General features: G+C 61.3%; 46 protein-coding genes. 29 read left to right on the top strand and 17 right to left on the bottom strand.

Annotated elements, in window-relative coordinates:
• Positions 1-553: sigma-70 family RNA polymerase sigma factor (locus L598_RS05970; protein ID WP_144861051.1), on the bottom strand; the 553-nt coding region annotated here is incomplete at its 3' end.
• A gap of 199 nt (positions 554-752) precedes the next feature.
• On the opposite strand from L598_RS05970, the gene L598_RS05965 reads away from it, so the two are divergent.
• Positions 753-992 (top strand): DUF2188 domain-containing protein, encoded by a 240-nt coding sequence (locus L598_RS05965; protein WP_144861050.1) that lies wholly within the window; start codon positions 753-755, stop codon positions 990-992.
• 19 nt (positions 993-1,011) lie between these two features.
• Here the strand turns inward: L598_RS05965 and L598_RS05960 are convergent, their stop codons facing one another.
• From L598_RS05960 to L598_RS05950, 3 genes are all read right to left on the bottom strand, one after another.
• A complete protein-coding gene (locus tag L598_RS05960) occupies positions 1,012-1,422 on the bottom strand; it encodes a DUF427 domain-containing protein (RefSeq protein ID WP_246658645.1) in 411 nt (136 codons plus the stop codon).
• Positions 1,401-1,625 carry a hypothetical protein gene (locus L598_RS05955; protein ID WP_144861049.1) on the bottom strand — a complete coding sequence of 75 codons (225 nt, stop codon included), beginning with the start codon at positions 1,623-1,625 and terminating at the stop codon, positions 1,401-1,403. Before L598_RS05955 ends, L598_RS05960 begins: the two co-directional genes overlap by 22 nt.
• 280 nt (positions 1,626-1,905) lie before the next feature.
• Entirely contained in the window at positions 1,906-2,262 is a 357-nt protein-coding gene (locus L598_RS05950) for a hypothetical protein (protein WP_144861048.1), read from the bottom strand.
• 269 nt (positions 2,263-2,531) lie between these two features.
• Between L598_RS05950 and exbB the strand changes: the two genes are divergently transcribed.
• Genes exbB through L598_RS05935 form a run of 3 tightly spaced genes read left to right on the top strand, consistent with a single transcriptional unit; the run spans position 2,532 to position 4,979 of the window.
• Positions 2,532-3,539, top strand: a complete 1,008-nt coding sequence (gene exbB / locus L598_RS05945) for a tonB-system energizer ExbB (RefSeq protein WP_144861057.1) — start codon at positions 2,532-2,534, stop codon at positions 3,537-3,539.
• A 4-nt stretch (positions 3,540-3,543) separates the two neighbouring features.
• On the top strand, positions 3,544-3,996 hold the full coding sequence (exbD, locus tag L598_RS05940; protein WP_144861047.1) for a TonB system transport protein ExbD: 453 nt from the start codon (positions 3,544-3,546) through the stop codon (positions 3,994-3,996).
• Positions 3,993-4,979 (top strand): energy transducer TonB, encoded by a 987-nt coding sequence (locus tag L598_RS05935; RefSeq protein WP_144861046.1) that lies wholly within the window; start codon positions 3,993-3,995, stop codon positions 4,977-4,979. The genes exbD and L598_RS05935 overlap by 4 nt, the downstream gene beginning before the upstream one ends.
• Before the next feature lie 24 nt (positions 4,980-5,003).
• Here L598_RS05935 and purU read toward each other — a convergent pair whose 3' ends face one another.
• On the bottom strand, positions 5,004-5,855 hold the full coding sequence (gene purU, locus L598_RS05930) for a formyltetrahydrofolate deformylase (RefSeq protein ID WP_144861045.1): 852 nt from the start codon (positions 5,853-5,855) through the stop codon (positions 5,004-5,006).
• Between the two features lie 181 nt (positions 5,856-6,036).
• Between purU and L598_RS05925 the strand changes: the two genes are divergently transcribed.
• Positions 6,037-6,852 carry a Ku protein gene (locus tag L598_RS05925; RefSeq protein WP_144861044.1) on the top strand — a complete coding sequence of 272 codons (816 nt, stop codon included), beginning with the start codon at positions 6,037-6,039 and terminating at the stop codon, positions 6,850-6,852.
• Between the two features lie 6 nt (positions 6,853-6,858).
• Here the strand turns inward: L598_RS05925 and ligD are convergent, their stop codons facing one another.
• Both ligD and L598_RS05915 read right to left on the bottom strand, forming a co-directional pair.
• A complete protein-coding gene (ligD, locus tag L598_RS05920; protein ID WP_144861043.1) occupies positions 6,859-9,342 on the bottom strand; it encodes a DNA ligase D in 2,484 nt (827 codons plus the stop codon).
• Positions 9,342-10,187 carry a Ku protein gene (locus L598_RS05915; protein ID WP_144861042.1) on the bottom strand — a complete coding sequence of 282 codons (846 nt, stop codon included), beginning with the start codon at positions 10,185-10,187 and terminating at the stop codon, positions 9,342-9,344. Before L598_RS05915 ends, ligD begins: the two co-directional genes overlap by 1 nt.
• Before the next feature lie 194 nt (positions 10,188-10,381).
• Here L598_RS05915 and L598_RS05910 point away from each other — a divergent pair, with 194 nt between their 5' ends.
• The 8 genes from L598_RS05910 (at position 10,382) to mnhG (ending at position 18,266) form a co-directional block, all read left to right on the top strand.
• A complete protein-coding gene (locus L598_RS05910; RefSeq protein WP_144861041.1) occupies positions 10,382-11,566 on the top strand; it encodes an AI-2E family transporter in 1,185 nt (394 codons plus the stop codon).
• Positions 11,567-11,675: 109 nt separating this feature from the next.
• Entirely contained in the window at positions 11,676-12,068 is a 393-nt protein-coding gene (locus L598_RS05905; RefSeq protein ID WP_144861040.1) for a hypothetical protein, read from the top strand.
• A 177-nt stretch (positions 12,069-12,245) separates the two neighbouring features.
• Entirely contained in the window at positions 12,246-15,161 is a 2,916-nt protein-coding gene (locus L598_RS05900; RefSeq protein WP_144861039.1) for a monovalent cation/H+ antiporter subunit A, read from the top strand.
• Entirely contained in the window at positions 15,161-15,499 is a 339-nt protein-coding gene (locus L598_RS05895) for a Na+/H+ antiporter subunit C (protein ID WP_144861038.1), read from the top strand. The genes L598_RS05900 and L598_RS05895 overlap by 1 nt, the downstream gene beginning before the upstream one ends.
• Position 15,500: 1 nt before the next feature.
• On the top strand, positions 15,501-17,132 hold the full coding sequence (locus L598_RS05890; RefSeq protein WP_144861037.1) for a monovalent cation/H+ antiporter subunit D: 1,632 nt from the start codon (positions 15,501-15,503) through the stop codon (positions 17,130-17,132).
• Entirely contained in the window at positions 17,129-17,614 is a 486-nt protein-coding gene (locus L598_RS05885; protein ID WP_144861036.1) for a Na+/H+ antiporter subunit E, read from the top strand. Before L598_RS05890 ends, L598_RS05885 begins: the two co-directional genes overlap by 4 nt.
• On the top strand, positions 17,611-17,892 hold the full coding sequence (locus L598_RS05880; protein ID WP_144861035.1) for a K+/H+ antiporter subunit F: 282 nt from the start codon (positions 17,611-17,613) through the stop codon (positions 17,890-17,892). The genes L598_RS05885 and L598_RS05880 overlap by 4 nt, the downstream gene beginning before the upstream one ends.
• Positions 17,889-18,266 (top strand): monovalent cation/H(+) antiporter subunit G, encoded by a 378-nt coding sequence (gene mnhG / locus L598_RS05875; protein WP_144861034.1) that lies wholly within the window; start codon positions 17,889-17,891, stop codon positions 18,264-18,266. The genes L598_RS05880 and mnhG overlap by 4 nt, the downstream gene beginning before the upstream one ends.
• A 6-nt stretch (positions 18,267-18,272) precedes the next feature.
• On the opposite strand, the gene L598_RS05870 is transcribed toward mnhG, so the two are convergent.
• The gene (locus tag L598_RS05870; RefSeq protein WP_144861033.1) at positions 18,273-19,205 is read right to left on the bottom strand and encodes a YbhN family protein; all 933 of its coding nucleotides are present in this window, start codon (positions 19,203-19,205) and stop codon (positions 18,273-18,275) included.
• Between the two features lie 766 nt (positions 19,206-19,971).
• On the opposite strand from L598_RS05870, the gene nspC reads away from it, so the two are divergent.
• Positions 19,972-21,069 carry a carboxynorspermidine decarboxylase gene (gene nspC, locus L598_RS05865; RefSeq protein WP_144861032.1) on the top strand — a complete coding sequence of 366 codons (1,098 nt, stop codon included), beginning with the start codon at positions 19,972-19,974 and terminating at the stop codon, positions 21,067-21,069.
• 52 nt (positions 21,070-21,121) lie between these two features.
• Positions 21,122-22,363, top strand: a complete 1,242-nt coding sequence (locus tag L598_RS05860; RefSeq protein WP_144861031.1) for a saccharopine dehydrogenase family protein — start codon at positions 21,122-21,124, stop codon at positions 22,361-22,363.
• 136 nt (positions 22,364-22,499) lie between these two features.
• Here the strand turns inward: L598_RS05860 and L598_RS05855 are convergent, their stop codons facing one another.
• The 6 genes from L598_RS05855 to L598_RS05830 form a co-directional block, all read right to left on the bottom strand.
• The gene (locus L598_RS05855) at positions 22,500-24,086 is read right to left on the bottom strand and encodes an indolepyruvate oxidoreductase subunit beta family protein (RefSeq protein WP_144861030.1); all 1,587 of its coding nucleotides are present in this window, start codon (positions 24,084-24,086) and stop codon (positions 22,500-22,502) included.
• Between the two features lies 1 nt (position 24,087).
• Positions 24,088-26,241 (bottom strand): indolepyruvate ferredoxin oxidoreductase subunit alpha, encoded by a 2,154-nt coding sequence (locus tag L598_RS05850; RefSeq protein ID WP_144861029.1) that lies wholly within the window; start codon positions 26,239-26,241, stop codon positions 24,088-24,090.
• A 37-nt stretch (positions 26,242-26,278) separates the two neighbouring features.
• A complete protein-coding gene (locus L598_RS05845; RefSeq protein WP_246658644.1) occupies positions 26,279-26,779 on the bottom strand; it encodes a MarR family transcriptional regulator in 501 nt (166 codons plus the stop codon).
• 163 nt (positions 26,780-26,942) lie between these two features.
• Positions 26,943-27,638: a hypothetical protein gene (locus tag L598_RS05840; RefSeq protein ID WP_144861027.1), complete on the bottom strand. Its 696-nt coding sequence runs from the start codon at positions 27,636-27,638 to the stop codon at positions 26,943-26,945.
• Between the two features lie 16 nt (positions 27,639-27,654).
• Positions 27,655-28,047 (bottom strand): RidA family protein, encoded by a 393-nt coding sequence (locus tag L598_RS05835; RefSeq protein ID WP_246658647.1) that lies wholly within the window; start codon positions 28,045-28,047, stop codon positions 27,655-27,657.
• Positions 28,048-28,279: 232 nt separating this feature from the next.
• Positions 28,280-28,819 (bottom strand): MarR family transcriptional regulator, encoded by a 540-nt coding sequence (locus L598_RS05830; protein ID WP_144861025.1) that lies wholly within the window; start codon positions 28,817-28,819, stop codon positions 28,280-28,282.
• 264 nt (positions 28,820-29,083) lie between these two features.
• Here L598_RS05830 and L598_RS05825 point away from each other — a divergent pair, with 264 nt between their 5' ends.
• From L598_RS05825 to L598_RS05760, 14 genes are read left to right on the top strand one after another with little or no spacing between them, the layout of a single operon-like run.
• The gene (locus tag L598_RS05825; protein WP_144861024.1) at positions 29,084-30,163 is read left to right on the top strand and encodes an NAD/NADP-dependent octopine/nopaline dehydrogenase family protein; all 1,080 of its coding nucleotides are present in this window, start codon (positions 29,084-29,086) and stop codon (positions 30,161-30,163) included.
• A 2-nt stretch (positions 30,164-30,165) separates the two neighbouring features.
• Positions 30,166-31,155 carry a 3-hydroxybutyryl-CoA dehydrogenase gene (locus L598_RS05820; RefSeq protein ID WP_144861023.1) on the top strand — a complete coding sequence of 330 codons (990 nt, stop codon included), beginning with the start codon at positions 30,166-30,168 and terminating at the stop codon, positions 31,153-31,155.
• Between the two features lie 58 nt (positions 31,156-31,213).
• Positions 31,214-32,227 carry a TRAP transporter substrate-binding protein DctP gene (gene dctP / locus L598_RS05815; protein ID WP_144861022.1) on the top strand — a complete coding sequence of 338 codons (1,014 nt, stop codon included), beginning with the start codon at positions 31,214-31,216 and terminating at the stop codon, positions 32,225-32,227.
• 56 nt (positions 32,228-32,283) lie between these two features.
• Positions 32,284-32,778, top strand: coding sequence for a TRAP transporter small permease (locus L598_RS05810; protein ID WP_144861021.1), 495 nt, complete (start codon positions 32,284-32,286; stop codon positions 32,776-32,778).
• A gap of 39 nt (positions 32,779-32,817) precedes the next feature.
• The gene (locus L598_RS05805; protein ID WP_144861056.1) at positions 32,818-34,134 is read left to right on the top strand and encodes a TRAP transporter large permease; all 1,317 of its coding nucleotides are present in this window, start codon (positions 32,818-32,820) and stop codon (positions 34,132-34,134) included.
• Positions 34,135-34,185: 51 nt separating this feature from the next.
• The gene (locus L598_RS05800; protein WP_246658643.1) at positions 34,186-35,142 is read left to right on the top strand and encodes a PDR/VanB family oxidoreductase; all 957 of its coding nucleotides are present in this window, start codon (positions 34,186-34,188) and stop codon (positions 35,140-35,142) included.
• 60 nt (positions 35,143-35,202) lie between these two features.
• A complete protein-coding gene (locus L598_RS05795; RefSeq protein WP_144861020.1) occupies positions 35,203-36,564 on the top strand; it encodes an aromatic ring-hydroxylating dioxygenase subunit alpha in 1,362 nt (453 codons plus the stop codon).
• Positions 36,561-37,043 (top strand): aromatic-ring-hydroxylating dioxygenase subunit beta, encoded by a 483-nt coding sequence (locus L598_RS05790; RefSeq protein ID WP_144861019.1) that lies wholly within the window; start codon positions 36,561-36,563, stop codon positions 37,041-37,043. Before L598_RS05795 ends, L598_RS05790 begins: the two co-directional genes overlap by 4 nt.
• An 8-nt stretch (positions 37,044-37,051) precedes the next feature.
• The gene (locus L598_RS05785; RefSeq protein ID WP_144861018.1) at positions 37,052-38,692 is read left to right on the top strand and encodes an AMP-binding protein; all 1,641 of its coding nucleotides are present in this window, start codon (positions 37,052-37,054) and stop codon (positions 38,690-38,692) included.
• A complete protein-coding gene (locus tag L598_RS05780) occupies positions 38,693-39,880 on the top strand; it encodes a thiolase family protein (RefSeq protein ID WP_144861017.1) in 1,188 nt (395 codons plus the stop codon).
• Positions 39,877-41,118 (top strand): SDR family NAD(P)-dependent oxidoreductase, encoded by a 1,242-nt coding sequence (locus L598_RS05775; RefSeq protein ID WP_144861016.1) that lies wholly within the window; start codon positions 39,877-39,879, stop codon positions 41,116-41,118. Before L598_RS05780 ends, L598_RS05775 begins: the two co-directional genes overlap by 4 nt.
• Positions 41,115-41,939: a cyclase family protein gene (locus L598_RS05770; protein WP_144861015.1), complete on the top strand. Its 825-nt coding sequence runs from the start codon at positions 41,115-41,117 to the stop codon at positions 41,937-41,939. The genes L598_RS05775 and L598_RS05770 overlap by 4 nt, the downstream gene beginning before the upstream one ends.
• 1 nt (position 41,940) lies before the next feature.
• Complete coding sequence (locus L598_RS05765; RefSeq protein ID WP_144861014.1) at positions 41,941-42,672, top strand: SDR family oxidoreductase; 732 nt, start codon at positions 41,941-41,943, stop codon at positions 42,670-42,672.
• A gap of 15 nt (positions 42,673-42,687) precedes the next feature.
• On the top strand, positions 42,688-44,268 hold the full coding sequence (locus L598_RS05760) for an ATP-dependent acyl-CoA ligase (RefSeq protein ID WP_246658642.1): 1,581 nt from the start codon (positions 42,688-42,690) through the stop codon (positions 44,266-44,268).
• A gap of 87 nt (positions 44,269-44,355) precedes the next feature.
• Here the strand turns inward: L598_RS05760 and L598_RS05755 are convergent, their stop codons facing one another.
• The 3 genes from L598_RS05755 to L598_RS05745 all read right to left on the bottom strand — a co-directional run.
• The gene (locus tag L598_RS05755; RefSeq protein ID WP_144861013.1) at positions 44,356-44,781 is read right to left on the bottom strand and encodes an organic hydroperoxide resistance protein; all 426 of its coding nucleotides are present in this window, start codon (positions 44,779-44,781) and stop codon (positions 44,356-44,358) included.
• A 28-nt stretch (positions 44,782-44,809) separates the two neighbouring features.
• Positions 44,810-45,595 (bottom strand): aspartate/glutamate racemase family protein, encoded by a 786-nt coding sequence (locus L598_RS05750; protein WP_144861012.1) that lies wholly within the window; start codon positions 45,593-45,595, stop codon positions 44,810-44,812.
• 5 nt (positions 45,596-45,600) lie between these two features.
• The coding region (locus L598_RS05745) for an SDR family oxidoreductase (protein WP_144861053.1) at positions 45,601-46,322 on the bottom strand (722 nt) is incomplete at its 5' end.

Raw genomic sequence — 46,322 nt, 5'->3', positions numbered from 1 at the left:
AATCGAGTATTGAGGGGCCTGAGCGTTCGAGGGAGGATCGCGGGGATGTCTCCTTCATCTCTGCAAGCAGGCGCAGGCGTGCGCGGTTGAGGCGGCTCTTGATGGTCCCCATGGCMCAGCCGCAGATCTCGCTTGCCTCCTCATAGGAGACCCCCAGCACACCGATCAGCATCACCACCTCGCGCTGCTCGTCCGGCAGCCGGTGCAATGCGGCCGCGATCTCGTGCCCGCGCACGAACCATTCCTGCGTGGCGTCCTGCGCCGGCTGACCGGAAACACAGGCCGCCTTGCCCGGCGCCTCCCGGTTGGCGATCTTGATGCGCGTGTAGAAGGTGTTGCGCATGATGGTGAACAGCCATGACTTCATGCTCGTCCCCATCTGGAACTGATGCGTGTTGGCGAGCGCCTTCATCAGCGTCTCCTGCACCAGATCGTCGGCATCGTCGGCATTGCGGTAGAAGGTGCGGGCGAAGGCGCGCAGGGCGGGGATCAGCGCCAYGATCTCCCCTTTGGCTGGACTGGACTGATCCTCATGCCGGGCCGGTGGGGCCATGGTTGCGACTTCCCTTCACATCTCAAAGCAGGCAAGCCCCACGCGCTCCTCCCAAAGGTAATGTCAAACAAGCCACCAGGTTCCTCAACATGACAAATTAAACAGCCAATTTAGGCCCCCCGTCTGACAGATCGCGGAACTTGTCGTCTGGCCGCTGGTTCCCCCGTAAAGACTTTGGTCGCATGCAGGGAGAGCAACGATGACACGCGTGACATATGAAGTTGTCGAACATGACGGTGGCTGGGCATACAAGGTCGGAGACGTCTTTTCCGAGACCTTCTTTTCCCATCAGGAAGCCCGGCAGGCGGCCGATCGTGCCGCTGCCGAGCATGAGCAGCGCGGCACGGCCCAGCCGATCGAATATCAGGACGCGGAAGGCAAATGGCACGAGGAGATAAGCTCCGGCGACGACCGGCCGGAAACCGACGTGCAGGACTGACCGTTCGAGCACCGGCTGACTACGGCCGGTGTTCTTCCTCCTTCGGATCGTCTGCCGGCGCGGCCTCGATACTCACTTTTTCAGGGTCGAAAGCGCCATGAGCGAGGAGGGCGCGCATATTCTCCGGCGGTGCCTCGTAAGCCCACATTATGTCTTTTGCGGCTTCGCCCTTTGCCGTTACGTTCCAGTAAGTGGCAGTGTCGCCCGTGGCGCTTTCCGTAGTGGTTGTCGAACGTGTCAGAAAATCAAAATAGATGTCAGAGAACGGAATATAGAAAGCCGGTGCGCGACCTTCCTCACGAAGTATGAGTGCATCCCTCGTCGAGGCTATCATCGCGTCGGCGAACATGACATTGACCACGCCGCGATACGGCTCGATTTCGATATGTTCTGCTAAATGTTGAGGCATCACCAATTTACCTTTCGGCACCAAACCGCCGGGAGCACTTCATGTTCCAGCACATAGCTGGTCATGCGCCGTGGGGGCTGGTCATTCTCGTCCGGATTGGGTCTCGGATCTTCGTCGGGAAGTCGCTCCGGCTCGGGTTCCTCGATCGGGGGAGGGTTCGGCGTCAGAGGCGGAACCGGAGGCGGCGGCACGGGTTCGGGCTGGCGCGGATCTGGCGTGACCATGAGGAATTGTTCCTTTCACGTGCGGTTCCTGGAGAACCGTGGATATGCATTTCGAGTTCCCGCAAATTGAACGGCCTCGCTGGTGGCCGGGGAGCGATTGCCGCCGGCTTTCCAATCCGGAGTGGAAAGAAACATGTCCAATAGAGGGATCATTGCGGCCGTCATTGTTGTGGCCTTGCTGCTCATCCTGTTCTTTTCCATCAGACCCACTGGGCAGACGCCTTTGGAAGGCGATGCGGAGACGCCGCAGCATTCTTTGGATCAGTAGTTCACCGGACCATCACCGCAGGATATGGAATTCCGGACCGGAATCCCGGTTCTCGAAATCGACTGAACAACCCTTGTTGAGCGCTTCCTCGGCTATGATGGCAGCCAGTTCCTGATCGCTTACGGAGAGATTCGGGATCGCGGCGCGCGTCGCCCTTATAACCAAGGCGATGGACACAGGCTGTTTTTTGCTGTGGCGTTTGAGATAGGCTTCGAGCGCCTTCTTCATAGCGGGCGGGAAACGCTCGTCCCAAACGCATTTGCGCACGGCTGTCAGATAAGCCTCCCTTTGCGGTCCAAGCGCACCGAAAACCGCACCAGCGGAACCTTTGCCAAGCCCCAACGCCGGTTCGCCACGTGGCCTTGTCATCGCATGGTTCCTCCCTGTTGCTGCGCGCGCTCCTTAAACAGGCGCCGTTCCCTTTTGTTCCTCATGTAAAGAGAGGGCGGCTCATCGGGGGCCGATCCGTGCCGCAACCATGCTGAAGATGTTGTTCTCCTGACCGTCAAAAGCATCGATCGCAGGCATTATGCCTGTGTGCGATTGTCCGGGTAAAAAAGTCTCGGTGAACATGGACGCGACACAATTATGAGTGTAATGGTCCAGAATTCGAGATCGCGAATAGGGATAAAATCGTGCTGAGAGCGACCCATATCGCCGCCGCACTGGCAACATCATTGCTGCTGTTTACACCGGCAATCGGCAACGCGCAGGATGCGCCTGCGCCGGAAGCCCCGGTCGTACAGACCCAGCCGGCCCCGGCTCCCTCGCAGCAAACGGCCCCGTCGGAGGCCGCGCCTGTGCAATCCGGATCCGAGAGCTCGCCGGCGCTTCCCGGGGAGCCCTCTGCAACGGGTGAAGAAGTTCAGACCGGTGACAGCCCGGCTCCGGTTCCGGAAACTCCGGCCCAGCCCCAGTTGCAGAACGCTCAAGAAGAAACCTTGCCGCACGACCTTTCCCCTTGGGGCATGTTCATGCAGGCGGATTGGGTCGTGAAGGCCGTCATGATCGGCCTCGCCTTCGCTTCGCTCGTAACCTGGACGGTGTGGCTGGCAAAATCGCTGGAACTCGCCGCCGCAAAGGCCAGGACACGCCGCGCTCTGAAGGTAATCGTCGAGGCGGCGAATCTGAGTGAAGCCAGCCGCGAGGTGGGCAAGAGGCGGGACGCTGCATCGCTGCTTGTGCGGGCTGCCGAAGAAGAGGTGCAGGCTTCCTCCGGCATGCTCGATCATGCAGGTGCTGCCGGCCTGAAGGAGCGCGTGACCTCCCGTCTTTCGCGCATAGAGGCACAGGCGGGCCGCCGCATGACGCGGGGAACGGGTGTGCTTGCGACGATCGGTTCGACGGCACCCTTCGTGGGTCTCTTCGGAACCGTATGGGGCATCATGAATTCCTTCATCGGAATCAGCCAATCCCAGACGACCAATCTAGCCGTCGTGGCACCAGGCATCGCGGAAGCCTTGCTTGCCACGGCACTGGGCCTGGTCGCGGCCATTCCGGCCGTTGTCATATACAACGTCTTCGCGCGCGCCATTACCGGCTATCGTCAGCTCCTTGCGGATGCGTCGGCCGGTGTCGAGCGGCTGATCAGCCGCGATCTCGACCGCCGCAAGGTTCCCGCCGCGCTGCGCCAGGCTGCGGAGTAGGACGATGGCAGGCAGTCTCAGGGCAAGCACGGAAAACGACGATCTCGAAGACAACCACGAGATCAATGTCACGCCTTTCATCGATGTGATGCTGGTTCTCCTGATCATCTTCATGGTGGCCGCGCCGCTGGCGACGGTCGATGTCAATGTTGATCTGCCCGGCTCCACCGCCGCCCAGGCGCCGCGCCCGGACAAGCCGCTGTTCCTCACCCTGAAGCAGGATCTCAGTCTGGCGATCGGCAACGACACGATCCAGCGTGCGACCTTCGGCCAGATGCTTGATCAACGGACGGGCGGTGACAAGGAAACGCGCATTTTCCTGCGCGCCGACAAGGCTGTCGATTACGGCGAGCTGATGAACGTGATGAACCTGCTGCGTGATAGCGGCTATCTCAAGATCGCGCTTGTCGGGCTCGAAGCCTTGCCGCCTGCGGAGGCTGCGACGACTGCGCAATGACGGCGCGAACCGACCTCGCATACGGCTTTTCGCCGGGTTTTTCGCCGCGCGAAATCGTCCACTGGACGATGGCGGCGCTTGTTGTGCTGGCCGCGCACGGGATCATCATCTATGCGTTCCAGAACCTGCGCACGGAGCCCGTCGCGGAAGGCGTGGATTCTGCAATGATGATCGAACTGGCGCCCTTGGCGGTATCCACGCCGGAAGCCGTCGAGCAGGAGATGTTGTCGGAAGAAGCTCCTTCGGAGACGCTGACGCCGGTCGAGCCGACCGAAACAGTCGCCGAGACGCTCGATCCGGTCGAGCCCGTGCAGCCCGAAGAGTCCATAACGCCTGTCCCGAACGAGAAGCCGGAGCCCGTGGAGACGGAGCAGGCGGAGGCCGTCGCCCCCGAGGAGGTGACGCCGGAAGAGATTACGCCCGATGCGGTCGAGCCGGAGGAGGTCACGCCTGACGTGGTCGAGCCGGAAGAGGAAGCGCCCGAAATGGCCAATGTCGTTCTGCCGCAGACGGATATTCCGCTCCCCACTCCGCGGCCGGAACGGCCCCGTCCTGTGAAGGAACAGCCGCGTCAGGAACGGCCGCGGCGGGCAGAAGCTCCCGTGAAGCGTACTCGGGAACCAGCCAGAACCGAGACCAGAAGATCAGCGGCCCCGCCGCCCTCGACGGCCAGCCGGGCTTCCGCGCCCCGGGTCAGCCCCGCCAGGTGGCAATCGAAAGTGGTCGCCTGGCTGAACCGTCACAAGCGCTATCCCCGATCGGCCCGTTCGCGCGGCGAAGAGGGTACGGTACAGGTGCGCTTCACGATCAATGCTTCCGGCACGGTCACCAGCGTGCGAATTACCCGTTCGTCCGGCAACGCCGCTCTCGATGAGGCTGCGGTCGACATGGTGCGCCGCGCATCGCCTGTGCCTGCACCGCCGCCACAGATAGCGCAGAGCAGCATGAGCCTGTCTGTCCCAGTAAGCTTCAACCTGCGATAGAGGGCGGCTTTCTATGCGGAGCCATCAGGCAAAGACCACCGTCTTGTGCCCGTTCAGCATCACGCGCGCTTCCAGATGGTTCTTGACTGCCTTGGCCAAGACTCGGCTCTCCACGTCCCGTCCGGTCGCAACCAGGTCATCCGCGCTCATCGCATGGGTAACACGCTCGGTGTCCTGCTCGATGATCGGCCCCTCATCGAGTTCGGGCGTCACGTAATGCGCCGTGGCGCCGATCAGCTTCACCCCACGCTCATAGGCCTGATGATAAGGCTTCGCACCCTTGAAAGAAGGCAGAAACGAGTGGTGGATGTTGATCGCCTTGCCAAAGAGGCGCTTTGACAGATCGTCCGAGAATACCTGCATGTAGCGTGCGAGGATGACGAGATCGGTGCCCGTCTCGGCGACTAGGGAAAGCAGTTTCTTTTCCTGCTCGGCCTTGTTGTTCTTGTCGACCGGCCAATAGTGATAGGGAATGCCTTCGATTTCCGCTGTGCGTCTGCTGTCCTCGTGGTTGGACACGATGGCTGCGACTTCGGCGTTCAGCCATCCGACCCTGATCTGGTAGAGAAGGTGCAGCATTGCATGGTCGAATTTCGAGACCATGATGATGATCTTTGGCTTGCGCGCGGAATCGATCATGGCGGTCTTCATGGAGAAGCGTTCGACGGCTGGCTTGATTGCGCGCTCAATATCCTCGCGCGACACAGTTTCAGGAACGGTGAAGGCTATGCGCATGAAGAAGCGGTTGGTCTGCCGATCCCAGAACTGGTTGGATTCGGCTATGTTTGCGCCGATGCCCGCAAGCTCGGTGGTGACAGCGGCGACGATCCCGGGCCGGTCTTCACAGGTGAGCGTGAGGATCAGATTTGATGCCATTGGTGGCTCCTTCTTGCACTGAGCCGGCATGTTGCTCTTTAGGAGCAAACCTGCAAGCCTTCGGGTGGCGGCATTTTTACTCACCACTCGGCACATTGTTCCAGCCCTGAGCCTGGCGGATTTGTGCCAACGGGAACCCGATCCGGCTGACAAGCGTTCTCTGACAGGCCGGGAGTTCGAAATGGCGCCGCGACCTTATTGGAAAGGCTATCTCAAGCTTTCACTCGTCACCTGCCCGGTTTCGCTGACGCCGGCGCGGTCGGAGCACGAGAAGATACGATTTCATACCATCAACAGCCAGACCGGCCATCGTGTTCGCAGCCGTTACGTGGATGCCGAAACGGGCAAGCCCGTCGACGAGGAGGACGAGGTCAAGGGCTATGAGGTCGAGGAAGGCCGGCACATCGTAGTCGAGGACGACGAGCTTGAAGCCGTCGGCCTCGAGAGCACACGCACAATCGATATAGGCACATTCGTGCCGGCCGATTCCATCGAATGGATCTGGTATGACAGTCCTTACTACCTCATGCCGGACGATGAGGTCGGCCAGGAAGCGTTTGCGGTCATCCGCGAAGCCATGGCGAAGACAAAGATGGTCGGCATATCACGGCTGGTGCTGGCCCGGCGCGAGCGGGCCGTCATGCTGCAGCCGCGCGGCAAGGGTATCGTGCTGTGGACCTTGCGCTATGGCGACGAGGTTCGCGATCTCGATGAGGTGTTCTCCGATATCGAGGAGAAGAAGACGGATCCCAAGCTAATGTCGCTTGTCGGAACCCTGATCGAGGATCTTACAAAACCTTGGGATACTTCCATGATTGGCGATCCTGTGCAGGATCGGCTGAAGGAGATCATCGAGGCAAAGAAAAAGAAGAAGGGCAAAAGGCCGGCGAAGACGGGGAGGAAGGAAAAAGAGCCGGAAGCTCCAAGCAATGTCGTCAGCATCATGGATGCACTGAAAAAGTCGATCTCGGAGGAAAAGAAGAAGAAGCGGAAATGAGGCGATTCAGGCGGCCCGCTTCAAGCCTTGGCCCAGAGGCGCGGCCGCTTTCCGGAAATCGGCCCAGGGATCGGTTGTGAGCGCTCCCAGCCGCGGCAACGCGTTTTCTACCGTGAAATAGCCGGGACCGATAGCGGGACTGAGTTCGCCCCACTCAAGCGGCATTGAGACCGCGGCTCCCGGCCTCGCCCGTGTCGAATATGGTGCGACTGCGGTGGCACCACGCCCGTTGCGCAGATAATCGACCAAGATCTTGTTCTTGCGCTTGGATTTTGTGACCGTCGCCACATAGCTTTCCGGGCTATCGGCGGCCATGGCTTCGGCAATGCTCTTGGCAAAGGCCTTGACCTCGGCCCATTCGGCCCGAGGCTTCAGCGGCGCCACTACATGCAGTCCTTTCCCGCCGGAGGTCTTGACGAAACTCTCCAGCTTCGCATCGCGGAGGCGCTGGCGGACCTCTCTTGCCGCTTCGATCACGGTTTCCCACGCAACATCCGGGCCGGGATCAAGGTCCATGACGATCATGTCCGGCTTTTCGATATTGTCGAGGCTGGAGCCCCATGGATGGATTTCCAGGACACCGCCTTGCACGAGGCCGAGCAGGCCAGGCAGCCCGTCGATCGCGATGATGGGCTCCTCGTCATCCTGTGGATCGAAAGCCTTGAGGATCTCCTTCGACTGTCCCCTCCATGCATGCTTCTGGAAGAAGCACTGAGCGCCGACACCGTTGGGACAGCGCAAGAGCGCCAGTGGCCGGTTGACCACGAAAGGCCCCATCCTGGACCACACCTCGGAATAGTAGTCGACAAGACCCTGCTTCGTGATGCCTGCATCCTTCCAGTAGAGCCGGTCCGGATGGGTGAGCTTGATCGAAGGGGCCTCTTTTCCGGTTCCCTCCTTGGCGGTTGCTTCTCGAACAATCTCCTCGGGACGCTTGTCCTCGCGCAGTCCGCGGAAAGATGCGTGTCTGACGATGCCATCGGTCGTCCATGCGCGAAACTCAACCTCCGCCACGAATTGTGGTTCGACATAGCGAGCCTGATAGGCATCCTGGGCCGAGATCCTTGTTGCGAAGGGACTCTTGGGAATGCGCGTCTTCTGGAGTTTCTTGAAGAGATCCGCCGCCATCCTGTGATTGAAACCGGTGCCGACTCGGCCGGCATAGATGAGATCCTTCTTGTCATAATAGCCGAGCACCAGGGAGCCGATGGCTTTCGCCGAGGTGGTCGATGGGACATAACCTGCAATGACGAATTCCTGCCGCCTGGAGCATTTGGACTTGATCCAGTCCTTGCCGCGACCCGAGCGATAGGGGGCATCGCGATCCTTGGATACGACGCCTTCGAGGCTCAGCCGGCAGGCATGGCGGAGAACGAGTTCGCCGTCCTCCTCGAAATGGTCGCTGAAGCGCAGGACCGGCGGGGAACCCTGAAGGAGTGTCTTCAAGGCAGCCTTGCGGCCGATCAGCGGCGCCGCACGCAGATCATTGCCATCGGCGTAGAGGAGATCGAAGGCATAGAAGATCATCCGGTCGGTTCTGCCGTCGGAAAGATCCGCCTGCAGCGCAGAAAAATCCGACGCGCCGCCCGCGCCTTCCACGATCACCTCGCCGTCGACAATGGCCTCCTTCACCGGAAGACCGGCGAGCGCCCTGACGATCGTCGGGCCGAATTTGGAAGTCCAGTCGAGGCCGCTCCTCGTCAGGAGATGGACCTTGCCAGCGCGCAGATGAGCCTGCAGCCGATAGCCGTCGAATTTTATCTCGTGCAGCCACTTCGCGCCGGAAGGGGCTTTGGATTTGAGCGAGGCCAGTGCCGGTTCAATAAAGCCGGGATAGCCGGCCTTCTTCGCCTTTTTAGGCAATGACAGCCGAGGCGCTTCAATTGTCTCTATCTTTCCGGTTTTCGAAGACCAGCCGGGTTCCTCGCCTTCAATGTCCTTGATGAGGCGGCCGGTCTTTACCGATTCCGGCCTTTCTTTCAGTATGTCCTGATCCGCCGGTTCACGAGCGAATTCGTCGTCTCCCTTGATCAGCAGCCAGTTCTCCTTCTTGTCGCGGGGCTTTCTTGCCATGCGCACCAGATGCCAGCGGCCCTTGAGCTTTTCGCCATGGATCTCGAAATCGAGATGGCCTTTGGCATAACCCTTCTTGGCGTCGCCCAGCGGCGACCAACGTCCGCGATCCCAGACGATGACCGTGCCGCCGCCATACTCGCCCTTGGGTATGGTCCCTTCGAAATCGCCATATTCCAGCGGATGGTCCTCGACATGGACGGCGAGCCGCTTCTCGCCGGGTACGAGGCTCGGTCCCTTCGTTATCGCCCAACTCTTCAGCGAGCCGTCCATTTCGAGGCGCAGGTCGTAGTGAAGCCGTGTTGCGGCGTGTTTCTGGATCACGTAGCTGTCGCCGCCGGTCGATTTGACCGGTCCGCCCCGCGGCTCCGGGGTGGACTTGAAATTGCGCTTCCTGCGGTAGGTCGAGAGTGCCATCAGCCGGCCTTGCGCCGTTCCGGCTCGGTCTTTTTACGTTTCTGTGGCCGCTTTTTCTCGGCGGGTTTCCCGGTAGCTTTGGCGCTCTTCCTGAGTGCGTCCATCAGGCTGACCACCTTGGCTTCCTTGACAGGCTTGGGTGCCTTGATTTTGCGGCCCTCCATCTTGGCCTTGACGAGTTCGGCAAGCGCTTCGTCATATCGATCGTCGAAATCGCGCGGATCGAACTTGCCGCTCATTGTCTTGATGATGTGCCTGGCGAGATCGAGCATCTCCCCTTCTATCTTGATCTCGGGGAGGTCATCGAAAACCTCGTCGGCCTGTCGTATTTCGTAGTCGAAGTTGAGCGTATTGGCGACCAGGCCGGATTCCTGCGGACGCAGCAGCAAGGTTCTTACTCGTCTGAAGAGCACGGCCCGTCCAAGGGCGGCCACATTCTTCCGCCGCATTCCCTCGCGCAGCACAGAAAAGGAATCCTCAGCCACCGTCCCGGAGGGAGCAAGAAGATAAGGACGGTCGAAATAGACCGTATCCACGTTCGAACATTTGATGAAAGCCTCGATCCGGATCGTCTTGTCGCTTTCCGGAACGGCTTCGGCGATTTCGTCCGGATCGAGGACCACATATTGGTTGTCGCCGGTCTCGTATCCCTTTACCTGGTGGTCGCGTTCAACCGGCTCCTCGGTCTCCTCGTCGATATATTCGCGATGGACCCGATTGCCGGTCTTGCGGTTTATGACATGGAAGGAGACGCGTTCCGCCGTCGTCGCGCCTGCATATAGCGCGATCGGAAAAGACAGTTCGGCTATTTTCACGTAACCTTTCCACGTCGCCCGAGGCGCCATGACTTACGCTCCACTGAATTCAGCACCAACGCGGACAGTCATGAGTTGTTCCGCCTGGAAGCCTCCGCGGTTAGGCCTTCGCGTCACGCTGGGTGCGAAATAAAGCCTCTATGCTTGTCCACACGCACGTGTCATGACCTCGGTGGTTTTGTATGCTTGCCTAGAGACCTTGGAAGGTTCAGAGATCAGGCACCATGTCCGTTCACCACAATGACACCGTCGAACGACGTCAGGAACCGCGCTGGCTGGGGACATCCGTGCCTTCCCGGATAGCCCTGGTTCCGCCGCTTTCTGTGGCCCGCTGGCTTTTGGTGTTCATCATCCTCGCCGGCATCTATTTCTTCAGCGGCTTTGTCGTACCTGTCCTGGCCGCACTGGTGATCGCATTCGCAAGCTGGCCGCTCTACAGCGATCTGCTCCGGCGCGTCGGCGGCAACAGGACCGTCGCGGCTACGATCGCCATACTCTTCATTCTGGCCTTTCTGGTCGTACCGGTTGCCATTGCCGTGAGTTATACGATCGGCGAGATCGGGCAGTGGTTTAACTGGGCGGTGGAGACCAACCGCGTAGGAGCGCCGACCCCGGACTGGATCGCCGCTCTGCCCGGCATTGGACAGTGGTTGGTTACGCAATGGGACCGCTATATCGGTCATCCGGGCGCTATCGGCGAATTGGTGCAGATCGTCAGCGGGGCGAATATCGGCAGCATCTATCGCGCCGTGCTGGCGGCGGGAACAGGATTGTTCCATCTGTTTCTGACCCTGCTTTTCATGATGATCGTGCTCTTCTTCATCTATCGCGACGGAGAGAATTTCGTAGCCCAGATAGATAGGCTGGGCGAGCGTATCCTGCCCATGCGCTGGGAGCGGATTTCGCGCATCGTGCCGGCGACGATCAGTTCCACGGTCATGGGCATGACGCTCATTGCCATAGGCGAAGGCGTCGTGCTCGGCATCGCCTACTGGATTGCGGGCGTGCCGTCACCGGTGACTCTCGGGGTACTGACGGGCATCATGGCACTCGTTCCAGGCGGAGCCCCGCTCTCCTTTACGCTGGTCTCGATTTATCTCGTGGCAAGCGGCTCGCCGGTTGCGGGCATTGGTCTCTTGATCTGGGGTTCGACCGAACTCTTCATCGTCGACAAGACATTGCGTCCCAAACTGGTCGGCGGCCCGATCAAGCTGCCTTTCCTGCCTACCTTTTTCGGCCTCGTAGGCGGCGTCAAGACCATGGGGTTCCTCGGTCTGTTCATTGGCCCGGTCCTGATGGCGCTGCTGGTGGCGATCTGGCGCGAATGGCTGCATGAAACAGAGGAGCCGGAGCGGATTGCGCCGGATGTGAGACCGGCCACCAAGGTGATTGACGATCCCCTTCCTTAAATGCCGCGCAGATGCGGTGAATTGCTGGACATTCCATTATGCGTTCGCCTATTCTGGCGAAATCAACAAACATTTCGGCTGATTTGCCACCAAAGGTTCGGGAGGCGGCTTGATCGGAGCGGAAGCACCCCGCCCTATATGTTTGCGCTGGACAGGATGGCTCTCCATCCTGCTGGCCTTTGTTCTCGTTATTTCCGGCGCGGGGTCCTCTTTCGCGCGTTCGCTCTTGCCGATTGCAGCGGCTACCGATGCGGTGCAGGCGCGGGACAAGTCTCAGAAGCTGCGCTATCCGCGTAGCCACCATGAATTCCGGCATCGCGAGCCAGCCGACATCAAGGGCGCGCCAAGCGTGGATCCGGATGTTCCCGGCGGCCAGATCCCGATCGATACGAAGCTGATTTTCCCGGCACGGGGATGGCTGTTCCTTTTGCAGCGAACAGTGTTGGGGACCATAGCCGATTTCGGTGCCTCAGCCAGGGGACCTCCCGCCCTTCGTCTTTAGGCAAGCGGCGCGCCTGACGACTTGCGGCCATTCGGTCGCTGCGCCGCGCAACCTGCTGCACCAGACCGGGTCCGATGTGGCCTGCGACGATCAGCGGGACCGATCGGACCGCCAAACTCGGATATTGCTTGTCCTGCAAAGACCGGCAGAGACGAGGAACCAGACGTTTCCTGACGAATGACCAATGAGAATTTTCTTTTACTGCTGATTTTGCTTCCTTTTTTTGGAAGCATCATGGCTGCGATGCTGCCGCCGAGCGCGCGCAACACGGAAGCTTGGCTGTCAGGTGCGGTATCAGTCCTTGCCTTCGCAATAGCGGTTTATCTTTACCCGTCGGTGGCGGATGGCGCTGTCGTGCGTCGCGAGATCGAATGGGTACCGGAGCTGGGACTGAATGCCACGCTGCGCATGGACGGTTTTGCCTGGCTGTTCTCCATGCTGATTACAGGCATCGGCTTCCTCGTTGTGCTTTATGCGCGCTATTACATGTCGCCCAAGGATCCGGTGCCGCGCTTTTTTTCCTTCCTGCTCGCCTTCATGGGCGCGATGCAGGGCATGGTGATCTGCGGCAATCTGATCCTGCTGGCGATCTTCTGGGAATTGACCAGCATCTTCTCCTTCCTGCTCATTGGTTACTGGCATCACAACGCCGCTGCCCGCGACGGGGCCCGCATGGCCTTGACGATAACCGGGGTAGGCGGGCTTTGCCTGCTCGTCGGCCTTATCATCATCGGCCATATCGTCGGGAGTTATGACCTCGATGCGGTGCTGGCGTCCGGTGATCTGATCCGCTCGCATGATCTCTATGCTCCGGCGCTTTTGCTTATTCTCATGGGGGCATTGACGAAAAGCGCGCAATTCCCCTTCCACTTCTGGCTGCCCAACGCCATGGCTGCGCCGACGCCCGTCTCGGCCTATCTGCATTCGGCGACAATGGTGAAGGCCGGCGTTTTTCTTCTGGCGAGGCTCTGGCCGGTGCTGTCGGGAACCGACGAGTGGTTCTTTATCGTAGGCACGGCCGGCATAAGCACCCTGGTCCTCGGCGCCTATTTCGCAATCTTCCAGCAGGATCTGAAAGGTCTCCTTGCCTATTCGACGATCAGCCACCTTGGGCTGATCACGACGCTGCTCAGTCTCGGCAGTCCGCTGGGAGCTGTTGCCGCGATCTTCCATATGGTGAACCACGCCACCTTCAAGGCTTCGCTCTTCATGGCGGCTGGCATCATTGACCATGAAGCAGGCACGCGTGACATGCGCAAACTGAGCGGACTGTTCAGCTTCATGCCATTCACAGCCACGCTGGCAATGGTTGCAAGCGCGGCGATGGCCGGGGTGCCTCTTCTGAACGGATTCCTGTCCAAGGAAATGTTCTTCGCCGAAACGATCGAACAGCACCGCGCATCCCTGCTGGACACGCTGACGCCATACCTTGCAACGCTCGCGGGAGCCTTCGCCGTCACCTATTCCGTCCGCTTCATTCATACTGTCTTTTTCGGGCCGAAGCCGATGGATCTGCCGCGCCAGCCGCACGAGCCTCCGCACTGGATGCGCCGGCCGGTCGAATTGCTCGTTCTGGCCTGTCTTGTCATAGGCGTCGTTCCCGGCATCACGATCGGCCCCTATTTGCACACGGCGGTCGTGTCTGTGCTCGGTGAGCGCACGCCCTACTACAGTCTCGCAGTATGGCATGGCTTCAATACGCCGCTCCTTATGAGCATGATTGCCCTCGTCGGTGGGCTGGTCCTGTATTTTTTCCTCAAGAACTATCTGGCGCGATCCGAAGAGGATCCTCCCGGCTTGCGTGGCCTCAGGGGACAACGCATCTTCGAGCGCATACTGGTCACCGTTTCCTGGCGCTGGGCGCGTTCTATTGAATCCTTTCTCGGCACACGCCGGCTTCAGCCGCAGCTCCGCATCCTGGTCGTGCTCGCCTTCGCCGCCGGTTTCTGGCCGCTCTTTAACGGTGGCTTCGATCTGGACTTGCCCTCGCTCGAGAGGATCGAGCCGGTATTCGTGCTGATCTGGCTGGTCGGCATGGTCTGCGCCGTCGGTGCTGCTTACCAGGCGAAATATCACCGTCTGGCCGCCCTCATCCTGATGGGGGGCGCTGGACTGGTCACCTGCATCACCTTCCTCTGGTTCTCCGCGCCCGATCTCGCCCTTACACAACTCCTCGTCGAGGTCGTCACCACCGTCCTGATCCTGCTCGGACTGCGCTGGCTGCCGAAGCGCCAGGAGAAAGTCGACATCGCCATAACTCCGGCGGCACGGTTGCGCCGCAACCGGGATTTCTTTATCGCGATAGCCTGTGGGGCGGGAGTTTCCGCTGTCGCCTATAAGATGATGACCTTGCCGGTGCCTGTAAGTATCGGCGATTTCTTCCTGCGGCACGCCTATTCCGAAGGCGGCGGCACCAATGTCGTGAATGTCATCCTGGTCGATTTCCGTGGATTCGATACCATGGGCGAGATCACCGTGCTCGGTGTTGTCGCGCTGACGGTCTTCGCCCTTCTGCGCCGCTTCCGGCCCGCCCCTGACAGCGTTGAAGTGCCGGAGCAGCAACGCCTGCAGAACGAGTATGACGACGCCACCGCGGAGCGTGAGATTGGCGAGACCCTGCGCGACTATCTGATGGTTCCCTCGGTTCTGATGCAGTGGATGTTCCCGGTGATCATCACGCTCGCCGCCTATCTTTTCCTGCGCGGGCATGACCTGCCCGGCGGCGGCTTTGCGGCCGGCGTCGCCATGGCCATAGGCTTTCTGTTGCAATATCTGGCCGGCGGGACTCGCTGGGTCGAGGACCGCTTGCGTATCCTGCCGGTGCGCTGGATCGGCTTCGGGCTCCTGTTGGCGGCTTTCACGGGAATGGGATCCTGGCTTTTCGGCTTTCCGTTCCTCACCTCATACTTCCAGTATCTGGAGATACCGGTGATCGGGAAGGTGCCGGCGGCAACTGCCCTTCTGTTCGACCTTGGCGTCTTCTCGCTGGTGGTCGGCGCAACGGTCCTCATGCTGATCGCAATAGCCCATCAGTCGATCCGTAGTCATCGTGTGCGTGCTGTCGAAGCTGCCAAGGCCGAGGAGGATGCCTGATGGAACTGGTTTTGTCCCTCGCCATAGGTGTTCTGGTCAGCTCCGGCGTCTGGCTGCTGGTTCGGCCGCGAACCTATCAGGTCATTATCGGGCTGGCGCTTCTCTCCTATGCCGTCAACCTGTTCATCTTCAGCATGGGGCGTCTCAGGACCAACATGCCGCCCATCGTGGAGCCTGGAGTCGAAATCGATCCGGCCGCCTTCGCCGATCCGGTGCCGCAGGCATTGGTGCTCACCGCGATCGTGATCGGGTTTGCAACGACCGCGCTCTTTCTGGTCATCTTGCTCGCTTCCCGCGGTCTGACCGGGACCGATCACGTCGACGGAAGGGAGCCCTGACATGCAAATGGGTCCCGAGCACCTTGTCATTGCGCCGATAGTCATTCCGCTGGTAGCCGGCGCGCTGCTGCTCTTTTTTGATGACCGGGAGCGGCGGCTGAAGGCGTCCATCTCCGCCTTGTCCGCCGCCGCATTGCTTGCGGTGTCGATCGCTCTGTTGCGCATTTCCCATTATGGTGACGGACGGGTGGCCGTCTATCTCCTGGGAAATTGGCCGCCTCCCATAGCGATCAATCTGGTGGTGGACCGTCTTTCGGCGATAATGCTCGTGCTAACCGCCGTCTTGGCCATCCCGGCCCTGCTCTTTTCGATCGCCCGCTGGCACGGAGCCGGTCCGCATTTCCACACGCTGTTCCTGTTCCTGCTGATGGGACTGAACGGAGCTTTCCTGACCGGCGATCTCTTCAACCTCTTCGTCTTCTTCGAGGTCATGCTGGCCGCGTCATACGGGTTGATGCTGCACGGGTCTGGGCCGTTCCGCGTGAGGGCGGGACTTCACTACATAGCGATCAACCTCGCCGCCTCGCTTCTGTTTCTTATCGGCGTTGCCCTGATCTATGGCGTAACCGGCACGCTCAACATGGCCGATCTCGCCATCCGTATCCCGCAGGTGGGCGAGGACAGCCGCATGATGCTGGAAGCGGGGGCCGGGATCCTCGGTGTCGCCTTCCTCGTCAAGGCAGGCCTATGGCCGCTCAGCTTCTGGCTGCCAACCACCTACACAGCAGCGGCTGCGCCGGTGGCGGCGATCTTCGCCATAATGAGCAAGGTCGGGGTCTATATTCTCCTTCGTCTGTCGTTGCTCTTCTTCGGTGCCTCGGCAGGCGCTTCGGCAGGTTTCGGCTCGGAAGTCCTTCTCTATGGCGGAATGGCGACGCTCGCTTTCGGTGCCATCGGCGTGCTTGCTTCACAATCCCTGGGACGGCTTGCGGGCTTTTCAGTGCTGGTTTCCTCGGGAACGCTGCTTGCCAGCATCGGTCTCGTCCAGGGCGACATCACCGCCGGCGCACTTTTCTATCTTGTCAGCTCGACACTGACGATCAGCGCCTTCTTCATGCTGATCGAACTGGTGGAAAGAGGGCAGGATGCTGCAGCCAATGTTCTGGCCGTCACAATGGAAGCTTATGGCGAAGGCGAGGAGGAAGAGGAGGAAGAGGAGGAAGTCGGCATCGCGATTCCGGCAACTCTTGCCGTGCTGGGGGTCAGCTTCGCCGTTTGCGGCATCCTTTTGGCCGGCCTGCCGCCTTTCTCCGGTTTCATAGCCAAGTTCGCGATCCTGACCGCGATGCTCAACCCCGGAGGATTGGGCGAGCAAGGTGTCATCACACCCGCCTCCTGGTGGCTTGTGGCGCTTCTCATTTTCTCGGGTCTGTCGGCACTGATCGCCATGAGCCGAGCCGGTATCCGCGCCTTCTGGGCCCCGGTCGATGGTTCGGTGCCGCGCGTCCTTCTCATCGAGATCGTGCCGGTGGCGGCATTGTTGCTGTTGACGCTCGCATTGACGGTGCAGGCGGGTCCGGTCATGCGCTTCATGGAGGCGACGGCGGGCAGCCTCTATGCCCCGCAACCTTATATCGACGGCGTTATGGAGGCCCCGCGTGCGGTGCCCCGCCAGAAAGGGGGCGAGGAGTGAGCAGGGTGCTTCCTTATCCGCTGTTGACCGCCGCCCTGGCCATCATGTGGATGCTTCTGACCAGCTTTTCCCCTGGCCAGCTTCTGCTGGGAACCGCCGTGGCGATGGTGGCCGGTCAAGGCATGGCAGCCCTCCATCCGGCCAAGCCGAGGCTGAGGCGGTGGGATTTGATTCCCAAGCTTACCGCCATTGTCCTTTACGACATCGTCCGCTCCAATATCGCGGTCGCAGGCATCATCCTGCAGGGGCGGCGGCGCCAGCGGACCTCCGGCCTGCTGACGATCCCCCTCGAACTCCATCACCCCATGGGTCTCGCCGTTCTGGCCGTGATCGTGACGAGCACGCCCGGCACGGCCTGGATCGACTATAACTCGGCTCGCGGAACCTTGCTTTTGCACGTCTTCGATCTGGTGGATGAAAAGGAGTGGCTGGACCTGATCAAGAACCGTTACGAACAGCTCTTGCTGGAGATCTTCGAATGAGTGCTGTCATCTTGGCATTGGCGGTCACCGTTGCCCAGCTTGCGCTCGCCGCCGCCATGGCTCTGGCGCTCTGGCGCATGGTGCGCGGCCCGCGAGCGCAGGACCGGGTCCTTGGTCTGGATGCGCTCTATGTGAGCTCCATGCTTCAGCTTCTCGTCTTCGGCATCCGTACCGGTAACACGGTCTATTTCGAATCATCCCTTGTCATCGGGGTGCTCGGCTTCGTGGCGACGGTCGCCCTCGCCAAGTTCCTCATGCGTGGGGAGGTCATCGAATGAGCCATGCATCCGAACTCCCCATATGGGCCGCCCTGCTGATATCGGTTTTCCTCCTTCTGGGGGCCGGGCTGACATTGGTGGGAACGCTGGGTCTGGTCCGCCTGCAGACATTCTATGACCGTATCCATGCGCCCACTCTGGGGTCGAGTTGGGGGACAGGCGGTATCGTGATGGCGTCGATGATCTTCTTCACCATGCTCCAGTCTCGTCCGGTGATCCATGAAATCCTGATCGGCATCTTCGTCACGGTCACAACGCCGGTGACGTTGATGCTGCTTGCCCGCGCGGCACTTCATCGCGACCGCCTGGAAGGCAGAGATGTCCCTATGGCGAGCCCTGCAGACGGCGAAACCGACGAACCCGCTGCCGATTGAAGCCTGCTATTCCTTCTGGCTGATGAGTTGCATCCTCTCGAAACCGAGGATGACGAAAAGCGCCAGAACAAAGGGAATGAACAGGTAAAGCAGCCTGAAGACGAGGAGAGCCGCCATCACATCAGCCGGATTCATGTCCGGAAGCCCGCTGATGAAGACGAGCTCGAGCACGCCGATGCCGCTCGGAGCATGGGAAAGCAAGGCGGCGGAGAACGAGATCAGGAATATGCCGAGGACGATGACGAAGCCGGGGTTTCCCTCTTCGGGCAGTGCGAAATAGATGATCGCCGCCGCCGCCAGCAGTTCCATGGGGCCGATGATCAACTGCCGCCCCACGATTGGCAAAGCCGGATATTGGATCTCGAACGTCCCGATCCGGAAAGGCTTGAGATGCAGCGCGCTGCCAAGCACGTAGAGCAGCACGAAACCGAGAAGCAGCAGCCCCGTCACGGCGGATGCCTCAATCGGCAGGATGTCCAGAAAGCGCTCCCCTATCTCCGGCTTTATCAGGAGCACTAGGCCGGTAAGCAGGATCGTGCCAAGAGCAAAGGTGAAGGAGCAGAAGGCGACCAGAACGCCGACTTCCGTGGCTGTCAGGCCTTTCGAACTATATGCCCGGTAACGGACCACTGAGCCCGAAAACACCGATGCGCCGATGTTATGGGACAGTGCATAGGTGGTGAAAGAACTGACGGTGATGAAGAGCCAGCCGACGCGCTTTTTCAGGTGGAGGAGGGCCAGATGATCGTAGCCGGCCAGTGCCGCATAGGCGACCAATGTCGCCATAATCGAGAACAGCCAATCACGCCCGGTTATAGCCACCAGGCTCTCCCACAACTCGTCGAGCGACAGCCCGCGGAGCTCGTGGTAGAGCAGCCATACGGAGAAGCCGACGGCGCCAAGGCCTATCACTGGCCAGATGTATTTCTTCAGCTTCATACGGTCTTTCTTACAGGCGGATATGCCCGAACCTAGGCACATCCGGAACTAATGAAAGAACATGAGAGAGAAATCTGGCTGGTCACGCCAGAAATCGTCATTGAAAGAAATGCCCATTCCCGTCGATGCAGATCATGCCGGCGGGGCGCGGGCTCCAAGCATGTATCTGGCAACGTTGGCGACTTGGTCATCATCCGCTTCTGGCCAGGCAGGGGCATGGTCTGCTGCCTCAAAGGTATAAAGGACGCAGATAGCCGGATCGCCTCTGTCGGCACCGGCCTGCCAATCATGCTTGCCTGGCCTGCCGGAGATGACGATCGGTGCGACGCGTGCTTTTGCGACAGTTGCAAATTTGCCGGACGGATGGTCCCTGGCCAGCCCTTCATCTGCAGAAGTCGAGGCTGCGGCAACGATGGCGACTGCGGCATTCAGAGGCGCCGGCAAAATCGACAGGCAGACAAGGCAAAGAAGCGCCAGCCGAAGGAAGTTCGCTGGATAAGCGTTCGATCGCCTTGGTCTGCGAAGCATCAAGACCCCTCCGCCGCTTCTTAAAGGCTGCTTACAATTCTCCTTAACTGCTTTGAACGCAACTGCAAACGCTGCAATTGTGCTCGGCCTCTCTATGGCCTCCGAATAGACCTCGCTGCCTGTTCCAATGTCACACTATCGCGCGATGTGGTTCTGCAAATATCGGTTCGGCTGTTCCATGGCGGACGATTTCCCGTTAGGACCAGCCCGATGACTTGCCAGTTCCAGATACCGAGACATGATCCAGACGCCCTACTATCTGATCGACAAGCAGAAGCTCCTGCAAAATATGGAGAAGATTGCCCAGGTGCGCGAGGAATCCGGCGCCAAGGCGCTGCTGGCCCTCAAATGCTTCGCGACCTGGTCGGTCTTCGATTTTATGCGCGGCTATATGGACGGCACTACCTCTTCCTCGCTTTATGAGGTGAGGCTCGGTCGGGAAAAGTTCGGTGGCGAGACGCATGCTTATAGCGTCGCCTATGCCGATCACGAGATCGAGGAGGTGATCACCTGCGCCGACAAGATCATCTTCAACTCCATCGGTCAGCTCGAGCGCTTTGCCGATCAGGCTGCCGGCATTACCCGAGGCCTGCGCCTCAACCCGCAGGTGAGTTCATCATCCTTCGACCTCGCTGACCCGGCGCGTCCTTTCAGCCGGCTCGGGGAATGGGATGTAACGAGGATCGAGAGCGTCATGGACCGCATCAGCGGTTTCATGATCCACAACAATTGCGAGAATGCGGATTTCGATCTCTTCGACCGGATGCTGTCCGAGGTCGAGAACAGGTTCGGCGCGCTGCTTTCGCGGGTCGAATGGGTGAGCCTCGGAGGCGGCATCCATTTTACCGGCGAAGGCTATCCGATCGACCGGTTTTGCAAGCGCCTGAAGGAATTCTCCGGCCGCTTCGGCGTGCAGGTCTATCTCGAACCGGGGGAGGCGGCCGTCACCAAGAGCACGACCCTGGAGGTCACTGTTCTCGATACGCTGTTCAACGGCAAGAACCTCGCCATCGTCGACAGCTCCATCGAGGCACACATGCTCGATCTGCTCATATATCGCGAGAGCGCCAGGATGGAGGTCAACGAGGGGCCGCACAGCTACATGGTCTGCGGCAAGTCCTGTCTGGCCGGCGATATCTTCGGCGAATTCCGCTTTCCACAGGAACTGAAAGTTGGTGACCGTATTTCGATAGCGGATGCGGCAGGCTACACGATGGTCAAGAAGAACTGGTTCAATGGCGTGAAGATGCCGGCTATAGCGATCCGCGAGCTCGACGGATCGGTCAGGATCGTCCGCGAGTTCACCTATGCGGACTATGAACAGAGCCTCTCCTGAGGCGTGAGTTTTCCCCAAGCCTTATCAAGACAGAAGGAGAACCCTCCCCGAAATGAAGAAGAACGTCCTCATTATCGGCGCCGGTGGCGTGGCAAAAGTCGTGGCGCACAAATGCGCGCAGAACAATGATGTGCTTGGCGATATCCACATAGCCTCGCGGACGGTGGAGAAATGCCGCGCGATCGTCGCATCCGTCCACGAGAAACGGGCCCTGAAGACGGATGGCAAAATCGAGGCGCATGCGCTCGACGCGATGGATGTGGAAGCCACGAAACAGCTCATCGAGCGCACGGGCGCCCGCATCGTCATCAACGTCGGCTCTGCCTTCGTGAATATGTCGGTGCTCTCGGCCTGCATCGCGACGGGTGCCGCCTATATCGATACGGCGATCCACGAGGACCCTCTCAAGATCTGCGAAACACCGCCATGGTATGCCAATTACGAATGGAAGCGCCGCGAGGAATGCGAGCAGGCCGGCGTTACCGCCATTCTCGGCGCAGGCTTCGATCCGGGCGTGGTCAATGCCTATGCCAAGCTCGCTTATGACGAGTATTTCGACCGCATCGATTCGATCGACATCATCGACGTCAATGCTGGGAACCATGGCCGCTATTTTGCGACCAATTTCGATCCGGAAATCAATTTCCGCGAATTCACGGGCCAGGTCTGGTCATGGCAGGACAGCAAATGGATCTCGAACAAGATGTTCGAGATACGCAAGGACTGGGACCTGCCGGTTGTCGGCACAAGCCAGACCTACATGACCGGCCATGACGAGATCCATTCGCTCTCGCAGATACTCGGCGTGCCCAATATCCGGTTCTGGATGGGCTTCGGCGAACGTTACATCACCGTCTTCACGGTCCTGAAGAATCTCGGCCTCCTGTCCGAACAGCCGGTCACCACGGCAGAGGGGCAGGAAGTGGTGCCGCTGAAGGTGGTCAAGGCCGTGCTTCCCGACCCCTCTTCATTGGCGCCGGACTATACGGGCAAGACCTGCATCGGCGATCTCGTGAAGGGTGAGAAGGACGGCAAGCCGCGGGAAATCTTCATTTACAATGTTGCCGACCACAAGGAAGCCTATGAGGAGGTCGGCAGCCAGGGCATCTCCTACACGGCAGGTGTACCGCCGGTCGCCGCGGCCATGCTGATCGCCGGCGGCGACTGGGACGTGAAGAAGATGGCCAATATCGAGGAGCTTCCGCCGCAGCCCTTTCTCGGGCTTCTGAATCGCATGGGCCTGCCGAGTCGCATCAGGGAAGACGAGAACGATCAGGCCCTCGAATTTGCCTGACGATGGTCGCCTGCCCCGCCCTCATGGAGTGCGGGGCAGGCAGCCGGAATGGAGGATTGGCACGAAGGGGCTGGTGGCGTCATGTTGCTGGTCGTGGCAGGAATCTGCCGGCGTCGAGCGGGTACGCGAGGCGCGTTTATGAGGCGGCCGGAGCGAAGGATGCGACGGTCTTCAGCGCGCCCTCGAGCATCTCTCCCTTTTCGTCCTTCAGCGCGGCTTCGCGCAACCGCCGCAGCCAGTCTGCTGCGTCCGCCCGCCCTTCGATCATCGGCAGTGCCGACAGCACACGATCATATTTCGACAAACCGCGCGCATGGGTGTCGCTATAGCCCTTGATCAGCCGCCGGCAATTGAGGATCTCGACCGCCAGACCATAGTCCGTGTCGAGGCGCGAAAGCGCCAGATCGAACCATTGTTCAAGATGCGCCGTCTCGACCCGATGGCGCAGCATGGAGCGGCGCCAGCGGCGAAGCCCGCCGATGAGCCAGAGCAGGGAAAAACCCAACGCGCTGTCGGTGCGGATACGCCGGCCCTTGTTGATGCGCCCGTCGAGCCAGCGTGCAAGGCCCGGCCGCGCCTCGATCCAGCGCCCCAGCCCTGCAGGCAGCGAGCCGCAGACTTCCTCGATGCGCGGATGGAAATATTCCGTCACCTGCAGCACGGCGTCGTCGGCCACGCCAACCTCGCGCCGCACGCGCGACGACCGCGCCGATCGTGTCTTGAGATCGGCGACGCGGATCACGTCATCGTAGCACATGGTATTGGCCAGATATTTTGCGGCCGCGACCGAGAAAGCGAAGCCTTTGCTTTCCCTGTCGCGGTTGACAGCCTGGGCAAGACGATCGAGATACTCGCCGCCATAAGCCACATCCTGAAAATCCACGACCTTGCGCAGGCCGAGCCGAGCCATTTCCCGCACCGGCTCCGGCAGGGCATCGACCCGGGCAACCAGGCGCTGCCATCCCGCCATGAGTTTCGGCGAACCGCTGATGCGAGAGGCGAAGGGCCTCAACGAGATGTCTTCGCTTTCCGGCTGGTGGCCAGACCCCAGGGGCACGTCGTCCGTTTGCGGTCCCGTCTGCGCGCGGTCGAACGCCTTTCCGAAAGCTCTAAGGCTCGCCTCGACCCCGCGGCCGGAGGCGCGGATCGTCTCTTCGAAACTTTCGCGCGGGAAGGGCAGGACGCCGGAGCCGGCCAGCGCTCCGAAGAGACTCGCCGAAATCACGCTGCCGGCCTCTACGGCGATGCGTTCCATGTCGAAGGAGATGAAGGCCTTGGCGGCCTTCAACGCGGCAGCGCGGACTTCCTGGGACGAGCCTCGTCCATCGCCAGGCGCGATCTTCTCCGAGACGGCGGCGATACGGTGTGAAGAGGCGATCAGCGTCGTGCGCTCCGGCGTGACGAAGCCCCGCATGATCGCCCGCCCGGCCTCCATCAGTTCGGCGGCGATCAGAATGTCCACGTCGCCCTGGGAGGGTGAGAGGGCAAATACCGGCTGCCGGCCCCGGTCGGGGCACATCTCGATATAGTAGATGGTCGCGCCGGTACGCTGCGCGACACCGGCGACCGACGTTGACTGGGCGCGGTAGCCATTGCGTTCGGCGACATCGGTGATCCAGTCGGTGAGCACTCCGCCGCCCTGTCCGCCGACGGCGAGCACTGCGATGCTGGTGACGCGCTCGGTCTGATCAATCTTCGGATGCGGGACAAGAGGAGCATTCATCTCAGGCCTCCGCGAAATTGAGACGCTGCCGCTCGCGACGGGCCTGCAGCCAGCCGATCAGCCGTCGCCGCAGCCGGTCCAAGAAACGCTCCAGGCCGGTCGGATTGTGGATCGTATCAGCTCGGTAGAAGGAAGGACAGAGCACCGCCGCCTCAGCGACCTCGCCGCAATTTCCGCAGCCGACGCAGGTGTGGTCGATATGGGCAACCGGATCGTCGCGCAGCGGATCGTCGAGCGACTTCACCGACAATGAGGGACAGCCGGAAAGCCGCATACAGGCGTGGTCGCCGGTGCATACGTCCTCGTCGACCCCGAAACGCGGCTTGACCACCCGCTCGCCGCTTTTGATCGCCTTCTGCATCAGCGGCCGTTCACGGCGCTGGCGGTTCAGCATGCATTCCGACGATGCCACGATGACCTTCGGCCCTTTCTCCAGCGTCGTCAGAGCTTCCTTCAGGGTGGCGCGCATCTTGCCGACGTCGTAGGTGCGGTCGATCTGCCGGACCCATTTGACGCCCATGCCCTTCACGGCCTCGGTGATCGGATGCTTGGTCGATTTCGATTTATTGTCGGCGCGCGACGACAGGATATCCTGTCCGCCGGTCGCCGCCGCATAGTAATTGTCGACGATGACGATCACGCCGTCATTCTGGTTGAAGACGGCGTTGCCGATCGAGGAAGTGAGGCCATTGTGCCAGAAGCCGCCATCGCCGACGAAAGAAATCGAACGGCGCTTGGCGTCTGGTGCATTGAAGGCGGAAGCCGATGCCGGCCCGAGGCCGTATCCCATGGTCGTGGCGCCCAGTTCGAAAGGCGGCATGATCGAGAAGAGATGACAACCAATGTCGGAAGCGATGTGATGCGGCCCGAGTTCCTGTTCAACGAGCTTGGTCGCCGCGAAGATCGGCCGTTCGGGACAGCCGGTGCAGAAACCGGGCGGGCGGCCGGGTACGGTTTGCGCCAGTTCGGGAGCGGCGACGGGTTCCGCATTCTGGTTCGGGGCCCGGTGCCGGTCGGAAAGGATGTCCGGTGCGAAGTCGCGGACGAAGGCACCGATGCCGTCGAGCATGACCTGGCCGGTATATTCGCCCGCCATGGGCAGATAGTCCTTGCCGGCAAGCCGGGCCGTCGCTCCCGCTTTGTAGAGCATCGAGCCGAAGGCCTGCTCGATATAATTCGGCTGGCCTTCCTCCACGACGAGCACGGCATCCTTGTCGCTGCAGAAGTCGAGGAATTCATCGTCAATGAGCGGATAGACGGCGTTGAGCACATAGATGGGCACCTGCGTCTCGCCATAGATGTCGGACAGGCCGAGGCGCTGCAGGGCGCGCACCACGCCGTTATACATGCCCCCCTGGCAGACGATTCCGATCTTGCCTCGCTCCGGTCCGAAGAACTCGTTGATCTTGCGCGAGCGGATGAAATCCACAGCGGCCGGCCATCGGCGTTCGATCTTCTCCTTCTCGTGCAGGAAAGAGGCCGGCGGCAGCACGATGCGCTGCGTGTCGCGGCGCGGGTTCTCCAGCGCATCCGCGACGGTCATCGGCGGGCGCTGGTTGTCCCTAGCGATGAAGCTGCCATGGACATGGCAGCAGCGGATGCGCACCTCCATCATCACCGGCGTGTTGGAGGCTTCCGACAGCTCGAAGCCTTCGCGCACAGCCTTCACGATGGAAGGCAGGTTCGGCCGCGGGTCGAGCAGCCAGACCTGGCTCTTCATGGCGAAGGCGTGGCTGCGCTCCTGCATGATCGAGGAGCCTTCGCCATAGTCCTCGCCAACGATGATCAGCGCCCCGCCGGTGACGCCCCCGGATGCCAGGTTGGCCAGCGCATCCGAGGCTACATTGGTGCCGACGGTGGATTTGAACGTCACCGCCCCGCGGATCGGATAGTGGACGGAAGCCGCCAGCATCGCCGTCGCCGTCGCTTCGGATGCGCTGGCCTCGAAATGCACGCCCAGCTCCTCGAGGATGTCCTGCGCGTCTGAAAGCACATCCATCAGATGGCTGATCGGCGCGCCCTGGTAGCCGCCGACATAGCCGACCCCGCATTCCAGCAGCGCCTTGGTGATGGCAAGGATGCCCTCGCCACGGAATTCTTCCCCCTCGCCGAGACGCAGTTTTTCGACTTCCTTGGCGAAAGACCGCTCAGCCATGAAGTATCTCCTTTCCCATGGCGCTCGTCCCTACGGATCAGATCTCGTGTTGCCTGACATTGCGCAGCATCTTGTGCAGGACTGAAAGAAACGTCTCGTATTCGGCGTCACTCACGCCCCGGAACATGGTGCTGAAGGCGTTCCATATGGTCGGCCACATCTCGTCGAATTGCGCCCGGCCGGCTTCGGTCAGATAGATCTGGCGGACACGGTTGTCCGTCTGATGAGATTCGCGTCTGACCAGACCTTGAGCCTCCATGGCGTCAAGCGTCCGGCTCATGGTGGACTGCTCCGTGACCGTATAGACGGCAAGCTCGTTGATCGTCAGGCCGTCTGCGACCGCGAGCACGGCCAGCGCGCGCATCTGCGGCGTTGTCAAGTTGCGGGCCTTCAGATCGTCCCGGATCGTGGCGTTGTAGCGCCCGATGATCCGGTTCATCAGATAGGGCGCAAATTGCTGCAACCCGATCTCGCCGAGCGAATGCAGACGCCCGTCCGTCAGCGCCCGACCGACGGCCGTCGGTGGATGATCCTTCACCAGGGTGCCGATTCCGGCCGACTGCTCGCCCCTTTGCATCTCCATCCAGCCAGATTAGCGGATAAATATGCATTTGCAAGCATCTTTGCTGGCCACACCCTATTCCAATAGATGATCTGCATGCAAATGGATATGTTTGTCGAATAACGGTCCCAGTCCGCGGTCATTGCCGTGGCAGCACGCGCTCCGTCAGCATGGGATGGTGGAAATTGCCGCCTTCAAAGGCAGGAAACTGCGCGAAATCCGCCCGCATCTCGTGGCGCACGGGCGAATGCAGCGCGGCCGTGAGTGCTTCGTCACTGTCGAACATGACGCGGTTGCGCTGCATGGAATGGACCCGGCGCCATGGCATGGAGTCGATCCAGTCGATGCGGGACAGGATCTCGATCTCGCGGATGCCGGGAAAGCGCGCCATGATCGCCGGATGGTGCTCGAGATAATAGGCGAGCCATTCGCTCAGATCCTGTGCCGGTCCCGGATAGTGCACCAGATAGCTGCAGGCCTCGGGCGGAAACGGCTTTTCCTCCGGCACCGGAAACTGCCGGTTGAGCATCGCCTGCTGGCTTGCAAGCGTCTGCCCAAGGCTCGGCAGGCTGTCGGCCAGCCCCTTCAGTACGCCCCGCGAACCGACCGACGTCTCCAGATCCTCGATCCTGTCGAAATAGAGCTGGAAGCCAAAAACAGGCCCGGTGCCGTCATCCGTGTAAAGGTCCGATGCCTCGGCGGGTTGGTAGATATGGGCCTTGGACATGCCTGGGAGGCTGCCAAGGGTCTCCCGAGTCCTCTCCAGATCGTCTTCCGATATACGCAGGCTGGGGTCGTGGGGAGCCTCGAAGAAAGCGAAATAACAGAAGCGCATGGATGCGATCCGGCGATCAGTCGGGGAGGATCGCTGTTGCCTCGATTTCGACCAGCGCCTCCGGCTCGACCAGGTTCGTGACCTCCAACAGCGCCATTGCGGGATAATGCGTCCCGATGACGGTGCGATAGACGGGGGCAAGTTCCTTGAGCGAGTTGCGATATGTCTCGATGCTGCGCACATACCAGGTCAGCCGTGCGATATGTCTGCTCTCTGCGCCGGCCTCTGCCAGAACCGCCACGATATTGCGCAATGTCTGCTCGACCTGCGGCACGAATCCTTTGGCGAAGCGCTGGTCGGCATCCCAGCCGACAAGGCCGCCGGTAAGCACGATGGTGCCCCGCCCCATCACGCCGTTGGCATAGCCCTTGGGTTTCTTCCAACCGCTTGGTTGCAGGATGCGCAACACGTCCGCCTCTTCCTGTGCTTTCGTTTCAGCCTGTCGGTTTTCCGCGGTTCGGAATGCACTCACTGGATCGTCTCCTGTCCTGCTGCTCCAGCGCGGTCTCTATGTTGCGGCTGCGGTTCCGAGCGCCGGTCAAGGTGTCACGCTCGAAACCGAGGCAGCTTGCGAGCTGTCGCCCGTCCTCGGTTTTCAGATGGAAATTGCGATTATGACGCCGCGTGCGGCGTGTGTCTTGTCACTGCTTCTTCCTCCTCTCGGGCACGGTACCCTTGGCGTTGCGGACGGACAGCTTGAGATGGCCAAGCTGCTCCCAAAGCTGTTCCTGCTCGCTCTCCCCGACCCCGCCGAGCAATTCCGCGATCCATTCCCCATGCGCCTCCGCCATCTTGGAAAAGACGGCGCGGCCGCGGTGCGTCATTCGCACTCTGGCGGCCCGGCGGTCGTTTTCAGTCACCTGCCGCTCGATCAGTCCTTCCTGTACGAGGCGTTCCACGAGCCCTGTCACATTGCCGTTCGACACCATCATCCGCTGGGACAGCTCGCCCAAAAGGATGCCTTCCTCTGTCCGGTACAATTGCGCCATCAGGTCGAAACGCGGCAGCGTCGTATCGAATTGCTCACGCAAGCGTTTGCGGATTTCCGCCTCGATGAGATTGGCGCAGGTCAGAAGGCGGAGCCACAGGCGCAGTTCGCTGCGATGGTCATGCGGGTTCTCGCGCAGCGCATATTCGGCATCGATATGATCGCGGACATCCGCAATTTCTTTATCGTTCATACCTCTCCTCCGGCGGCCGCGACGGCCCGTCCGGTGATAGCCGAGGCACCGGCGCCAGCCAATATGGGATCGCCGTCAGTCCGGGTCTCTAAGCTCTATTTGTTTTAGGCTTAAACAATTTTGCGCCGGCATTCAATACGGAACATGGCGGAACGCGCGAGCTGCTGAATCGGAATTCGGCTCCCTTTCGGGAGGCGCATCGAAGGGGGTTGAAAAGTTTAAGGTTAAAGCATTTACTGGAGCAGGAGCAAACGAGGAAGAAGCATGCGGATAGCGGTTCTTGGCGGCGGACATGGGTGCTATGCGGCGGCGGCAGATTTTTCCGAGGCCGGCCACGAGGTTCGAATGTGGCGGCGCAACGCCGAGGCCCTGCGCGAACTCAGCGAGACAAGAACCATCTGCCTGCGCGATTTCAAGGGCAGCCGCCCGGTCAAGATCGCTGTTGCGACTGCCGATATAGGCGAGGCCGTAGCTGGCGTCGACCTGATCGTTGCGCCAACGCCCGCCTTCGCCCAGCCGGACATCGCCAGGAAGCTTGCGCCGCATCTGACGGACGGACAGGTGATCTTTCTGCCGCCCGGTACATTCGGTTCCTATCTCATGATGAAGGTGCTGCGCGACAATGGCTGCACGGCCGAGATCATGATCGCCGAAACGGGCACGCTTCCCTGGCTGACGCGCAAGCGGGGCTCAGGCGAGATCGCCATCACGACCCGCGCCACGCGCCTGCCGACAGGCGTCTTTCCTGCCCGTCTGACCGACAAGGCGATCGCCGTCATTTCTAAAGCTTTTCCGGATGCTATCGAACCGATCGAGGATGCATTGTCGGGCGCGCTCATGAATGCTGGCCCGATCATCCACCCGCCGCTTATCGTCATGAATGCCGGTCCGATCGAGCATTTCGAGCGGTGGGACATCCACAAGGAGGGAACGCAGCCGACGATCCGCCGCGTGCATGACGCGCTCGATGCCGAACGCATCGCCATCCGCGAGACGCTGGGTTATGGCGCGCCGCATTTCCCACTATCCGACCACTACAACACATCAAATTGGATGTATGGCAATCTCGCCCACGACAAGCTCGTCGATTCAGGCGACTGGCACGAGCATCTCGACCTGAACACGCATCGTTACATGCTCGAGGATGTGGGCCTTGGACTCGCCTTCCTTGTTTCGGTCGGCGAGTGGTCCGGGGTTCCCTGTCCGGTCGCCGCCGGCCTGCTTGCTGTCTCCGGGGCTGCTACGGGCAATGATTTCCGCCGCGACGGGCGCACACTTGCCAATCTCGGTCTTGCCGGGCGGAGCAGGGCAGAAATTCAGACCATGCTGCGCGAGGGGATCTGACCATGGCGAACGGCGCGGTCCCGATTGTTGCTTGCGTGGGCGCCGGACGCATGGGGCGTGGCATTGCTCATTGTTTCGCCTATGCCGGCTTCGAGGTGCGTCTGGTCGATGCCAAGCAGCGGAGCAAAGCGGCGCAGGCCGCATTCTTTGAGCAGACGTACGAAGAGATCCGCAGTTCGCTGGCGACGGTCGCCGATCTGGGCGGTTTCGACCGCAAGCTGGTGGAGAGAATAGCCGGTCGGGTAGCCGTCTTTCCCCGCGAGGACGCCTCGGCGGCTCTCGAAGGCGCGCGCTTCGTCTTCGAGGCGGTGCCGGAGACGGATGAGGCAAAGCGGGAGGCCCTTGCCCTGATCGACGAGGCGGCTGATGCCGATGCGATTGTGGCCTCAACCACTTCGACCTACCTGTCGACCCAGCTTTCCGCCTGGAGCGGCCGGCCGCGCCATTTTCTCAACGCACACTGGCTCAACCCTGCCTTCATCGTGCCGTTGGTCGAGCTCAGCCCGACGGACGAGACCGATCCGGACGTGGTGGCGGAGACGAAGGCGCTGCTGGAAGGCATCGGCAAGGTGCCGGTCGTCTGCAAGGCTTCGCCCGGCTATATCGTGCCGCGTATCCAGGCGCTCGCCATGAACGAGGCCGCCCGCCTCGTGGAAGAAGGCGTTGCCTCGGCCGAGGATATCGACAAGGCCGTCAAATACGGCTTCGGCTTTCGTTTCGCGGTGCTCGGCCTGCTCGAATTCATCGACTGGGGCGGCGGCGACATCCTCTATCACGCCAGCCGCTATCTGTCCGATGCGATGAATGATCCGCGCTTTGCCACGCCTGAAATCGTCCGATCCAACATGGCCGAAAAGCGCAACGGCCTGCGCGACGGCAAGGGTTTTTACGACTACGCCGACATTCGTGTTGACGATTATCGGCGGGCGAAAATGACAGCTTTCATGAAATCCCTGGAGAATGCCGGACTGACGCGTGAACCGGTGCCTTGAGGAGAGCCGTAATCGAAACCGGCGGAACAAGCCGGAATCCAACCCCAGAGAGGACATCATGTCTATTGGATCAACCTTGCACCTCGCTAGAACTCTGAGGCTCGGTCTGCTGACCGCGGCGCTTTCTTGTTTCAGCCTTGCCGGAATAGCCAATGCCCAGGAGACGATCAGGGCGATTTCGGCCTTTCCCAAGTCTCTCGCCTTCTCGGAAAGCTTCCAGGGCTTTGTCGATCTCGTGAACGAGAAAGGCAAAGGTGTGGTCCAGATCAGTTATGCCGGCGGCCCGGAAATGTTCCCGCCGAACCAGCAAGTCGATGCCGTGCGCCGCGGCGTAATCGACATGCAATACGGTCCGGCCACTTATTATCTCGGCACAATGCCTGAAGCCGATGCCTGGGTGGGCTCGACCGTGACCGCTGCCGAAGGGCGCGAGAAAGGCGGCTTCGAGATCATGCAACAGGCCTTCGCGGAGAAGCTTGGGGTAAAGCTTCTCGCACATCTCGATAGCGGCGTGCAATTTTACATCTACACGATCAAGGAGCCGAAACGGACGGAGGACGGCGGCGTCGATCTCGACGGCATGCGCATCCGTTCGCAGCCGATCTACAATTCTTTCTTCGAGGCACTGGGGGCCATTCCGGTCTCGGTTCCGGTTCCGGACGTCTATACCGGCCTTGAACGCAGCACCTTCGACGGCGCCGGATGGCCTATCATCGGCATCAGGGACCTCTCCTGGGACAAGTTCCTGCGTTACCGGATCGATCCGGGCTTCTTCCAGGCCGACCTTGCCGTGGTCATCAATCCGGCCAAGTGGGAATCGCTGAGCGAAGAGGCGAAAGCCGTCATAAGCGAGGCGGCAGTCGAATATGAAAAGATCTCCTATGACAATTTCCAGAGGATGGCCGAGGAGATCACCAAGCAGGTGCAGGAAGACGGCATGGAGATCATCCAGATCGAGGGCGAGGCAGCCGAAAAGTACCTCGACCTCGCTTATGACAGCGCCTGGGACAGGCTCAAGCAATCCGGCAGCAAATATTACGATGCCCTACGCAAGGCCTATTACACGCGTTGAATCCTTCACAAGGCATTCGGATGAGCGAATGCCTTGTGTCATCCGATGGGGGTCATATGCTTTTTGCGCGCCTTTATGACCGTCTGATCTTCACGCTGGCCGTGCTGGGCGCAGCAAGTCTGGCCTTCATGGCGCTTGCCATCGCGCTGGACGTGGTCCTGCGAAACACGGGTTTTCGACCCTTCCAGGCGACCAGTGCGATCGTCGAATACCTGCTGCTGTTTGCCACAATGGCCGGCAGCCCCTGGCTTGTGCGCATAGGCGGTCACATCGCGATTGTCTCTTTCGTCGAGCGTCTGCCCGGCGGGCTTCGGCGCCTGATCGGACAGTTGGTCGTTGTCTTGTCGATCGTCGCTCTTGGCCTGCTGGCCTGGCGTGCCGGAGCCGTGGGCTGGCAGACAATCGGTACCACGGACATGCGCTCCATCAATATTCCGGGGTGGGTGCTCTATTCGATGTTGTCGGTCGGTTTCGGCCTGATGACGACCGAATTCTTGCGGCTTCTGCTGCGCGGGGAAATTTACGACGTCGGCGACGAGGCAGGGCACTGACATGATTCCTGATCAAGGCGGGAAAGGGATAAGATGATCATGCCCTGGTATGGAGCAGCGGCGCTGATGGTCGGCGGACTCCTCGCCCTGATGGTGATGGGCATGCCCGTCGCGATCGCTTTCCTCGCCATCAATATCGTGGGTGTCTACATCTTCATGGGAGGGATGGTTGGCATCGATCAACTGATCGCCAACGCCACGACCTCCATCACCAGTTTCGCGCTGGTGCCGGTGCCGCTTTTTCTCATCATGGGCGAATTGCTGTTTCACACCGGCTTGGCGCTGCGTGTGTTCAATGCGCTCGATAAATGCCTGGGCGGTATTCGCGGGCGGCTCTCCTATCTCACCGTCGCCGGCGGCACGATCTTCGCGACCTTGTCGGGCTCGTCCATGGCCAATACGGCCCTGCTTGGCACCACGATGATGCCCGACATGATCAAGCGCGGCTACAAGCCATATATGATCATGGGCCCGATCCTTGCGACTGGCGGTCTGGCGATGATCATCCCGCCGTCGTCGCTGGCAGTGCTGCTGGGCTCGCTTGCGCGTATCGATGTTGGCGGCTTGCTGATTGCCGGGCTCGTTCCCGGCCTGATTCTTGCCGTCATGTTCATCGGCCTTATTCGGCTGCAGATCGCACTCGATCCTGACTCGGCGCCTGGTTACGCCGCCGAGCGCGCGCCGGCAGCAGAGATTGCACGGGCGCTTCTGGTCGATGTGGCCCCGATGGGCATTGTCGTCTTTGCGGTGGTTGGCCTCATCCTGCTTGGCTGGGCGACGCCGACTGAATCCGCTGCATTCGGCGCGCTCGCGGTCATTTTCCTCGCAGCCATATATGGCGAGCTCACATGGGAAGCGATCTACAAGTCGCTGCGCGGGACACTCGTGGTCACGGCAATGATGCTAGTGATCATCGTGGGATCGACGACCTTTTCGCAGATACTCGCTTTCTCCGGTGCATCGCAGGGTCTGATCGCTTTCGCGACCGATTTCCAATTGTCGCCGATGATGATGCTGGCGATGATGTTCCTCATCATCATGCTGCTAGGAATGTTCATGGATCAGCTTTCGATCATGATGCTGACCCTGCCGATCTTCATGCCGCTGGTCGGACTCTACGGCTTCGACCCGATCTGGTTCGGAGTCATCATGCTGCTCGGCCTGGAACTCAGCCTCGCAACGCCGCCTTTCGGGCTGCTGCTGTTCGTGATGGTGGGCGTCGCACCGGCGGGAACGACCATCGGGCAGGTGGCATGGGCTGCGCTGCCCTACATATGCTGTACGCTGTTGCTCGTGCTTCTACTGGCTGTCTACCCACAGATCGCTTTGTGGCTGCCCGGCCTCATACGGAGTTGAAATCCATGAAGCTTCGACACGGTGCCACATGAAGTCATCCTGGAGAGTGTGTTGAAGGATCTTAGTTTCAAAGTCTGCGAGATCGTAGAAGAGACGCCGCGCATACGTCGCGTTGTCCTTGAAGGTGCCGGCGACATGCCTCTGCCGAAATGGACGCCGGGCTCGCATATCCGCGTCAAGCTGCCGGCGGGCGGCGATCGCCCTTATTCGCTGGTCGACCTGCCGCAATGGCGCACAGGACAGCATTATGTGCTGGGCGTGCTTCTGGAGGAAAACAGCGCCGGCGGCTCGCAATATATCCATGGCCTGAAGGTCGGCGACCAGGTCACTGCCTCACAGCCGATCAATCAGTTCGAGTTGGCGGAGGACGAAGGCGAGGTGCTTCTGCTTGCGGGCGGCGTCGGGATCACCCCGATCTTTTCCATGGCTGCGGAACTTGCAAAGGCGGGTCGTGACTTCAGTTTCCATTATCTTGGCCGCGCCCAAGGCGAGCTCGCCTTTACGGGGCCGTTGAAGGAGATCTGCAGCGGCTGCCTGCATCTGCATTATGACGACACGCCGCCCGGCCGTCCTGATTTTGGCGAACTGATCGCTCCGCTCGCCGGTGATGGCCATGTCTATGTCTGCGGCCCTGCCGGCATGATCGAAGCGGTGAAGACGGCCTGGGCCCTTGCCGGTCGGCCGGCCGAGCGGCTTCATTTCGAGCTTTTCACGGCGACGCCGGCACCCGCAGGCGGAGACGTGCCTTTCGATGTGGAGGTGAAATCGACCGGTCAGGTGGTGACAGTCGCACCAGGCCAGTCGATTATCGACGCATTGGAAGAAGCAGGCCTCGACGTGGTCTATGACTGCCGGCGCGGCGATTGCGGAATCTGCCAGACCGAAGTCCTGGACGGCATTCCAGAGCATCGCGACGTGGTGCTGACGGATGAGGAAAAAGCTTCGAACAAGGTGATGCAGATCTGCGTGTCGAGGGCGAAGTCGCCCCGGCTCGTACTCGATCTTTAGGCGGAGAAGATTGCCTGTGTGAAGCACAGAGGCAATTCAGGATGAAGGAGGTTCATTGCGATGCCCCGATACGCCAATAATATAGCGGCACTCAAGGCGCTCATTCAGCCGGAGCGCGTCCATCGTGACGTCTACACGGATCCCGAGATCTTCCGGTTGGAGATGCGCCATCTCTTTGCCAATACCTGGGTCTATGTCGGCCATGCCAGTCAGATCCCGAATCCCGGCGACTACCTGACGACGGATATTGGCGACCAGCCGGTGATGGCCTCGCGCCATACGGACGGCTCGATCCATGTTTTCTACAACCGCTGCCCTCACAAGGGCGTCAAGATCGCCTCGGAGACTTGCGGCAACACCGGCAAATTCTTTCGCTGCCCCTATCACGCATGGTCGTTCAAGACCAATGGATCGCTGCTCGCGATCCCGCTCAAGAAGGGCTATGATGGCACGGGACTGGAGGAGACGGAAGCCGTCAGGGGCCTTTCCCCGGTCGGCGCCACCCATATCTATCGCGACTTCATCTTCGCGCGCTTGGCAAAGACAGGCGTCGATTTCGAGACCTTTTTCGGCGAGAGCCTGTCGTCGATCGACAACATGATCGATCGCTCTCCGGAAGGAAAGCTGGTGCTGGAAGGTGCGCCGCTGCGCTACATGCATCCCTGCAACTGGAAGATGCTGGTGGAGAACCAGACCGACACCTGCCATCCGATGGTCGCCCATGAATCCTCCGCCGGCACCGCAATCTCGGTCTGGGAGCGGGAGCAGGCTAAGGGCGGCCCGAAGCCGATGGCGGTCGAGGTCTACGCGCCTTTCATGGCTCCTTATGATTTCTTCGACAAGATGGGCCTGCGCGTCTGGCCGAATGGCCATGGCCACACGGGCGTGACCACTTCGATCCATGCGGATTACTCCGCCGTGCCCGGCTATTTCGAGAAGATGGTCGAAGCCTATGGCGAGGAGCGGGCCAGGGAGATTCTCGGCGAGAACCGCCACAACACGATCTACTTCCCGAATATCATGGTGAAGGGACCCATCCAGACGCTGCGTGTCTTCAAGCCGATCGCCGCCGACAAGACGCTTGTGGAGAGCTACACTTTCAGGCTGGTCGGCGCGCCGGACCTGCTTTTCGAGCGCACGCTGATGTACAATCGGCTGATCAACGCCCCGACATCCATCGTCGGCCACGACGACCTTGAAATGTATGAGCGGGCCCAGATCGGCCTGCATGCCAACGGATATGAATGGGTGAATGTCCAGCGGCTTTACGAGCCCGGGGAGCCCGAGGACGTGACGGCGATCGCCGGCGGCACCAGCGAGCGGCAGATGCGCAACCAGTTCTCTGCCTGGATCAAATACATGCTGATGTCGATGCCCGAAGGCAATGCCGACGACAGCAAATTCCATGAGGCCGCCGAATGACCGAGATCACCGAGAGGGACCTTATCGATTTCGTCTACCGCGAAGCACGGCTTCTGGACGAGTTGCGTTACGAGGAGTGGCTCGCCCTCTATGCCGAGGACGCCCATTACTGGATGCCTGCCGAATGGCAGCAGACAGACCCCAGGCTGCAGGCTTCGCTGATGTATGAGGACATGCTGCTCCTGCGCATCCGTGTCGAGCGGCTGGGGGGAGCACGCACCTTCAGCCAGAAGCCGAAAAGCCGGTCCCATCACGTTCTCCAGCTGCCGCAGGTGGACGAAATCAATCCGGCCGAGAACCGCTACCGGACCTGGACTGCGTTCAACTATTCCGAAACGCGAGGTGACGAGTTCAACATCTATTCTGGCTGGGCGCGGCACGAATTGCGGGTCGAGGACGGGGCGCTCAAGATCGTCCTGAAGCGCGTCGATCTGGTCAATTTCGATGCGCCCTTCGGTAATATCCAACTGTTCATGTGAGCGCTGACATGCAGCTTCTGGAAGGGGTGCTGGAGGATCGCACCGTATATGAACGTTTCGAGCGGAGCGCGGAGCGCTTTCCCGAGCGTCCATTCATGGCCGTTTTGCCGGAGACTGCGGATGTTTACGGCATCGAGGCTGGCGAGATCATGTATGGAGACGCTCTCGGTCGCATCCGCAACCTGACCGGACGTTATATGGCGGCGGGCTATGGACCAGGGCACCGCGTCGGCCTTCTGCTCCAGAACCGGCCGGATTTCCTGTTCCACTGGTTCGCTCTCAATGCCCTTGGCGCTTCGGTCGTCCCGATCAATCCCGATCTTCGCGCCGCCGAGCTCGAATATCTGATCGGCCATTCGGAGATGGTGCTGGCGGTGGCAATCCCCTCGCGCGCCGGTGACCTGAAGCAGGCGGCCAAAGCGATCGGCTCGTCGCTCGAAGTGGTCACGCCCGGACAGGAGCCGCCTGACGTCTCCCGGCCCGCGAACGCCCCTGCATCCCTTTCGCGCGGCAGCGAGTGTGCGCTTCTCTACACTTCCGGCACGACGGGCAAGCCGAAAGGTTGCGTGCTCGACAATGCCTATTTCCTGCTCGCCGGCGAGTGGTACGCGACCATCGGCGGCCTGTGCGCGATCAATGTCGATCCGCCCGAGCGGATGCTGACACCGTTGCCGCTCTTCCACATGAATGCCATGGCCTATTCGGTCATCGCCACCGTCACCGTAGCCGGCTGCATTGCGGTGCTTGACCGCTTCCATCCGCGAAGCTGGTGGGAGAGCGTGCGCAATTTCCGCGCCACGATCATCCACTATCTGGGTGTCATGCCGGCCATGCTGATGTCGGCTCCGCCGAGCGCTGCCGACCGCGACCACAATGTCCGCTTTGGCTTCGGCGCAGGCGTCGACCGCGGGCTTCACGAACCCTTCGAGAAGCGCTTCGGCTTTCCGCTTCTGGAAGCTTGGGCGATGACCGAGACGGGCGCTGGCGCAGTCGTCATCGCAAATCAGGAGCCGCGCAAGATCGGCACGAACTGCTTCGGCTGCCCGGAACGGCAAGTGGAGGTTTCGATCCGCCGCGACGACGGAGCCGAGGCGGCGGTGGATGAACCGGGCGAGCTGCTCGTGCGGCAAGCGGGTGACGATCCGCGCCGTGGGTTCTTCCGTGAATATCTGAAGGACCCTGAGGCGACTGCGACGGCCTGGGAGGGAGGCTGGTTCCACACGGGCGACGTGGTGAGCCGTGACAGCGACGGACAGCTCCATTTCGTGGACCGCAAGAAGAATGTCATCCGCCGCTCCGGCGAAAACATCTCGGCGGTCGAGGTGGAAAATACCCTTGCCCGTCACCCGTCGGTCAGGCAGGTGGCTGTGGCGCCGGTCGCCGATCCCGTGCGCGGTGAGGAAGTCGTCGCCTTGATCGTTCCCGCAGAGAAACCGTCGGACGAGCGGGTGCTTGCCGAGGATATCGTGCGCTATTGCCTGACGCGGCTTGCCTATTACAAGGCACCGGGCTTCGTCGCCTTTGTCGATGCGATCCCGCTTACCGCCACGGAGAAGATACAGCGCGGAGCGCTGCGCGCCGCGGTCGATGCGGCGATCGCCGAAGGCCGTGCGATTGATACTTGCAGCCTCAAGAAACGGACGGCTTGAATGGCGCCCCGGCCAGGAAATCCACACCGTGGCTATCGCGATGTCGCCGTCGCCGTTCCGGTGAGTGTGCCTTATGTGCGCTACTCCATCGAAAGCGCCCATTGGTGGATCGCCCGCGCTCTCTCGGAACTGACGCAAAGGGCGGGAATCCAGCCGGCCGACCTCGATGGATTATCGGTATCGAGCTTCACGCTTGTTCCGGATACCGCCGTCGGCCTGACCCAGCATCTGGGACTCACGCCGCGCTGGCTCGACAATATCCCGATGGGCGGGGCGAGCGCCGTTGTTGCCCTGCGTCGGGCGGCGCGCGCCGTGGAAGCGGGGGATGCCTCCATCGTCGCCTGCGTCGGGGGCGATGCGAACCAGGTGGATTCCTTCCGTAAGCTGCTCTCGTCCTTCTCCCGCTTCGCCCAGGATGCGAGCTATCCCTATGGCTATGGCGGCCCCAACGGGTCCTTCGCGCTGCTGACGGACCACTATATGCGCACCTATGGTGCCACGCGGGAGGATTTCGGCAAGATCTGTGTCGCCCAGCGCAAGAACGCGCTGACCTATCCCCATGCCATCATGAAGAAGCCGCTGACGCTGGAGGACTATCTGAACGCGCGGCCGATCGCCGATCCGATCCATCTTTTCGACTGTGTCATGCCTTGTGCGGGGGCGGAGGCCTTCCTGGTCACGACGGTTGATATCGCACAGGACCTGGGACTCCCCTATGCCAATCTCCTGTCAGCCATCGAACGTCATAATGCTTTCCCGGACGACCCGATCCAGTATCGCGGCGGCTGGGCGATGGATGTCGATGAACTCTACGCGATCGCAGGCGTCTCGCCGGACGATATCGACGTCGTGGCGACCTATGACGACTATCCGGTCATCGTGATGATGCAGTTCGAGGATCTCGGCTTCTGCAAGAAGGGCGAGGGGCCGGATTTCGTCCGCTCGCATGACTTCACCGCCTATGGCAGTTTCCCGCAAAACACGTCCGGCGGCCAGCTATCCGCCGGCCAGGCAGGGGCAGCCGGGGGTTATCTCGGCCTGGTCGAGGTGCTGCGGCAGGTGACACGGCAATCACTTTCGGCCCAGGTGGCAGGCGCGCGGACGGCGCTGGCCTCCGGCTTCGGTATGATCAACTATGATCGCGGGCTGTGCTCGGGCGCGGCTATTCTCCAGGGGGTGCAGGCATGACCACTCCCATCGCGCCGCCGCCCAGGAAGGACCCGCAGAAGGTTACCCGGCCGCCCGAATTGCCGCCGATCCAGCGCAGCCGTGCCTCGCTCGAACTGTCGGCCATGGCCGCGCGCGGCGTCTTTGCGCTCCAGCATTGTGAGTTATGCGGAACGATCGCCTATCCGCCGCGCGATGCCTGTCCGAAATGCCTGTCAATCAATTTGCGCTTCCGGCCGGTCGATGACGGCGGCGAAGTGATCGCAGAGACCAGGGTGCATACGACCCCGGACCTCTATTTCCGCCAGCGCATGCCCTGGCGCGTCGGCACCGTGCGGCTCGACTGCGGCCCGTCCGTGGTGGCGCATCTGCATGGCGACGTGGAGGTGCTGTCGCGCGTGCGCATGACGGCGAAGCTCGACAAGAGCGGCAATGCGGTGATGATGGCGCTGCCTGCACAGGAGACCGAGAATATGGCGGACGATGTGCAATATCGCGAACTGACGGCAAGCCCGAAGCATCGGCGGGCACTGGTGACGGACGGCAGAAGCGCGGTCGGTCAGGCCGTTGCGGCGGCCCTTTCCAAGGCCGGCGCCTCGATCATCTTTGTAGGTATTGCCGAGCCCTGGAAGCCGTTCCCGGGCGAGAAGGAGCTGGCCGCGATCCCGAAGGTCGAGATCATGCCGCTCGACATCACGGACACCACCTCCGTTACCGAGCTTTGCGGCGAGATCGGCGGCAAGACCGACATTCTGGTCAACACGGCAGACTATGTGCGCCCCGGCGGTCTGCTGGCGCCCGGCAGCGTGGTGACGGCCCGCGACGCGTTCGATGTCAATGTTTTCGGCCTGCAGCGACTGGCGCAGGCCTTCGGCCCCGGCATGCGCGCCCGTGGTGCCGACGGGACGAATTCGGCTGCCGCATTGGTCGATATCCTTCCCGTCTATGCGCTCGCCAACATACCGTCCTTCGGCTTCTATTCGGCAAGTGCCGCCGCGCGCCATTCGCTGCTGCAATGTCTGCGAGCGGAACTGAGGCCGGGTGGCGTGCGTGTCCTGAGCGTCTTTACGGGACCGCTGGAGGACGACTGGCGTCAGCATGTTCCGCCGCCGAAGGTCCAGCCTTCGCAGATCGCCCGCGCGGTCGTCACCGCGCTTGAGGAAGGCATTGAGGAGACTTTCGTGGGCGATGTCGCCAAGGATGTGGCCGAACGCTTCCTCGACGATCCCAAAGTGCTGGAAAGGGAGCTTGGCCTATGACGGATGCGGCAATCGCCAAAGGTGCCGACCTGCTCGGCGCGCTGGTCGCCGGCATGCGGGACGGCGGCGTAGAGGTCGTTGACCTGACGCACACTCTGTCGCCGGATTTCCCGGTCATGGTCCTGCCGCCGGAATTTGGGCAATGCCAGCCTTTCCGGATCGAGGAGGTGTCGCGCTACGACAGCCGTGGACCGGGCTGGTACTGGAACAACATCTCCATGAGCGAGCATGCCGGGACCCATTTCGATGCCCCGGCGCATTGGATTTCCGGCCGCAACCTCACCGACGGAACGGTGGATTCGATCCCGCCGGAGAAACTGATCGGCCCGGCGGTGGTGCTCGATTTCTCGAAGGAAAGTGCGGCCGACGAGGATTTCCTGCTGACGCGCGCCCATATCGAGGAATGGGAGGCCAGGCACGGGCGGATCGAAGCCGGGACCTGGGTACTCTTTCGCACCGACTGGTCGAAGCATCTCGGCACGGCGAAATACCTCAACTTGCGCGAGGATGGCGCCCATTCGCCTGGCCCGGACAGCGACGCCATGGAATTCCTGGTGAAGGAGCGCGGCATCATCGGTTTCGGCACGGAGACGGTCGGCACCGACAGCGGGCAGGGCAGCCATCTGAGCCCGCCCTATCCGGCCCACTACATCCTGCATGGCAACGGGCGCTACGGACTGCAATGCTTGGCCAGCCTTGACCGCCTGCCGCCGCGCGGCGCCGTGATCTTTGCCGCACCACTCAAAATACGGCACGGCTCGGGCAGCCCGCTGCGTGTTCTGGCGCTGGTGCCGGCAGACGGCAAGGCACGGAAGAGCTGACATGAGCGACAGGGATTTCACCGCCGTTGTCACGGGAACGAGTTCCGGGATCGGGCTCGACCTTGCTCGCCGCATGCTCGATCGCGGCTGGCATGTCATCGGCCTTTCCCGCCGCGCGCCGGACTTCACCCATGAGCGTTTCGAGACGGTCCCGGTCGATCTTCTTGACGAGGCCGAAACCGCGGCTGTGGCGAAGGATATCGCCGGACGCCGCAAGGTCACCCATATCATCCACAATGCCGGGCTGGTCTGGCCGAACCTTCTCGAGGATGTGAAGCCGGAAGAGATCGACGGGCTTACCCGCCTGCATGTCACCTCGCCGATGATCCTGACGCAGGCGCTTGTTCCGGGCATGCGGGAGCGGGGCTTCGGCCGCGTCGTCTTCGTCACTTCGCGGGCCTCCATGGGCGTACCGACGCGTACGGCCTATTCTGCAACCAAGGCGGCCGTGCACGGCATGGCACGTACCTGGGCGCTGGAGCTCGGTCCGGACGGCATCACGGTCAATGTCGTGGCACCGGGACCGATCCTGACGGACAATTTCTGGGGCATCGTGCCCAAGGGCTCCGAGCGGGAACAGAAGATTGCCGACCAGTTGCCGGTGCGCCGGCTAGGTACGGTCGAGGACGTGTCGCGGGCGGTGCTGTTCTTCGCCGAGCCCGAAGCCGGCTTCGTGACGGGGCAGGTGCTTTTCGTCTGCGGCGGCGGCAGTCTTGGCGGCCTGTCGTTGTGAAGGGCGGAGGCGGATTTGACCCAGACTGAACCGAACCGCTGGGCCGATATGCCGCGCGCCCTGCCGGCATTGCTGGTCGGACAGGCCGAGCGGTTCGGCAATCGCACGCTTGTCACCTTCGACGAGGGTTCCTGGACCTATGCCGAGGCCGTCACGGTCGCTGCGCGACGGGCACATGCGCTGAAAGTGGCGGGCGTCGAAACCGGGGATCGCGTTGCCCTGATGGTCTCCAACCGCTTGGAATTTCTGGAGGTGTTCTTAGGCTGCGCCTGGCTCGGTGCGGTCGCCGTGCCGATCAACATATCCTCGCGCGGCATGCAACTCCAGCACATCCTTTCCAATTGCGGTGCGCGCCTTCTCGTCATCGAGGACGCGCTTTGCCCGGCACTCGACACGCTGGATTTCAGCGCCCTCGCGGTCGAGAGGATCTGGCTGATCGGGGAGACAGTGCCGGCTCCGCCCATGGCCGTGCCGATGCCTGTTGCAGAGGGAAGGATCGACGCGGCGGCCCTGCGCCCAGGCGATCTGATTGCCATCATCTACACTTCCGGCACGACGGGACCGTCCAAAGGCGTCTGTTGTCCCCATGCCCAGCTTTTCTGGTGGGGGGCGAACACCGCCGACATCCTCGGCCTTGGCCAGGCGGAGCGGCTTTATACGACCTTGCCGCTTTTCCACGTTAATGCGCTCAATACGGTCTATCAGGCGCTGCTTACTGGCTCGACGGTGATCATAGGCAAGCGCTTCTCCGCTTCGGGTCTGTGGCCGGCGGTGGCCGAAAACAAGGCCACGGCGACCTATCTGCTCGGCGCCATGGTGCCGATCCTGCTGTCGCGTCCCGAAACGCCGCTCGACCGGGCGCATTCAGTGCGGATCGCGCTTGGCCCAGGCGTGCCGGCAGAGTTCCACGCGCCCTTCCGCGAGCGCTTCGGCTTCGATCTCGTGGAGGGCTACGGCTCGACGGAAACCAATTTTGTCGTCGCCCGGGGCACGGAAGGCAAGCCCGGAACCATGGGACGCGTGCGGCAGGGTTTCCATGCCCGTGTGGTCGATGAGGATGACAACGAGCTGCCGCACGGAGAGGCTGGCGAACTCGTGCTGCGCGCCGATGAGCCCTTCGCCTTTGCGAGCGGCTATTTCGGCATGCCGGAAAAGACGGTCGAGGCCTGGCGGAACCTCTGGTTCCATACCGGCGACCGCGTCGTGCAGGACGTGGATGGCGATTTCCGCTTCATCGATCGCCTGAAGGACGCGATCCGGCGCCGCGGAGAGAACATATCGTCCTTCGAGGTCGAGCAGGTGCTGCTTGCCCATCCGGCGGTCGCCGCCGCGGCCGTCTTTCCCGTACGGTCCGAACTGGGCGAGGACGAGGTGATGGCAGCTCTTGTCGCCGCCCCCGGAGCCGTGATCGACGAGGCCGAGCTCATCGCCTTTTGCCGGCCGAAGCTCTCCTATTTCGCCATTCCGCGTTATCTGGAGGTGATGGAAAGCCTGCCGACGACCGAAAACGGCAAGCTGCAGAAATTCGTCCTGCGCGAGCGTGGCGTCACGGCGGCAACCTGGGACAGGGAAGCACACGGCATCCCGGTGCGATGACCAGAATGGAGCGTACTCACCGGTACGCTCCTGCACAAAGCCTTGTTTTCCAAGGATTCAGACCGTACCTGCCGGTACGCCTGCTGTTCAGGCGAGCGTCAGCTTCACATCGACATTGCCGCGCGTGGCATTGGAATAAGGGCAGCGCTCATGCGCGCCGGCGAGGATTTCTTCCCCGACGGTCCGGTCCACGCCCGGCAGGGAAAGCGTGAGTTCGACGGCGAGCGCATAACCGACCGCGACTGGCCCGATGCCGACCTTCGCCGTCACCGATGTCTCATCGGGAACCGGGATCTTGCGGTTGCGCGCCACCAGCTTGACCGCACCGAGGAAACAGGCCGCATAGCCCGCGGCGAAAAGCTGCTCTGGATTGGTTCCTTCGCCGCCGGGGCCGCCGAGCCCTTTCGGGACCGAAAGATTGACCGAGAATGTTCCGTCAGTGCTTTCCGCCTTCCCGTCGCGCCCGCCGGTTGCTTTCACTTCGGCTTCGTAGAGAATCTTTTCCGGTGTCATGTGCCCTGCCTTTTCAGTGTAATGCGGCTCAGCCGTCCCGTCCTTTGCGGACCAGCCGTTTGAAATCTTCCCGAGCACGCTCGGGAGCCAGCGCAAAGCTCTGACCACGGCTGGGCTCCAGCCCGTTGAGCTGGCGAAGCTGACCCCACATTTCGGCACTTTTCAGCCCGACGGCGGCGCAATTGATGACCGGCGCGTGCTCGATCCTGAAGGCATGTTCGGAGCAAAGCAGAAGCCCGGGCAGCACGCCCGCGGGTACGATGACGTCTGCGCCGTCGCGCACCAGGGGAGCCGCGCAGGCGGCGAAATCGGAAAGCATGCGTTGGCGTGCTTCCTCGTCGCCGGCAAATGCGGCGCTGAAATCTTCCGGCTTGCAGGCCATACCGGTAACGTGAGTCACCCTGCCGCCGATGCCGTAGCGGTCTGCCTGCTCGCGATGCCAGTTCTCGAAGACCGGGTCGAGCGTCACCAGTCCGAGACGCCGGCCAAGCTGCGAGGCGGCAAGCAGCGTAGCCTCCCCGACGCCGATAACGGGAATGCGGACGGCGGAGCGCAGTTCATAGAGGCCCGGATCCTGAAAATGGCCCATGACATAGGCGTCATAGCCCTTCTCCTCGGCTGCGATGCCGTTGTCGACGGCCATGATCGCGCAACGGAATTCGCTGAGGCGGCCGAAATCTCGATCGGGCGGCGAGATGCCGAAGACATCGACCGTGGTGCCAGGAGCGGCGATCGAATTGAGATAGGCCTGGAGGCGTTCCATGTAGGGACGACTCGCCGTCTCATCGATGAAGCTCTGCCAGAATATCCTCATGACCCTTATTTTGCTCCCGAACCGGCACGTTTCGACCAGTGAACGGGGCCGCGTCCCTGGTCCGGACCGATGGCAGAATAGCCGCCATCCACTGCAAGATCGCAGCCATTGACCCAGGAAGCCTCGTCCGAGCAGGCGAAGGCGACGACATTCGCGATTTCCTCCATCCGCCCGATGCGGCCCAGCGGCGTGACCTCCGCGCAGGCACGGTCGGCACGATCCTGGTCGCCATCCGTGATCGTTTCGAATGCGGGCGTCCAGGTCCATCCCGGCGACACGGTGACGGCGCGGATTCCCATGGGGCCGAGCGCCGCCGCGGCCGTACGGGTGAACTGCATGAGAGCAGCCTTGCCGGCAGCATAGGCACCGCGTGCCTGGCTGCCATATTTGCCGCCGATGCTGCCGATATTGACGATCACGCCGCCCGGCTTCGTCAGATGGGGCAAAGCCTTCTGCGTGAGAATCGCCGGGCCGACGATGTTGACGTCGAGCGAGGCCAGCCAGTCCTCACGCGAAGTCTCAAGCCCGGCATCGAGATAGGAGCAGGCGCAGTTCACGATGATGTCGAGCCGACCGAAACGGGCCACGCATTGTGAAAGCGCCGCCTCGATCCCGGCATCATCGCGCAGGTCAAGACGGGCATAGGCAACATTTTCGCCGAGACGGTCCGCCAGTGCCCGGCCTCGCTCATCCTCCAGCCCGGTCGCCATGATTGAGGCACCGGCGG

The organism is Mesorhizobium sp. J18, from assembly GCF_007829525.1.
Classification (GTDB): Bacteria; Pseudomonadota; Alphaproteobacteria; order Rhizobiales; family Rhizobiaceae; genus VLJP01.
This window is presented reverse-complemented; position numbering and strand designations above follow the sequence as displayed.

Excerpts from the sequence above, each read along its gene's own strand:
- L598_RS05770 (WP_144861015.1), top strand. The coding sequence starts at position 41,115 with ATGACGGATGCGGCAATCGCCAAAGGTGCCGACCTGCTCGGCGCGCTG.
- L598_RS05810 (WP_144861021.1), top strand. The coding sequence starts at position 32,284 with ATGCTTTTTGCGCGCCTTTATGACCGTCTGATCTTCACGCTGGCCGTG.
- dctP (WP_144861022.1), top strand. The coding sequence starts at position 31,214 with ATGTCTATTGGATCAACCTTGCACCTCGCTAGAACTCTGAGGCTCGGT.
- L598_RS05900 (WP_144861039.1), top strand. The coding sequence starts at position 12,246 with ATGACCAATGAGAATTTTCTTTTACTGCTGATTTTGCTTCCTTTTTTT.
- L598_RS05795 (WP_144861020.1), top strand. The coding sequence starts at position 35,203 with ATGCCCCGATACGCCAATAATATAGCGGCACTCAAGGCGCTCATTCAG.
- ligD (WP_144861043.1), bottom strand. The coding sequence starts at position 9,342 with ATGGCACTCTCGACCTACCGCAGGAAGCGCAATTTCAAGTCCACCCCG.
- L598_RS05880 (WP_144861035.1), top strand. The coding sequence starts at position 17,611 with ATGAGTGCTGTCATCTTGGCATTGGCGGTCACCGTTGCCCAGCTTGCG.
- exbD (WP_144861047.1), top strand. The coding sequence starts at position 3,544 with ATGGCAGGCAGTCTCAGGGCAAGCACGGAAAACGACGATCTCGAAGAC.
- L598_RS05890 (WP_144861037.1), top strand. The coding sequence starts at position 15,501 with ATGCAAATGGGTCCCGAGCACCTTGTCATTGCGCCGATAGTCATTCCG.
- L598_RS05775 (WP_144861016.1), top strand. The coding sequence starts at position 39,877 with ATGACCACTCCCATCGCGCCGCCGCCCAGGAAGGACCCGCAGAAGGTT.
- L598_RS05855 (WP_144861030.1), bottom strand. The coding sequence starts at position 24,086 with ATGAATGCTCCTCTTGTCCCGCATCCGAAGATTGATCAGACCGAGCGC.
- L598_RS05955 (WP_144861049.1), bottom strand. The coding sequence starts at position 1,625 with ATGGTCACGCCAGATCCGCGCCAGCCCGAACCCGTGCCGCCGCCTCCG.
- L598_RS05950 (WP_144861048.1), bottom strand. The coding sequence starts at position 2,262 with ATGACAAGGCCACGTGGCGAACCGGCGTTGGGGCTTGGCAAAGGTTCC.
- L598_RS05850 (WP_144861029.1), bottom strand. The coding sequence starts at position 26,241 with ATGGCTGAGCGGTCTTTCGCCAAGGAAGTCGAAAAACTGCGTCTCGGC.
- L598_RS05925 (WP_144861044.1), top strand. The coding sequence starts at position 6,037 with ATGGCGCCGCGACCTTATTGGAAAGGCTATCTCAAGCTTTCACTCGTC.
- L598_RS05915 (WP_144861042.1), bottom strand. The coding sequence starts at position 10,187 with ATGGCGCCTCGGGCGACGTGGAAAGGTTACGTGAAAATAGCCGAACTG.
- purU (WP_144861045.1), bottom strand. The coding sequence starts at position 5,855 with ATGGCATCAAATCTGATCCTCACGCTCACCTGTGAAGACCGGCCCGGG.
- L598_RS05830 (WP_144861025.1), bottom strand. The coding sequence starts at position 28,819 with ATGAACGATAAAGAAATTGCGGATGTCCGCGATCATATCGATGCCGAA.
- L598_RS05790 (WP_144861019.1), top strand. The coding sequence starts at position 36,561 with ATGACCGAGATCACCGAGAGGGACCTTATCGATTTCGTCTACCGCGAA.
- L598_RS05840 (WP_144861027.1), bottom strand. The coding sequence starts at position 27,638 with ATGCGCTTCTGTTATTTCGCTTTCTTCGAGGCTCCCCACGACCCCAGC.
- mnhG (WP_144861034.1), top strand. The coding sequence starts at position 17,889 with ATGAGCCATGCATCCGAACTCCCCATATGGGCCGCCCTGCTGATATCG.
- nspC (WP_144861032.1), top strand. The coding sequence starts at position 19,972 with ATGATCCAGACGCCCTACTATCTGATCGACAAGCAGAAGCTCCTGCAA.
- L598_RS05825 (WP_144861024.1), top strand. The coding sequence starts at position 29,084 with ATGCGGATAGCGGTTCTTGGCGGCGGACATGGGTGCTATGCGGCGGCG.
- L598_RS05755 (WP_144861013.1), bottom strand. The coding sequence starts at position 44,781 with ATGACACCGGAAAAGATTCTCTACGAAGCCGAAGTGAAAGCAACCGGC.
- L598_RS05935 (WP_144861046.1), top strand. The coding sequence starts at position 3,993 with ATGACGGCGCGAACCGACCTCGCATACGGCTTTTCGCCGGGTTTTTCG.
- L598_RS05965 (WP_144861050.1), top strand. The coding sequence starts at position 753 with ATGACACGCGTGACATATGAAGTTGTCGAACATGACGGTGGCTGGGCA.
- L598_RS05895 (WP_144861038.1), top strand. The coding sequence starts at position 15,161 with ATGGAACTGGTTTTGTCCCTCGCCATAGGTGTTCTGGTCAGCTCCGGC.
- L598_RS05785 (WP_144861018.1), top strand. The coding sequence starts at position 37,052 with ATGCAGCTTCTGGAAGGGGTGCTGGAGGATCGCACCGTATATGAACGT.
- L598_RS05805 (WP_144861056.1), top strand. The coding sequence starts at position 32,818 with ATGCCCTGGTATGGAGCAGCGGCGCTGATGGTCGGCGGACTCCTCGCC.
- L598_RS05820 (WP_144861023.1), top strand. The coding sequence starts at position 30,166 with ATGGCGAACGGCGCGGTCCCGATTGTTGCTTGCGTGGGCGCCGGACGC.
- L598_RS05750 (WP_144861012.1), bottom strand. The coding sequence starts at position 45,595 with ATGAGGATATTCTGGCAGAGCTTCATCGATGAGACGGCGAGTCGTCCC.
- L598_RS05860 (WP_144861031.1), top strand. The coding sequence starts at position 21,122 with ATGAAGAAGAACGTCCTCATTATCGGCGCCGGTGGCGTGGCAAAAGTC.
- L598_RS05780 (WP_144861017.1), top strand. The coding sequence starts at position 38,693 with ATGGCGCCCCGGCCAGGAAATCCACACCGTGGCTATCGCGATGTCGCC.
- L598_RS05910 (WP_144861041.1), top strand. The coding sequence starts at position 10,382 with ATGTCCGTTCACCACAATGACACCGTCGAACGACGTCAGGAACCGCGC.
- L598_RS05765 (WP_144861014.1), top strand. The coding sequence starts at position 41,941 with ATGAGCGACAGGGATTTCACCGCCGTTGTCACGGGAACGAGTTCCGGG.
- L598_RS05870 (WP_144861033.1), bottom strand. The coding sequence starts at position 19,205 with ATGAAGCTGAAGAAATACATCTGGCCAGTGATAGGCCTTGGCGCCGTC.